Source organism: Tautonia marina (assembly GCF_009177065.1).
Taxonomy (GTDB): domain Bacteria; phylum Planctomycetota; class Planctomycetia; order Isosphaerales; family Isosphaeraceae; genus Tautonia; species Tautonia marina.
In genome coordinates this window covers 57672-100527 of the sequence record NZ_WEZF01000027.1, presented here as the reverse complement: position 1 = coordinate 100527, position 42856 = coordinate 57672, and the positions used below count along the sequence as shown (strand labels likewise).

Sequence of the window (42856 nt, the reverse complement as noted above, 5' to 3'; positions counted from 1 at the left end):
TCAGCGGACCCTACGAGACATCCTTGATGTCGTCGGGGCCGTTCGGTTTTTTTATAGAGGTCGAGGCTGACCGTCCTGACGGTGAAGCGTTTCCCAACCGGTCCCCCCGCCTCAATCGCGTCGCAGATCGCGGACAGGCCAGCAACCATCTCGGCCGCGAGCGGAGAGAGCCGATTGCCCTCGTTCATGGGATGTCCCCTTGGATTGTCGTGTACTGATTCACAGGGGGCGGGTCCGCAGGGTCCGGTGCTCATGCAACGCCTGATCAATCACGGTGTCGAGGCGTTCGGCCCGTTCATCCCGTTTGATCTTTTCATCCCAGAGCCGATCGGCATAGGACGCAACCCATTCGCGGACTCGGGCCACGTCCTCGTCAGAGAGCCGGGCGATCGCGACCTTGATTTCTTCGACAGAACTCAACGGCATCAGTTCCTCATGTGCTTGAGAAACAGACGCGACCGAGGAAGCATCGAACGCTCTGGAAGGTCTGGACAATGCAAGGGCTGGACCCTCCGGGAGCGTTCAAGATGTGTGCGACGCGGGTCACCGCGCGGCCACCGTGTTTTCGAGGGTGCCGAGGCCCTCAATGGTGATCCGGACCACGTCCCCAGGGTGAAGGGTGAACTCGTCCGGCGGGACGATGCCGGTGCCGGTCAGCAGGACGACGCCGTCGGGGAACGACTGGTCGAGACCGAGCCAGTGGATCAGGTCGTCGAACGAGCGGGCAAGCTGAGAGGTCGAGGTAGTCCCGGAAAAGACGGAGGAGCCGTTGCGGTGGATGTCGAGGGTAATCGAGAGATCGGAGGGGTTGGAGAGGCTGGAAAACAGGGTGACGGTGGGGCCGAGTGAGCAAGACCCGGCGTAAACCTTGGCCTGGGGAAGATAGAGCGGGTTGCGGCCTTCGATGTCGCGGGCGGAAACGTCGTTGCCGATCGAGAGGCCGACGAGGCGGAGGGTGTCGTCAAGCACGAGGGCCAGCTCGGGCTCGGGGACGCTCCATTTCGTGTCGGAGCGGACGCGGATCGGGGCCTGGTGGCCGACGGCGCGGTCGGCGGTGGCCTTGAAGAACAGTTCGGGGCGGTCGGCCGAGTAGACGAGGTCGTAGAACGAGCCCCCCTGCTCCGATTCCTCCTCGCGGGCAACCTTCGAGCGAATATAAGTGACGCCGGCGGCCCAGATCTCGTGGTCGTCGATCGGGGGAAGGAGGCGGACGGAGGCGATCGGCAGGGCCTCGGATTCCGGGGAGAGGCGGCGGTCGACCTCAGCGGCGGGGTCAGCGGCGTGCAGGACGGTGGCGATCCGTTGGGAACCGCGGAGAGGGCGGACGGAATCGCCGGAAATCAGGCCGACGGCGGGGTGTTCGGAGTCAGGTCCGAGAAATTTCACAAGCTGCATGGTCGAAATGACCCTTTCGTGTTAGAACCCTCGTTCGGTCGACCGGCCAAGCCGGTGGTTCGAGGCTTCGGGTGCGCTGGGGAATCGGCGATTCGAAGGCCAAACCACCGGGACGGCTCAAGGATGCAACGGGTCGGCCGACGGGTGCTTCGCGTGAATTCGCACACACAAAGGCCCGGCGACGGATGGAACCGGGAGGCAAGGGATGTCGGATCGAATCGTGGTGGTCGGCCACGCCGCGGTGACCTGTCTGGGGAACGACCTGGACCGGACCTGGCAGGGGCTCGTCGCCGGGAAATCCGGGTTGGCCCGGCACCCGGATCGCCTCGATCCGGGCAGTTACTTGCAAGACATTGCAGGGCTGGTCGAGGGCGTCGGGCCGGGTTCGGCGGAGGAAGACCCGGCGATCACCCGGCTCGGCTCTCGGTTCGTCCACTTCGGCGTGAGGGCTGCCCGCCAGGCCTGGCTCGAATCGGGGTTGGAGGCGAAGCTCGACGCCGACTTGCCGAGGAGCCGCGTGGCGGTGGTCGTCGGCTCGGGGCTCGGCGGGATGGACCTCTACCACGCCGAGAGCAAGCGAGCGGCCTCCCGGAAGTCGCTGGCCACCGGGCCTTATCTTCTCCCGGGCCTGATCGCCAATCAAGCGGCCGGTCAGGTGGCCCAGCAACTCGGACTGCACGGGCCGAGCCTCTGCCCGGCCAATGCCTGCGCCAGCGGAGGGCACGCGATCGTCTTCGGGGCGATGCTCTTGCGCTCAGGAGAGGCAGACGTGGCCGTCGTCGGCGCGACCGAAAGCGCCTTCACGCCGGAGATCGTCAACGGGTTCGTGACGATGAAGGCCCTGATGGGTCGCAAGCCGAACGACCGGAGCAACGATGATCCGTCTCAGGCCAGCCGCCCGTTTAGCGGCGATCGGGCCGGGTTCCTGATGGCCGAGGGGGCGGGAATCCTCGTCCTGGCGACCGAATCGGCCGTGCAGCGATTGGGGCTGACGCCGCTGGCGACCTTGCTGGGGTGGGCGACCAATTCCGACGGCTTCCACGTCGCGCAGCCGCAACCGGACCGGGTTCGGCAGTGCCTGGAAGCGGCAATCGCTCATGCCGGGGTGCACCCGGACCAGATTGATTATTACAACGCCCACGGCACGAGCACGACGATCAACGATCGGGTCGAGACCGAGGCCGTGCGGCGGATCTTCGGCGATCGGGCCGCGAAACTTCCGGTCAGTTCGATCAAGGGGGCGATCGGCCACGCCCTCGGAGCCGCCCCGGCGATCGAGGCGGCGGTCTGCGTGCGAGCCCTGCGCGAGCAAGCGGTGCCACCGACGGTGAACTATCGCCCCGACCCGGAACTGGACCTCGATTACGTGCCGAACGAAGGTCGGGAGGTGCGGCTCGACCGCATCCTGTCGGCCTCGTTCGGATTCGGTGGAACGAATAACGCCCTGGTCTTCGGGAGAGGAACCGATGCCTGATTCTCAACTGTTCGACACGGTCTGCGGCCTGATTCGATCGGTCGTGAAGCTTGACGAGGCGGTCACGATCACGCCCGAGTCGTCGCTGGTCGAGGATCTCGGGGTCGATTCGCTCGACCTGGTCAGCGTCTTCCTGGAGGTGCAAGACGCCTACGGGGTGGCGATCGACGAGGACGACCTGGCGGGGCTCGTCACGGTGGGCGACCTGGTCGACTACGTCTTCGATCGTCAGGCGTCTCAGGCAGCCTGATTGGGAACGCGGGGGTGATCCTCGGAACGACAGGCCCGGCCTTGCCGGTCTGCCTGCCCTTCCGAAACGCACTCCGGCAGAGGCAATCCATCGGCCGGTCCAATCCGTCGAAGCTCAGGGGGTCAATCACGCATGGGGCGTCGAGGGGTCAATACACGCAAAGGGCTCTTGCGGGCAACCTTGCCGGTCTTGCGGTGGCTGCCGCCTCGGACGGCGCTCCGGACGCTGGATGCGATCGGCCGTCAAGAATACCGGCTGGTGCCGGCGACCCGCAAGCGGTTCGACGAGGCGATCCGGACCCACGCAGCGATTCTCGGAGAGGACTGGGACCCGGCTCGGATCGGCCCGGCGCTCGCGGCCAATCAGGTTCGGTCGAGCGTGCGCGACATGCTGCTCGACGACCGGACCGATGCTCAGATCAACGACCTGCTCCGGGTCGAAGGACGCGAGCAACTCGACGAGGCGGTGGGTCAGAAACGCGGCGTGCTTCTGCTCGGCAATCATTTCGGCGCGCACATGCTGATGGCGTACTGGATCATCTGGCAGGGGTATCCCTGGCGGATGTTCAGCGAACGGCCGAGGTCGATCTCGAAGCTGATGGCCGCGCAGTTCGCCACCGAGGGACCGATCGGGCAGTCGCGGCTGTTCGTCTCTCGAAAGACGAATCCGGCCGAAGCGGCCGGGGCGATCTTGCGGGCGGCCCGGGTGCTCCGCGAGCAGATCGTGCTGTCGATCGCCTCGGACGTGCGCTGGCCGACCCCGCCGAACGCCCCGGCGCGGTTTCTGGGACGCTCGTACAGGTTCTCCTCAACCTGGGTCACGCTGGCGGCGCTGTCGGGGGCTCCGGTCGTGCCGGCGTACTGCCTGATCAAGCCCGACGGGACGTATTCCGTCGAGTTCGAGCCAGCGTTCACCGTGCCTCGGGAGGCCGCCCGAGACGAAACGCTCGCCGCGCACTGGGTCCAGCACGGCTTGACGCTGATCGAGGAGCGCGTGCGGCGCGATCCGGCAAACAGCATCGACTACTTCTTCTGGGAGGACGACGAGGCCCGCCCCCGGCCTTCGGGACCGCCGATGGCCGCGGCCGGGTGAACCCTCCCCGAGATGATCCCGAATGCGTCGGGCCCGAACCTCTGGGCGATGCCCGGGTGTCGGAGGGGTCGAGCCCCTGTGCCCCCGACCGGAGGGCGGGTTGACCGATCCATGAAACTCGTTAGATTTGATGGAGACGAACCCGTGCCCGGCGTTGTCCTTTCACCCCCGCGGTTGACATGAATCCGTCGTCGTCCTTGAGTCGATTGGCCCGAGATCGAGGGGGGTCGCCGATCAGCGACCTGATGAAGTGCGCGCTGGATAATCCGGGCCTCATTTCGCTCGCCGCCGGATTCGTCGATCCCGCATCCTTGCCGGTTGATCCGACCCGGAGGGCCGTTGATGCCCTGCTCGGCGACCCGGCCCGGGGGCGCAAGGCGTTACAGTACGGGACGACCATCGGCGATCGGTCGCTCCGGGAACGGCTCGTCCGTCGTCTGGAGCAGGAAGAAGACGCCCTGCCGGGGCAGTTCGACCACGTCATCGACCGGACGGTCATGACCAACGGCTCGCAGCAACTGCTCTACCTCGTGGCCGAGGCCCTGCTCGACCCGGGAGACATCGTGCTGGTCGAGTCGCCGACCTACTTCGTCTTCATGGGATTGATCGAGGCCCGAGGGGCCCGGGTCATCGGGATCGAAACGGATGACGGCGGGTTGAGCTTTCCCGCCCTGGAGGAAACGCTCCAGCGACTCGCCGAGGCCGACGACCTGCCCCGGGTGAAGCTGATCTACACCGTCACCGAGCACGGCAACCCGACCGGCCTGAGCCTGGCCGGCGATCGGCGGGCGCCCTTGGTCGAGCTGGCGAACCGCTGGTCGAAGTCGCATCAAATCTATGTGCTCGAAGACGCCGCCTACCGCGGCCTGAGCTTCACCGGCCGAGAGCCGTCGAGCGTCTGGAGGCACGACGAGGACGGCCGCTGCGTAATCCTCGCCCGAACGTTCAGCAAGAGCTTTAGCCCGGGGTTGAAGACGGGCTTCGGCATCCTGCCCGAGTCGCTCCTCGAATCGGTCCTGAACCTGAAGGGGGACCACGACTTCGGCTCGAACAACTTCGCCCAGAACGTGCTCGATCAGGTCCTCGGCGACGGCAGTTACGACGCCCAGGTGGCCTGGCTCCGCGAGGTCTACCGGTCGAAGTGCGAGGTCCTGCTCAAGGCGCTGGAGGAGCACCTCGGCGGGGTTGAAGGGGTGTCGTGGACGACGCCGAAGGGGGGCCTTTACATCTGGCTGACGGTGCCGGAGTGGCTCGACACGGGCAAGGATGGACCGTTGTTCTCGAAGGCGCTGGAACATGAGGTGCTGTACGTTCCGGGATCGTATGCGTTCCCGGAAGAACCGGGACCGGTGCCGACGAACCATGCCCGGCTCTGCTTCGGCGTGCCGGACGAAGAACAGTTACGCGAAGGTGCGCGTCGCCTGGCCGGAGCCCTGGCGGCGTGCGGCGAACGGGTCGCGTGAGGCGATCGGTCCGGGGCCAGGACGCCCCGGAAGTACCGCGGGGGACCCGAAGTGAACGGATTGCTTCGCCGCTACGCGATCGGCATTCTGCCCCGATACGTCATGGGGCAGGTGGCCAAGTCCTTCTCGCTGGCCCTGTTGATGCTCACGAGCATCTTCGTGCTGGTGGTGGTCGTGGGCAAGGCGGCCGAGACGGGCCTCGGCCCTCGTGAAATCGCCATGATGCTGCCGCTGGCCGTGCCGAGTACCTTGCCGTACACGGCCCCCGTGGCCTTGCTGTTCGCAGTGTCGGTGGTTTACGGGCGGATCGCGTCGGAAAACGAGGTGCTGGCAATCAAGGCATCGGGCCAGGGGGCGATGACGGTCATGCTGCCGTCGTTCCTCTTCGGCACGATCATGAGCGTCGGCCTGATCTTCATGAGCAACGACCTGATCCCCTCGGCCACCCATCAGGCGAAGAAAGCCCTGATGAGCAACATCGAGGAGATGTTTTATCGGATCCTCAAGAAGGAGCGGTCGTTCGACAACAAGGGCTGGCCGTTCAAGATCGAGGTCCGCGACGTCGAAGACAAGGTCCTGATCGGTGCCCGGTTCTCGCACCGCAACCGCGACCCGAACGCCGAATCCCCCTTCGACATGCACATCTTTGCCGAACGGGCCTCGATCCAGTTCGACAAGGAGGGGGAGAAGGTCGTCGTCGTTCTGGAAGACGCGGCGATGAACGGCAGCGCCCGCAACCGCGACTTCATGCTCATCGACAGGGAACGGCTCGAGCTGCCGATGGCCAACCGCGGCGACCAGTTCGTCGGCACCGTGCAGGAGCTGACGACCGGCCAGATCATCGAGGAGCAGGCCGAGTGCCTCAGCCGGTCGGTCGAGGAGCGGAACCGGCAGTCGATCGCCGCGTCCCTCTGGATCGCCTCGGGGCGGCCGAGGCTGGTCAACTGGCCGGCGATCCGGGCCACCTACAACGACGCGCTCTACTGGGATCAACGGTACGACAAGCTCGAAACCGAGAAGCACATGCGGGTGGCCCTGGCCTTCAGCCCCTTGTTCTTCGTCTTGATCGGCGTGCCGGTGGGCATCTGGCGGGCCAGGGGAGACTTCCTCAGCGCCTTCATGGTCTGCTTCATGCCGATCATTCTCATCTACTATCCGCTGACCCTCGTTGGCGTGAACCTGGGCAAAGAGGGGATGCTCAATCCGTTGCTCGCCCTCTGGGCGGGGAACCTCGTATTGGCGATCCTCTGCGGCATGGTCTTGCGGCCGGTGCTGCGGCATTGATTGGGTCGGTCGAGGCATCGCAGCGCGGCGCGGCGATGATGGACGCTCGAAAGGGCAAGGATGCTCGATCGGTCGGACCTTTGAGGTCCACGGAGGGACCGGATGCTGCGGATCCTGGACAGGCAGCGCTACTGGGCGTTCGTGAAGGCCTACATCATCTGCTTCGTCTCGCTCGTGGGCCTGATCGTTGTGATCGACGCCTTCGCGAACCTTGACGAGTTCGCCAAGGTCGCCAGCGGCCTCGGTCTGTTCCAGAAGATGGGCCGCTTCTACCTCGTCCGCACGAGCCTGTTCTTCGATCGGCTCAGCGGGGTGATCGCCATGATGGCCGCCGTCTTCACGGCCACCTGGATGCAGCGCAACAACGAGCTGCTGGCCATGCTCGCCGCCGGAATCGGCACGAAACGCGTGATCCGGCCGATTCTCGTCTCGGCCTGCCTGGTCAACGCCCTGGCGGTCGTCAACCAGGAATGGATCATGCCCGAGGTCGCCGACGAGCTGCAACAGCCCCCCGACCACTTCGATGGCCGAAAAATGGTGCAATTCCACAGCCGGGAAGACCGCAACGGCGTTTCCGTCGGCGCGAGCGGCCAGGGCGATCCGGTCTCTCAGACCGTGACCAAGTTCCACGCCTTCATGCCAATGCCCGTCATCGGATCATTCGGCAGTGTGGATGCGGCCGAGGCGACCTACATTCCCGAAGACCACCCGACCGCCCCCCAGACCGGCGGCTGGCTGCTGCGACGGGCTCGGGTCAGCCCTCCCGAGGCGCCGATTGACCCGGACTATCTCGTCGAGTTGGACGCCAGCAAAGACCTCGACGGGTTCCCGCCGTCGCTCGATGGCATGGAGGACCTGGGAGGGCGAACGCTGTTCCTGAAGTCTCGGGTGACGTTCCAGGCCATCACGAGAGACCATCGCCAGTGGTTCCGCTACGCCTCAACCCCCGAGCTGATCACCGCGCTGTCCGACCCGGTGAACGACCCGGAAAAGACCGAGATTGCCGTCTACTTGCACATGCGAATGCTTCGGCCGTTGATGGGCATGGCCTTGCTGTTCCTGTCCTTGCCCTTGATCCTCGGGGGCGAGGGGCGGAACACGTTCATCAACCTCGGCTTCTCGCTCGGCGCGTCGGCGGCCTATTACGCAACGATCAACGTCGCGCAGTATCTCGGCAGCAACGGCGTCCTGACGCCAATGATCGCGGCCTGGGGCCCGCTCATCGCCTTCGGCACGATCGCCGCGTCGCGTTGGGATCTGATCAAGTCGTGATCGCGCCCGGAGTTCGCGCCCCGGAAGGAACCTCAATCCGGGTGATCCCCTTCGATCAGGCGGCTCCTCGGAGCTTCGATACGTCTCGGAGACGAGCCGTTCCAGAACCTCCGGACCTCATGACGGAATCGCCCGAGCGGGATTGGCCGTCAGGCCGGCAATGGTCGGCGGGGGGACAGGGGAACGATGCTCGCACATCAAGGAGACTTCGGAGCTTCATCACAATCAGTTCCTCATCGTCGTGGCGGGCCGGAGTCGATCGGTTCTCAGCGCGTGGCAGGCCGGCGTGATTCCTCAACAGAGACTGGCCATCAGGAGCTTCATGGCGATCCCAGGCCGAAATCGAAGATCGCTCCCCCGGTTTTTTCCGGATTCCCCCGCCGAACACCCCCCGGCGAGCGGCTCGGCGACCGGACCGAGGCCGCCGACCGGGCGGCGGCCAGCTGCTCGAAGACCTTCAACGCTCCATTGAGGTCGTCGTCCGAGAAGGAAGCCATGACGGTAGCCCGGATCCTGGGCCTGTCCATCGGGACCGCCGGATAAAAGACCGGCACCACGAATAGCCCTCGCGCCCGACAGAATCCGACCGCCTCCAGGGTCTCCTCCTCGGATCGGAAAAGAATCGGCACGATCGCCGAATCGGTCGGAGGAACCTCGAAGCCCAGATCGCGCAATCCCGACACGAAGCGATCGCGCAGTTCCCGCAGGCGGCCTGCGAGATAGGGCTCGTCCCGGATGATCTCAAGACACTTGCGGGCGGCCCCGACCTGGGCGGCCGGCAGGGCCGCAGAGAAGATGAAGCCCCTGGCGTGGAATTTCAGGTAGTCGATGATCTCCTGCCGGGCCGCGATGAAGCCGCCACAACTGGCAATGGCCTTCGACAGGGTGCCCATCTTGATGTCGATCGCGTCGGCGGGGAGGTTGAAGTGCTCCTGGATCCCCCTGCCCGTCTCCCCCATCACCCCAAGGCTGTGGGCCTCGTCCACCATCAGCAACGCGCCGTGCCGGTGGCAGAGCTCGGCGATTTCGGGCAGCGGAGCGACGTCGCCGTCCATCGAGTAGACTGCATCGACAACGACGAGGATCTTCTTGCCTGCGTGTTGCTTGAGAAGGATCTCAAGTTCACGTGTGTCGTTGTGCGGGAAGGTGAGGAACGTTGCCTCGGAAAACTTGCACCCGTCCGCGATGCTGGCGTGGTTGTACTCGTCGCCGATGACGACGTCCCCCTCACCCACCAGGGCGGCCACGGTGGCCAGATTGGAGATGAAACCGCTGCTGAAGACGATCGCGTCGTCGGTCGCGAAGAACGCCGCGATCTCCCGCTCCAGCTCGCAATGCGTATGGAATGTCCCGGCAAGAAGCCGGACGCCGTGGGCCCCGGTCCCGTGGGATTCGATGGACTTCCGGGCGGCTTCGTTGACCTCGTCTCGGTTGATCAACCCCAGGTAGCTGTACGACGCCATCATCAGCATCTTCAGGCCGCCGACCCAGACGTGGCTCCCTTCCTGGTGTTCGATCTCGGTCGCGAAGTAATCGTGGCCTGCGTCTTCGAACTGCTGGAAGCGATGAAGGGCGTCCTGGAGTGAGTGGACGAAGCCCGACTTCGTTGACGAAGGCTCACCATGACGCCCGGCGTTCGAGGGGAGTCGACGAGCCAGTTGGGCCGCCAGATTCTCGATCGTCCGTTCCAGGTAAAGCATCTCCCCATCGACGGCCAGGCTGAGTTTCTTCTCAAGACGTAGCCCGAGGTCTGCTGCGGCCATCGAGTCGACCCCCAACGACGTGAAGGTGGTCTTGCCGTTGAGGGCAGGTAGCGACTGCCCTTCCTGGCCTGCCCACTCGCGCAGCGTCTCGCAAATCAGAGAAGTCATCACCTCGTGTTCCGCGGGATGCATCTCGACGACATCCGGTCTGCGGACAGCCGACTCCAGGACGACGTCAAGCGCTCCGTCGGAGAGCATCCTCCTGGTCAGTCTTCGCTGGAGCTTCCCGCTCGAGGTCCGTGGGAACGTCGCGGGACGTACGAAGATGAGTCGGGCCAATGCGACCTCGAATTGATCGAGGACTTCTCTCCGCAGGTCATCAATTGCGCGTTCGAGCCAAACACGTTCCGCGTGCCCCTCGGCGTTCGACCTGGCCCATCGGGCCATGTCCCGCGTGCCTTCGGCCACGACGATCAGCCGTTCCTCGCCGTCATGTTCGACCGAGAAGGCGGCGCAGGAGTTCGGCCCGAGGAAGTCGATGTGGTACTCGACCAGCTGCTCGATGTCCTGGGGATAGAGGTTGCGGCCACGGACGACGATGAGGTCTTTCAGGCGACCGGTCACGTACAGCTCGCCGTTCCTCAGGAACCCGCAGTCGCCTGTGCGAAACCAGTGTCGATCATCACCGTATGCGTTGGCGTGGAATGCTTCCCGGGTTTCCTCGGGACGATTCCAATAACCCCTCGCGACACTCGCCCCCCGTAGCCAGATTTCCCCGACCTCGTCCGGTCGGCACGCGGTCAACGTCTTCGGGTCGACGAGGAGCACTTCGAGGTCCGGCCCGATCTGCCCGCAACTGACGACCCGTTGGCCGCTCGACGACTCGGTGATCCGGTTGTTCTCCAGATCCATCGGACAGGCCGTCACGACCTTCGTGGCGGCCAGGGGAGGCCCGCCGGAAACGAACAGGGTCGCCTCCGCCATCCCGTAGCAGGGAAAGAACGCATCCCTGCGAAATCCGCACGATTCGAACGCTCTTGCAAACCGCGTCAAGGTTTCCGCCCGGACCGGCTCGGCTCCGTTGAATGCCACCCAGGAACTCAGGTCTAGCTCGGCTTTCTGCTGATCGCTCACCTTTCGCACGCACAGGTCATAGGCGAAATTGGGCGCGCCGCTGAGCACTCCTCGGAAGTCCGAGATGGCCTTCAACCACGTGAACGGCTCTCGGATGAAGGTGCTGGGGTCCATCAGGTAGCATTGAAACCCCACGAATAAGGGCTGCAAGACAGAACCGATCAGACCCATGTCATGGAACATCGGAAGCCAGCTTACCGCCACGTCATTCGTGGTGTGGCGGAAGTTCGTCATGATGCTGACCTGGTTGGCGACGATGTTCCCGTGCGAGACCATCACCCCCCTTGGTGATGCCGTCGAACCGCTCGTGTATTGCACGAATGCAAGCTGATCTGGATGGGGCCGGGGAAGCGGTCCTCCGCCTGAATCATCCAATTCGTCGGTCACGATGACGGATGAGCCCTTCACCGATCTTCCGAGTTCCTCCTCAACCCCCCGCCTCGTCTTAGACGCGCAGAGGAGCAACCTGGGCTCGCAGTCCTCGGCGATGGAGCGAATGCGCCCGGCGTTGCGGTTCTTCCTGGGAGGATAAGCGGGCACGGCGACAATCCCGGCAAAGAGGCATCCCAGGAACGCCTCGATGAACCCCAGCCCCGCCGGAAACATCATCAAGGCACGATCGCCCGGTTCGGCGTGTTGAAGCAAGCCGGCGGCGATCCGCCTTGCTCGCTCGTCGAGCTCCCGAAACGTCAATGTCGATTGCCGGAACTCGGGAGTGAGAAAGGTGTAGGCATTGCGTCTTCCCTGACTTTTCACATGAGTTTGAAGCGCGTCCAGGATCGTTTCGAACGATTGGTTCGAACTCGGCGGCATGACGGGGTTGCTGACGGCCTTCCCATTTCCTTCCTCGCAACTCGTGATGAATTCCATGTGATTCCCAATCAGAAAGAGATCGTCGAAAGAGGTAAGGAATCGACCACGCATCGGAGAACGAAGACCGGCCGGCGTTCGACTCGACCGGAGCTCTGAAACTTTGCGGGGCCTGGCCTGGTGACTGAGCAATGGTGCTCGAGGTCGGTCTGGTCGTGTGTCTCTTGGGCCAGACGCAACTCGTCGTTTCCCAAGGGGACCGCCCCGACAATCCAGCGCCACCGATGCAAGCTTGAAAGTTCGCCAAACTTACGAGTGTGACCGCGTTCCTCGTTGGTGGAGATTCCGGCTGACGAGACGTTCCTCTCCCGTTCATGGCGATCCTGGGCCGAAATCGAAGGTCGGCCCGAACGATTTCCTCGATGAACTCCCCGCGCGTCCTCGGCGCGACCTCCGGGTGTTGCCTCGGGACGACATCCACGATCGATTCGACGAACCAGTGCTTCGCATCTCGCATTCGTGGCTTGATCGTCGCCTCGCGATCGATCACCATTGATCCGTTGGCGATCGCCCCTTACCAGGCGCGATCCGCTCGGCAACCACTCCTCCTCGACGCCCCTACGGCGGCCCGGGGGAATGATGCCGAACCCGCTGACTTGCCTCGAAGTTCAGAGCAGGGAGACTGATGCCGGCACGAGGTTCCGAAGACGGCTCGCGAATCGCCCGTGACCTGGAGGCATGCCGCTCGTACCTCTTGCAGGTGGCCGAGCGGCACCTGCCCGGCGCGATCCGGTCAAAGGTCGGGGCCAGCGATCTGGTCCAGGAGTCCTTGCTCGACGCCCACCAACGACGCCAAGACTTCGCCGGGACCTCACTCGACGAGCTGCGGGCCTGGCTCTATCGCCTGCTCATGTTCAACCTCGCCGAGAAACGTCGGGCGTTCCTCGGCACGGCCAGGGCCGACGTCCGGCGGGAACTCCCCGACGGTGGCATTCCTTGCAAGACCCTCACCGCCGACGACCCGACGCCGGGAACCACCGCCATTGGCCGCGAGCAGGCCGAGCGGCTGGCCGGCGCGATGGCAAGGCTGAGGGAGCGGGACCGCCTGGTCCTGCTCTGGCGGCATCACGAGGGGCTCGGCTTCGCCGCGATCGGCCAACGGCTCGGCGACCGGACCGAGGCCGCTGCCCGCCAGGCCTACCAGCGAGCCTGCGAACGGCTGGCTGAGCAGCTCGGAGGGGCCGATTCGTCGTGAAAAAACCAAACAACGACGAGCAGACGCCGGAGTCGACCGAAGATGCTCCGGGATTGTCCGGCTTCGACACCTGGGCCGCCTCGTACGCCGAGGCCCTTCGTCGCGGCCAGCCGCCGGGCGATCCTTGCGACGAGCCGGGAATGCCGGTAGACGATCCCCGAGCCGGTCAGATCCAGGAGGTTATCCACCTGCTCCACGCCGCCTTCCCGCCCCGGGAGCCCGATCGGGCGGAGGGCGTCGGGCCGTCGTGGGGAACTCGGATCGGCCGGTTCGAGGTCGAGCAGGAGCTTGGCCGAGGCGGGTTCGGGGTCGTCCTGAAGGCGTTTGACCCGGACATGGGCCGCCATGTCGCCCTGAAGCTGCCGAGGTCTGACGCGCTGGACTCCTCCCGCGTTCGACGGCGGTTCCTCCGGGAGGCCCGGGCCGCCGCCCGGCTCGACCACCCGAACCTCGTGCCGGTCTACGAGGCCGGCGAGATCGACTCGCTCTGTTATATTGCCGCCGCCTTCTGCGAGGGGCCGACGCTCCGCTCGTGGCTCAATCAGCTCGAACAGCCGATGCCCCCCCGACTCGCCTCCTCTCTGATCCGGACGATGGCCGTTGCCATCGCCCACATGCACGCCCGGGGGCTCCTGCACTGCGACCTGAAGCCGGGCAACGTGATGCTCGACCTGCCCGATCGGCCTAATGCCGAGCTGGTGCCCCGGATCACCGACTTCGGCCTGGCCCGTATGCTGGAGGCCAGCCCGGGCGATCAGACCGCCGCCCGCCCCCTGGGCACCCCGCCCTACACCCCCCCCGAGCAGGTCGAGCAGCGCATCGCGGACCTCGGCCCGGCCACTGACGTCTATGCGCTGGGGGCGATCCTCTACGAAATGCTCGTCGGCCGTCCTCCCCACGAGGGGAAAACCGGCTGGGAGGCGATGCAGGCAGTTGTAACCAACCCTCCCGAGCCTCCCCGTCGCTTGAGGCCGACAATCCCCCGCGACCTGGAGGCGATCTGCCTCCGATGCCTGGAGAAGCGGCCCGATGGCCGCTATGCCGACGCCGCCCGGCTGGCCGAGGATCTCGATCGCTTCCTCGACGGCCGACCGACCCTCGCCCGCCCGCTCGGCCCGGCCCGGCGCACGGCTCGCTGGGCCTTGCGTCACCCGACGGCGGCCTCGATGCTCGCCATGGGGCTCGTGACGCTGGTCGTCAGTCTTGGGTACGCGGTCGCCCTCTCCCGAACGGTTGTTCGGCTGGACGAGTCGAACCTCCGGCTCGACGAGTCAAACGAGCGGCTCGGCTCGGCGCTCCGCATGGCAACGCGGCAAGAGTACGTCGCCACCCTCGCCCTGGCCCAGGAAGATGCCCGAGCGGGGCGAGTCGTTCAGGCTCAGCGGCGGCTCCGAGCCTTGATTCCGGAACCCGGATCACCCGACCCACGCGACTTCGCCTGGCACTACCTCGATCGCGACCTTCGCCGCGATCTGACGGTCGTGGCCGCCCTGCCCCGAGCCCCGATGGACGTTGCCACGGCCTCCGACGGGACCTTGATGGTCGTCGGGCGATCCCTGATCGGTTCCTGGACCTACCGGAGGGACGCGGGGACCGGCCGCGTCTCGATCCGATCGGGGACCAGGCCGATGCTCGATCCTCGACAGCTCCACGACATCCTCGCCCTCGATCCCGCCGGTCGTCACATGGTTCTCGGGGACTTCACCCGTCCCGGGGCGCTCTGGATCTTCGAACAGCCCGAGGGCATGCCCCGGCAGGTGAGTGATCGACCGATCTTCTCGGCGGAATTCTCTCACAACGGTCGCCGCCTTGCGATGGGGACTCAACGTGAGGAAAAAACGTCAATCGAGGAGATCGCGATGGAGGATGGCCCCGACATCCTCCTGATCGGCAACAGCCGTCGGCTGACCTTCGCCGCCGACGATCGCCTGCTCGTCGCGATCCACCCGGCCGACCCCGAACCGGGCAAGCGGTCCTGGATCGCCTCGTACGAGGTTCGGACCGGCCATCAGATCAGCCTGATCGAGCATGAGCCGCTCAACCGGTCGGCGCTGGCGGCCTCTCCGCTGGCCTCGGGGCCGGTGGCCACCGCGTCCGGCAGCCTGGTTCACCTTCGAGCCCCCTCGACCGGGTCGATCCTCGCGACGCTCGACGGCCATTCCGGCAACGTCTCGGCCCTTGCCTTCTCCTCAGACGGGCTCCGGCTCGTCTCGGCCGACGAAAAGGGTTCCGCCGTACTCTGGGACGTGGCCGGGCGACGTGAGCTGGCGAGGGTCGACGAGCTGGGCGGTCGAGTCCAGTCGGTCGCCACGATTCCGGGAAGCTCCGACACCCTGATGGCAATTGCGAACGGTCTGGTCCTGATCTGGCATCCTGAGCCCCTCGCCGATCCGGCCGATCCGGCCGGCCACGAGGGGGAGATCTGGGATCTCGCCTACAGCCCCGACGGCCAGGTGCTCGCCTCGTCGGGCGATGATCACGTGGTCCGACTCTGGGACGCGGCAACAGGCCGGGCCATCGTGGTTCTCGAGGGGCATGGAACGCTCGTCACCTCGATGGCTTTCAACCCCGACGGCCACATGATCGCCTCGGGTGACTTCGAGGGCCGGATCGTCTTCTGGGACACCTCGACCGGGCAACGTCTCCACACGATCGAAGGCCATCAGAAACCAATCCGCGCCCTGGCGTTTCTTCCGGACGGAACGCTCGTCTCCACCGCTCGAGACGGAATCGTCAGCCTCTGGGACAGCGCCTCAGGGCACCGGCTCGCAACGCCGATCACGATCGCCAAGGACCTGAGAGCCCTGGCCGTCAGCCCCGACGGCCGGACCCTCGCCGTCGGAGGAAACAACGATGAGATCCTGCTCTGGGATGTGGAGGCCGGCTCGGCTCGCGAGGGGTGGTCGATGGCAAATGACGTGACGGCGCTGGCCATCAGCCCGGACGGCCAAACCCTGGCCGCGGCCACGAAGCTCGGTTTTGTCTCCCTTCTGGACCTGCGAGACGGAACGCGGCGAGCCGACCTGCCCATGCTTCACACCAACGAGCCCCGCGCCCTGGCCTTCAGCCCCGACGGCCGGGTGCTGGCCAGTGCCGGCCTGGACGGGATCGTCACCCTCGTCGACGTCGAATCGGGCCGACAGCACCTGACCCTGGCCGGACACGATGCCGGGGTGCATGCCGTCAGCTTCAGCCCCGACGGCCGGGTGCTGGCCTCCGGAGGCTTCGACGGCGCGATCCGCCTCTGGAGGACTGATGCGGCCACCCCATCAGGGCCGACCGCATACGACCCTCTCGCGGATGAGGAAGCGCCCCGTTCTCTCAATCCTTCGTCCAGCCGGAGTGGTTGAACGTGCCGGTTGCCGTGATCGAGCAGATCAGACGCGGGCCATGACGAGCGAGGCGTTTTGCCCGCCAAACCCAAAGCTGTTGGACAGGGCAACACGCACCTGAGTCTCTCGGGCCGTGTTGGGCACGTAGTCGAGGTCGCAGTTCGGGTCGGGGGTGGCCTGGTTGATCGTCGGGGGGATGACGCCGCGATCGAGCGTGATGGCGGTCGCCGCGGCTTCGAGCGCGCCGGAGGCACCGATCAGGTGGCCGACCATCGACTTCTGCGAGCTGATCGGGATCGTCTTGGAGCGATGGCCGAAGACCTGCTTGACGGCGTTCGTCTCCATGATGTCGTTCAGGCGGGTGCTGGTGCCGTGCGCGTTGATGTAGTCGATGTCTGAGGGGTTCGACTTGGCTTCCTTCAGGGCGGCCTTGATGGACAGCGCAGCCCCCTTGCCGGTCGGCTCGGGCCGGGTGATGCCGTAGGCGTCGAACGAGGAACCGTAACCGACCACCTCGGCGAAGAGCTTCGCGCGGCGGCGGCGGGCATGCTGCAGGCTTTCGAGGACGAGCACGGCGGCCCCCTCCCCCAGCACGAAGCCGTCGCGCTCGCCGTCAAAGGGGCGAGAAACCTCGGTCGGGGTCCGGGTCGATCGGCTCAGGGCATTCATGGCCTGGTAGGCGACGATCAAGAGCGGATCAAGCCGGCTGTCGCAGCCCCCGGCGAGCATCACGTCGGCATCCCCCCGCGAAATCAGGCGGAAGGCCTCGCCGACGGCCTGGGTCCCCGCGGCGCAGGCGGTGACGATCGTGTTGTTCGGCCCCATCGCCTGATGCAAGATCGACAGGTGCGCCGCGGCCATGTTCGGCAAGTGCTTCAAGAGCCAGAGCGGGAACATCGACTCGGCCTGAGCGATCGAAAACTGCTTCCAGTCGAGCGCCCCGTCGTTGCTGACGCCCGAAAGCACCGGAGCAGCCAGCTCGCCGAGCGACATGGGGGTAATGCCCGTCCCCATGCAAACCCCAAAGCGGGCCGGATCGAGCCGGTCAGACTCCAGGCCCGCATCTTCGACGGCCAAGCCCGCGGCGCCAACGGCGAAATTGACGGCGCGGCTCATTGTCTTGGCGTTCTTCTTGTGCTCGCCCAGATAGGGCATCACGTCGAAGTTCTTCACCTCGCCGGCAATCCGGACGGGCAACCCGGTCGCGTCGAAGCTCTCAATCGGACCGACCCCGGAACGCCCCTCGGCAATCGCCTCGGTGAAGGAGACGCGCCCCAGGCCATTCGGAGCCACAATTCCGATTCCCGTGATCACCACCCGGCGCATCGACACCTCTCCCTTGCCTCGCTCTGTTGGCTCTCGTCAAGTGGTGTGCGTCTCGTCGAGGCCCTCAACCAACGATCACCTGAGTAATCGTCGAACGGGCGATGCTCTCTATCTCTTGGATCATACAATGCGAAGTCGGCGGGAGCAAGTTAGTTTGGCCAGTCTGGGAGGTTCAGTTTGAGTCTTCCGACTGGCGGGATTCTGCGAATCAAAACCGATTGTCGTGTCGGCCGAACCGATGAAGTGACCCGGAGGTCTGAGGTTGCTAGAATGAAGGGTCGCTTCGGGAGGGCTCAGACAGGAAGGATGTCGAGCAATCGATCGGAGCGTCGAACGAATTGCGTGTCCATGTCGAAGTTCGAAGGATTTGGGGGAGAGCGATCGATGTCCCTCCGCTTGGCGGAACGTTCCCGGTGGGTGGCCCCTTCGGCGACCATGGCGATGGCGGCCGAGGCGGCAAGGCTCAAGGCCACGGGGGTCGAGGTCTTCGACTTCTCGCTGGGAGAGCCCGATTTTCCAACGCCCGAGCACATCTGTCAGGCCGCCGAGCGGGCGATCCGAGACGGAAAGACCCACTACACCCCCGCCGCCGGAATTCCGGAGCTGAGGGCCGCGGTGGCTCGGCATTACGCAACATCGGTCGGGTTGCCGGTCGAACCGCAGCATGTCATCGTCTCCAACGGCGCGAAGCATTCCATTCATAACGCCTTGATGGCCCTGTGCGGTCCGGGGGATGAGGTCATCATCCCCAGCCCGTACTGGGTCAGCTATGCCGAGCTGGTCCGCCTGACCGGGGCCGAGCCGGTGATTCTGGAAACGACCGAGGAGGAGAGCTTCATCCTCTCTCCCGAACGCTTCCTCGCGGCCGTGACCCCGCGAACCAAGCTCTTGATGATCAACAGCCCGTCGAACCCGACCGGAGTGGTCTATCCGCGATCGGCCTTGGAGGCCCTGGCCGACGCGGTGCTCAAGACCGAGGTCGGCGTCATCTCCGACGAGATTTACGAGGAACTCCTCTACGGCGATGCCGAGGCCCATTGCTTCGCGGGCCTCCGGCCGGGACTGGCCGACCGAACGATCACCATCTCAGGGGTCAGCAAGACCTATGCCATGACCGGCTGGCGGATTGGGTGGGCGGTCGCTCCTCCGGCGGTGTCGAAGTTCATGGGGGCCCTGCAAAGCCAGGAGACAAGCAACCCCTGTTCGATCAGCCAGTGGGCGGCCCTGGAGGCGATCACCGGTCCGAAGGACGCCATCCGAGGGATGCTGGCCGAGTTCAGCAAGCGCCGGGATTACGTCATCGAGCGGATCAAGGGGTTGAAGGATGTCTCGTGCATCCCGCCGCAAGGGGCCTTCTATGCGTTCATGAACGTCGAACGCCACTTCGGCCGGACGCTCGGCGGCGAGCCGATCACCGACTCGACCAGCTTCTGCCAGGCGGCGTTGCGATCGGTCAACGTGGCGATGGTGATGGGCTCGGCCTTCGGAGCCGAGGGGTTCGCCCGCGTCTCGTTCGCCACGAGCATGGAAACGCTCGAACGCGGCTTCGATGCGCTCGGGCGGTTCGTGGAAGGGGGGTAACCGGCCACTGGGCCCCCCCCGATCGTGTTGTCTTTGGCATTGTCCCGGCCCGGAATTCGCTCCTACCTTTTTTTCCAAGAGGACAAGGGGAATTTCCGGGCTCCCGGCGGACGGTTTTTTGGGGGATCGAACTGGCATCTTGCCGCACGATTGCCGGTTCTTCTAGAATATCCCTCCTGAACCTCCGCCTGGCGACCCGCGGGAGAGGGCAGCCATGACCCGGTATCTTGTCGCAGGGATGTTGCTGCCGGTTTCGATGATGATCGCCTACCTGATTCTCCGCCGGCCGATCCGCGAGATCTGCGAGGAGATCGGGTTCGAAAAGGCTTGTCAGCGCTTCCGCCAGCAGCGCGAACGGCTCGAAGCGCGGTTCCTCACCGCCCTGGGCCGCATTGACCCCGAGGAACAGGAACACTGGGAGCTTGCCGACTGGCGCGACGAGATCGTCTGGGCCCGCGACCGATCGACCCGGACCCTCAACGCCCTGGTCGCCGTCCGGTTCGACCCTCCCCCCTTCACCGACCTGCCCTCCCCCTACGCCACCGCCCTGTTCGAGTACCGCGACGGCAACTGGTCCACCGACGGCCTCTGGTTCGACGACCTGAAGCCCGAGGAAGCCGTCGCCCTGCACCGCCAGCTTGAGCCGGTCATCGTCTCCCGCTACCGCCCGTCGCAGACCGGCGACGCGATGCTCTGAGAGATCCGGATCGTCCCTTGACCGGCATCGCGTGATCAAGTTGATTTCCCATTGTTGTGCCTGGATTTGGCCATCACAGTGGGAGAGCCTCCATGCGGTACGGAAACCCGTCGATCATCGCCGCGGCACTGCTGGCGATCGTCCCGCTCGCTCACGCGAACGCGGACGACGGAGATGAGAAGGTGATCACGATCATCGGCAGCCCCTCGCTGATCCCCGAGGGCAGCCGCTGCCTGATCCATCTGAAACCCGTTGCGAACCGCAAGGACACCGTGGCAACGACCTTCGAAGGGACGGTCGTCGAGGCTTCAGCCGGGGAAATCGTCCTGGCGGTGGCTCAGACCCGACGGGTCTCGACCGCGAACTCCCCCGGCGCGAAGATCCCCTTGGTAAATCGCCTGTTCCGAAATATTGGCATCGCCGCGACCACGCCGGGCGAGCCGCGCATCGTCACCATTGCTGCCGAGACGATCCAGTCGGTCCAATGCTTCGGCCTCCCCGAAGAATGAACCCGGAATCGCCAAGGAATCCGGGGGCGACGGGTGGCCGGGGCGAGAATTCCCCCCGCCCAAGCGACCCCGGCCGATGGTCGAGTCGGAGGGGCCGATCACTCGCGGATCTTGTTCTTCATGTCGGCGCGGAGCTGAATATAGCGCTCCAGGTCGAAATCGGCGCTGCGGCAGTGTTCGAGCAGGGGGCGTTCCAGCGCCTCGACCTGGGCGCAGGCGTCGGCGAGGCGATCGGCGACCTCGGCGGGGATGATGCAGACGCCGTGCTTGTCGGCGTGGATCAGGTCGCCAGGCTTGATCTCGACACCGGCGATCGTGACCGGCTTGCCGAAATCGACAAGCCGAACGTACGCATGACTCACGCACGGATTGAGGCCGAAGAGGTGGAAGCCGAGCCCCTCGACCTCATCCAGGTCGCGGGGGCAGCCGTCGGTGATGTGGCCGACGCAGCCGAGCTTCTGGTGGATCGTCGCGTTGACCTCGCCGAACTGAGCGCCAAGGCCGGGCTCGTCGTCGAGATCCTGACCGACCGCCACCTTCGGCCCCGGTTGGGCGGCGACGTAGCGGAGGTAATCGGCGTTCAGGTCGGGGCTCGGGTTCGGGTCGTGCGAGGCCTTCGTCTGCGAGGTGACGGCATAACCAACCATCACACCGAGGTTCGGCGTCAGGCTCCGGATGCGGTGCGGCAGGTAGCCGACGTGCCTCGGGCGGACGTTGAAGACCTCAATCGCGTTGGAGATCGTCGGCGTGTTGTAGGCTTTGAGCCGCTCGATGGCTTCGGGACTCAGGCAGGTGTAAGACATCGGGAAGACACTCCGTCGGGCCAGAGAATCGGCCGGGGTTCGGGTCGATTCCGGCAGTCTAGCACCGTGCCGAGGTCCAGACCAGCATCGGGCGGCCTGGGCGTTGCGAGCGCGCATCGGCAACAACCCAAACGGCACTCAGGAGCCCTCGTCCCCGAGCTCGGCGGGCGGTTCTCCCTCGCCTCGATTCCAGGGATCGCCGGGTCCGCTTCGCCAGGCGAAGCCGCCGAGGGGCAGATCCGCCAGGTCGAGCAAGGTCGGGTCAAGCTGCACGATCTCCCCCAGCGCGACGACTCGGGCGTCTTCCTCAAAAACGTGTTCCCCATCGAGAAATTGCCACGATTCGTCATCGGCGTCGTGCGTGACCAGCAGGACGGGGGTTTCGCCGTCGAGGACACGGTCGAGCGTAAACACCGCGGTGTCCGGGGGATCGGCGAAGGGCCATTGCGCGTCGGGAGTCATGTCCAGGGGCACCGGGTCAAGGGTTTCGGAAGAGGGATCACGCGCGGTCGGGATCATCGGGGCTGTTCGGAAGAACCGGGATCTCGACGATCCCCCCAGCAGTTCCGACTGGCCAACGCTGGACCTCAAGGCTACGATTCAACAGGAAGTTCATTCGCTCTTCACAGGGAATGAGTCTCGTGAACGCCGAAGCCATCAGTCCCGAGGAACAGATCCGTCGCGTCGCGCGGGTCTTTCTCTCGATGTCAAAACCTCCCGCAACGGGCGAGCCGCCCGTGTCTCGCCCCGACCTGCGGGGTCTGATCGAAATGCTTGAGCGGCACCTCGAAGGTGATTTGCCCCCCCTGCCCGCTCAACCCGGCCAGACGGCGCACGACTGACCGCTCGGGCCGCTCGCGCTCTTTTCCCCCCTCCGCGATCTCAAAACGGTCGTGGATCGCTCGGGCTCATCATCCCGAGCAGGATTCGGCCAGTTCCTTGAGCCGTCGAATCAAGGCCAGCGCGGCCGACGGATCGATCGCCGCAGGGTCAACCTCGCGCAACTCGTCGATCATCGGATCGGGGAGCGCCGCAAACAGACTCTCTGAGAAACCCCGACCGGTTTTCACCTTTCGAGGATCCGGGCCATCCCTCTCGGTGGGAGGGGTCCCAGGGGTCGTTTCGCCCCCTGAGCCGTCGAGCTGCTCGGTCCCGTGGTGCCGTTCCAGGTACGCGAGGATCGTCCGCGCCCGGTCCAGAACCGATCCCGGAACCCCCGCCAACCGGGCCACGTGGATGCCGTAGCTCTGGTCGGCGCCGCCGGGGACGATCCGGTGGAGAAACACCACCTCGCCGTCCCGCTCTCGGACCGCGACGTTGCAATTCCGCAACCTCGGGCGAGACTGCTCCAGATCGACCAGCTCGTGATAGTGCGTGGCAAAAAGGGTCCGGCAGCCGACCTCGTCGTGCAGGTGCTCGGCGATCGCCCAGGCCAGTGAGACGCCATCAAACGTGCTCGTCCCCCGGCCGATCTCGTCGAGAATCACCAGGGATTGCCCGGTCGCATTGTTGAGAATATTCGCCGTCTCGGTCATCTCGACCATGAAGGTACTTTGCCCCCGGCTCAGCTCATCGGTCGCCCCGACCCGCGCGAACACGCGATCGACAACCCCGAGCCTCGCCTGCTTCGCCGGCACAAAGCTCCCCATCTGGGCGAGAATGGCCATCAGAGCGATCTGGCGAATATAGGTACTCTTTCCCGCCATGTTCGGGCCGGTGAGGATGACCACCATGCCGTCGATCGGGCCGAGGGTTGCATCGTTCGGAACGAAGGCCCCCTGAGGCATCATCGCATCGAGCACCGGATGGCGGCCGTCGACGATGGTCAGGACCGGCTCGGAGACCATCTCGGGGCGGCAGTACCCCTGCCTCGAGGCCAGCTCGGCCAGGCCGCACAGCACATCGACGGTCGCCAGCACGACCCCGGCCTGGACGAGTCGGGGGGCCTCGGCCGCAACGCGGTCACGGAGCGTCACGAACAGCTCGTATTCGAGGTCCCGGGCCCGTTCCTCGGCGCGGAGGACGGTGTCCTCGTACTCCTTCAGCTCGGGGGTAATGTAGCGCTCGCCGTTCTTGATCGTCTGCTTGCGGACGTACTCGCTGGGAAGCGCTTTGCCGGCCGCCTGAGCGTGGGTGATCTCGATGTAGTAGCCGAAGACCTTGTTAAACCCGACCTTCAGGCCGTGAATGCCGGTCTTCTGCACCTGTTCGGCCTGGTAGCGGGCGATCCACGATTTCCCCCCTCGGGCGATCTCGCGCAGCTCGTCGAGGGTCGGGTGATAGCCTTGCCGGATCAGGCCCCCTTCCTTCAAGGCGAGCGGGGGCTCATCGACGAGGGCCTGTTCGATCCCGGATCGAATCTCGGGGCAGAGTTCGAGCGCCTGCTCCAGATCGTTCAGCAACGGAGCGCCCCGTTCGCTCAGGCGGGCCTTGATCCGGGGCAACAGGCCGAGCGTCTTCGCCAGGCAGGCGAGGTCTCGCGGCGAGGCCCGAAACGTCGCGGCCCGAGCGGCCAGGCGTTCCAGGTCGTGCGCGCGGTCGAGGGCCGCGCGCAAGTCGGCACGCAAGGCCGTGTCGGCCAGCAGTTCGGCCACGGCGGCGTGGCGTCGGGTGATGCCGTCGAGGTCGGTGAGCGGCGAGGTCATCCACTCGGCCAGCAACCGCGCTCCCATCGGCGTGCAGGTGCGGTCGATGACGGCCAGGAGCGAGCCGTCTCGCTTGGCGTCGCGGAGGGTTCGGGTCAGCTCCAGGCTGCGCCGGGTCGTCTCGTCGAGCAGCAGGGTGCTGCCCCGTCGGTAGGGGACGATCCGCGTCAGGTGCCCGAGGCTCGATTTCTGCGTGTCCTTCAGGTACGAGAGCAAGGCCCCGGCCGCCGAGACCTCGATCGCCTCGTCGTCGAGGCCGAAGCCCGAGAGCGTGGTGACGCCGAAATGCTCGAACAGGCGGCCTTTCGCCTCGCTCGGCTGAAAGTCCCACGAGGGGCGGCAGGTGATCGGTACCTGCGGGCTTTGCTGGCGGATCAGGCGGACCCAGGGCGCATCAAGGCTCGTTTCCGAAACGAGGACCTCGGCCGGATCGAGCCGGGCCATCTCGTCGAGCAGCTCCCGGCGCTGGACTTCACACAGCAAAAAACGGCCGGTCGACAGCTCGACCCACGCCAGCCCGAGCTTCCCTTTCACCTCGACGACGGCGGCCAGATAATTCGCGGCTTTCGGATCGAGCAAGGCGTCGTCGGTCAGGGTGCCGGGGGTGACGACACGGACGATCTCGCGCTTGACCAGTCCCTTGGCCTGTTTGGCGTCCTCGACCTGCTCGCAGACGGCCGCGCGGTGACCGGCCGCGACGATCTTCGCCAGGTACGACTCCAACGCCGGGTGCGGGAAGCCGGCCATCGGGATGGCGTCTGCCCCCTTGTCTCGGCTGGTCAGGGCAAGACCCAGCAAGGCCGAGGCCCGTTCGGCGTCCTCGCCGAACAGTTCGTAGAAGTCCCCCATGCGAAACAGGAGCAAGGCGTCGGGGTCGCGGGCTTTCAGCTCGCGATACTGTTGCATCATGGGGGTCGAGGCGGGGCCGCTCACGGCGATCCTCTCCGATCCGAAATCCGTTTCCGAAAAGGGTCCGAGCGAGGGCCGCCCCGATGGATTCCCCGGGGCAAGTGCGGGACGGGCGAGGCTCACGAAGGGGGCGGAATTAAAGGAGGTATCGGCGGCGGTGGCGGTTTCGGGATCGATCGACGTGGCGCACCCGCCGCGTTGTTGGCCTCGATCGCCGCTCGAACCGCCTCGATGGCGGCCGCTTCGTTCGGGTAAGGGTCCCAGGAGAAGCGGGCGATCAGACGAAACGACTCGGCAACCCAGGGCACCGCCTCGCAAGTCTCGACCTCTCCTTGATGCTCGTCCCGAACCTGCCGGCGAAAGAGAATCAACGCCAGCAAGGCGCTGGAGGAGAGGTGCTCGATTCCTGAAAGATTGACAACCACCCCCGATCCGGACGCGAGCCGCGCCGCCAGGCCCTGCAAGCCGTTCTTGAAGGCCGCAATCACCCCCGGTTCCACTAAAAACCGGGCGCGACAGCGAACCACGATGACTCCGCCTCCTGCATCGTGCTCGGTGAGCAAGGGCCCATCGAGCGGCGGGACGGAGTCTCCGGGAGAGGGAGACGAGGACGGGGGGCGCATGGCGGCCCTCCGGCGGTCAAAGTCCGAATCGGATCGAATCAGAACGAGTCGAGGGCCGACTGCTCGTCTTTGAAGATCGGGAACACCTGATCGAGCCGGGTAATCTTGAAGACCTCCAGCAGATCGGGGTGGATGCAGCAAAGCTTCATCGTCCCCTTGGCGGCACCGACCTTCTTCTTCAACTGGATGAGCTTGCCCAGCGCGGCGCTGGAAAGATACATCACGTTGTTGAAATTCAACAGGAGCCTCGAATGCCCCTGCTCGTCGACGAGGCTGTAAAGCTGATCGCCGACTTCCTGGATCACCTCGTCCGAGACGATCTTGTTGTCGGTGAAGCTGACCACGACCACGTCATCGATTGTCTCAAGCTGGAGTCGCTGGCGAGTACCTTGCGACATGGGGCGAACTCCTGGAGGCCAGTGGGCGGGTAGGGGTCTTTCGAATTTCGAGGGCCGGCGGTCCGGATCGCCAGCAATTCGTGTCGGTCAGGATGGGCCGATCGGATCATCATCACCATCGACCTTGCGGCCTCAATCTCGATGCCCGACTCCCGAATTTCCAATCTACCCGAACGAAGAACCTTATTACCATAGCATGGGATCGAATCAATTTCTCGGCCTCGGCGTGGCCAATTTGCTCGAACCGCCCGATCACGCCGCTGCCCTTCTCCCGTCCCGGAGCCTTTGCGCTGATGAACCTTGCGCGATTTGCCTGGATTCTTGCCCTCCTGCTCCCAATCTCCTTCGAAGCCGTCCGAGGCGACGAGGACTCACAGGACGCCAAAACAGACGCCGCCCAGCCTGCCGAGGCCCCGAAACCGGCCAAGGTGGTCGATTTCACCCTGAAGGGGTCGCTCGACGAGGCCCCTGCACCGCTCGGCCTCGACGGCTCGCCGCTCGAAACGAACCTCTCGACTCTGCTCGATCGCATGGCCAAAGCCGCGGCCGACGACGAGGTCAAGGGCCTCATCCTCCGCTTCCGCGATCTCGGCGTCGGCCCCGGCAAAGCCCACGAGCTGCGCCGGGCCATCGCCGAGTTTCAGGAGTCGGGCAAGCCGATCGTCGCCTTCCTCGAATCAGCCGGGAATGCCGATTACTGGGTCGCCTCGGCCGCCGACCGCATCGTCATGCCCGAAAGCGGCTCGTTGATGATCTCCGGCCTCTCGGCCGAGGTCACCTTTTATAAAGGCTTGTTCGACAAGCTCGGTGTCGAGCCCGACTACCTGCAGGTCGGCGAGTACAAAGGGGCCGCCGAACCCTACACCCGGACCGAGATGAGCCCCGAGTTCCGCGAGGAGTTGACCGAAGTCCTCACCGACGAGTTCGAGCTGCTCATCCAGGCGATCGCCGAGGGCCGCGATCTCGAACCCGATGCCGTCCGCGACCTCATCAACAACGGGCCTTACACCGCCACCAAGGCGCGTGAGGTCGGCCTCATTGACGACCTGGCCTATCCCGACCAGGTCGAATCGAATCTGGCCGAAAATCTCGGCGTCGAGGAACTCGACCTGCTCACCAAGTACGGTCAGCCCGAACCGGAAGATTATTCCGGCCTGAGCGGCTTCATGAAGCTCATGCAGGAGCTTTCGGGCGAGGGGAAGAAAGCGGCCAAGACCTCCGATCCGAAGATCGCCGTCATCTACGCCACCGGGGTCATCCAGTCGGGCAAGTCCTCTCCCGGCTCGCTCCTGGGCGAGGCCGTGATGGGTTCCGACACCATCATCGAGCAGATCCAGAAGGCCGAGGAGGATGATTCGGTCAAGGCCATCGTCCTTCGGGTCGATTCCCCCGGCGGCAGCGCCCTTGCCAGCGACCTGATGTGGCGGGCAATCGTCGAGGCCAAGAAGCCGATCGTCGCCAGCATGTCCGACACCGCCGCATCCGGCGGCTACTACATCAGCATGGGCTGCGACGCGATTTTCGCCGAGCCGGGCACCCTCACCGGGTCGATCGGCGTCGTCGGCGGCAAGTTCGCCCTCGGCGGCCTTCTGGAGAAAGTCGGCGTCTCGACCGAGACCGTCACCGTGGGGAAGAACGGCGGCCTCTTCTCCCCCTTCTCCCGCTTTAGCCCCGAGCAGGAAAAGGCCGTCCGGGCGATGATGGAAGACACCTACCGCCAGTTCGTCTCGAAGGCCGCCGACGGCCGCGACACCGAGTACGAGGCCCTCAACAAACTGGCCGGCGGCCGCATCTACTCGGGCCGGCGAGCGAAGGACCTCGGCCTCGTCGACGAGCTGGGCACCCTCGACGACGCCATCGCACACGCCAAGCAACTGGCCAATCTTGACCCCGACCAGAAGGTCGAACGGCTCGCCCTTCCCGAGCCGAAATCCATCTTCGAGTCCCTCTCCGAGAGTCTCGATGGCCTGGGCATCCAGGCTCCTCAGATCCGGCTCGAATCCGCCCTGCCCGAACCGATCCGCGGCATGGCCGTTCGTGCCGAGCAGTTCCGCCGCCTCGTCGAACGAGAGCCGGCCGTCTTGATCCTGCCCTTTGAGGTCAGAATCAAATAACCCCACGTTTCTCCCGTGGCCCAGAGCCCTGGACACCGGTTCTCAACACGGTGTCCAGGGACCGTTCCCAACGATCTGATAGACTCGATTGGTCAGAATTCCCGGGAGCACTCCGATGCCCATCGAGCGAGCCAACGACCCGAGAGCCTTTCAGGCGTTCTTGCAGGAAAAGCTCGACGAGGACTCCGACAGCCTCTTGCTGGAAGATTATCTCGACCTCTGGCATTACGAAAATCAGGACGAGGTCGAGCGGAAGGCGACCCTTGAGGCAATCCGCGAAGGACTCGCCGACGTCGAGGCCGGCCGTACCCGACCCGCCCGCGAAGCCCTGGCCGAACTGCGGCGGAAGCATCAGCCCCAAGGGCCGCAATGAGCTTCTGTGTCGAGTTGTCCGACCGAGCATATGCCGACCTCGACCGACTCGCCGCTTCGCTTTCCGAGCGTTCCCAGGCGCGGGTGATCGCTTCCTCGCTTGCTTCGAGGCTGCCCTCCCTCGCCTCGAAACACTCCCCTTGACCTGTGGGCTGGCATTCGAGAACCGGGAGTCCCCCGAGGAACTCCGTCATCTCCTCTTCGGATTCCGCAAAGGTCGCCGATATCGCGCCCTGTTCATCATGCGAGGTGCAACCGTCAAGGTTCTCTGCGTTCGTGCTCCAGGTGAGAAACCCGTTGACCTGACTGACCTCATCCCGGAATGATCGCGTCGGGGTGACGACTCAGCCACCCGAACCGAGCCTCATTCCAGGTCCGACGGTACGGTGCGGGCCACCTTCTTTCGATTCACTCCTCCTGGTAATCCCCCCTGCGTGTTCCTTGGTTCGTATCGAGCTTCGCGCCGACCTGCTGCTCGGCGGCCTCGCTCCGATCGGGGTCCTCTGGGGGAGGCGATTTCGGCTCGGCCGAGGCTTCAGAAAATCCGAGCCAGTACCAGACGGGCATCAGGCCAAACCCCAGCAGCAGACAGAACGTGAGCCAGGTCGGCCGATGCGGCCACCAGGTCGGCGGAGGGCTGCCACAGATCAAGGAACCGATCCCCACGAGCATCGAGAAAATCGAGAGCGCCGCGGCGATCACCGCACCAATGCCTCGGTACAATCGCAGCCGATCCTCGCGGGCACTGCCGCCGTTCTGTTCGGCGATCGGTCCCCAGAAGCCCGGAGGTCGGGTGCGTCGGTAAAACTCGCCGAGGCATGTCGCGTCTTCCGGCCCCAGGTACAGCGCCGTGCCGATCCCAACGCCCGAAGCCAGCAGCGCCATCAGAAGCATCCGAACCGCCTCGATCCAGACCGCCTGATCCGGGTCATCGGTTTGAATGAGCAACAGCAACGGCATGGCCAGGACAAGCGAGGCGATCGTGGCGGCGATCTCTCCCCAGGCATTGATCCGCCACCAGATCCATCGAAGCAACAGCAACGGCCCAATCCCGGCACCGAGCAAAAGGCTGGCCTGCCAGGCATCCCGGATCGAGGGCATCTGGGTCATGATGACCAGCGCGATGAGCAAGATCGCCACATTTGAGCCCCGGGCCACCCAGACCAGCTCCCTCGGCTCCGGATCGCGCTGAAAGAGGCGACGGCTGAGGAACCGCTTGTACAGATCGTTCGTCCAGTACGACGACCCCCAGTTCAGGTGCGTATCCACCGTCGAGGCCAGGGCGGCGAGCATCCCGGTGAGCATCAGGCCGAGCAGGCCCAAAGGGAGCATTTGTTTAAAGCCTTCGACATAGGCAAATTCGCGTTCTTCCTTGATCCGATCCCGAACAAGGCGTTCGTTCTCCAAAGTTTCCGCCGTGGCCTCCTTCGGCTCGGCACCAGGAACCGGCTCGGCGGGAGCACCGGCCGCAACGGCGGCGGCGGCGTTCGCCTCGACCTCGACACGGTCGGCCCCGCCGGGGCCCAGATCGGTCGGCAAAATCAACATCAGCCCGAGGCCGATCGGCAGCCAGAGCAGGCTGCGGAGGAAGACCTGGACCGTCGTCAGGGTCAGGGCCGCGATCCGGGCGTCTCTCGGTGATCGGCAAGCCATGGCGCGCTGGGCGAGATAGCCGGTGCCATCGGCATTGATCTGAAAGAACCATTGAGTCGCATAAACCGCCAGCAAGGCGAAACTGATCTCGCGAGCCCTGGAAGGCGTGAACGCCAGGATTTCACCGGCCGAGATTCCTCCCGGCCCGAAGCCTTCCCCGAACTTCTCCTGAATCCCCGCCTGGATTGCCCCCAGGCCGCCGACCTCTCGAATCACCATGAACGCAAACGCCGCGGTGGCGACCAGCGCCAGGGCAAGCTGCACGGCGTCGGTCGCAACCACGCTCCGCAATCCCCCCGTGGCCGAATAGGAAAGGGTGACGAGCAAGATTGCCAAAATCGACAGCAAATTATTCGCCGATCGAACGAACAGCTCCGGATCGCCCGGATGAAGCGTGCTTAAATCCAGTTGCATCCACTCGACCAGCCCGACCACCGGATGGAACAGAAACGCCGGAAGCCACTCGTTCCAGGTCAGAAACGGCTCGGCAATCCGGGTCGAGGCCAGCAACACCATCGCCAGCACCGTGCAGTTGAAGACGGTGCCGAAGTAGATGGCCTTGAACCCTCTCAAGGCGGCAGCGGGTTTTTTCCCGTAGCGCAGCTCGGTCAGCTCGGCATCGGTAATCACCCCGGCCCGCTGCCAGCTTCCGGCCAGAATGAACCCGAGCACCAGAAACGCAACCCCATAAATCCACAACCGCCAGAGCGAGAAAATCCCCGAAACCGCGATCATCCCCGCCACCAGCAGCGGCGTATCGGCCGCAAACTGCGTGGCCGCCATGCTCAGGCCCGCCTTCCAGCCGGGCAAGGTCCGCCCGGCCAGGAAATACTCTTCCACATTCTTCGACGCGACCGACTTCGACTTGATGCCGTTGCGAACCGCGTAAACAATAAACAGAATGATAATTGAATAGTCAATCCAGTGGACTGATCCGGTCCCTTGCATGATGATCGGCTCCGGCGATGCTCGAACGACCACCGAGCGGCAGTGATCGCTTGCCCTCTCAAGCGGCTCGAACTCAGCTCGAGGCCGCGGCGGTTCTCGGTGTCCCAACGCTCACACGAGACCCACGGGAAGTCACCAACCGCTCCACCACGATCGCGGCGCGGTCGGAAACTCCATCTCCCTCATGACAGACCGAATCGGGCACCGAGCTTACAGCAACGCCTCGAAACGCAGGGCATGGAGGGCCATGTCATCATCCGGTTGAGCAAACGTCGTACCATCAAATCGACCCGTGTGGTTCCACGGCTCGAATCGCGACATCGCAAACGAGCCACTCGCATGCTGGTGCGAGTGGCTCGTCATTTCTGTCATTCCAGAATGTTCAGGACACAGGATCGGTGAACGGCCATCGCCGCTTACTCGTCCGACTGCCGCAACTGCGCCATCACGGTGAAGTCTTCGAGCGTGGTCGTGTCGCCCGTCGATTCCACCCCGGCGGCCACGTCGCGGAGCAATCGGCGCATGATCTTGCCCGATCGTGTCTTGGGCAGCGCCTCGGCGAATCGGATCACGTCGGGCCGGGCCAGCGCGCCGATTTCCTTGACGACGTGCGCGGCCAGTTCCTTCTTCAGTTCCTCGCTTGGTTCCTGGCCCGATTCGAGGGTCACAAACGCGGCGACCGACTGCCCCTTCAGGTCATCCGGCTTGCCGACAACGGCGGCCTCGGCCACGCGCGGGTGGCTGACCAGCGCCGACTCGATCTCCATCGTCGAGAGCCGGTGGCCCGAGACGTTCAGGACGTCGTCCACCCGCCCCATGATCCAGAAGTTCCCGTCGGTGTCCTTCCGGGCGCCGTCTCCGGTGAAGTAGCGGCCGGGGAACATCGACCAGTAGGTCTGCTGGAAGCGGTCGTCGTCTCCCCAAAGGGTCCGGAGCATCGAAGGCCAGGGCTGGGTGATCGCCAGCAGGCCGCCGTGACCGTCGGGCACCGGGTTGCCGTCGTGGTCGAGAATCTCCGGGACGATCCCCGGCAAGGGTCGCGTGGCCGATCCGGGAGTCGTCGGCGTGGCGCCTGGCAACGGGGAAATCATGATCGCCCCCGTCTCGGTCTGCCACCAGGTATCGACGATCGGGCACTTCCCGCCGCCGATGACCTCGTGATACCACATCCAGGCTTCGGGGTTGATCGGCTCTCCCACCGAGCCGAGCAGGCGGAGGCTCGACAGGTCGTGCCGCTGCGGGAACTGCTTGCCCCACTTCATGAACGCCCGGATGGCCGTCGGCGCGGTGTAGAGGATCGTGACCTTGTGATCCTCGATGATCTTCCAGAACCGCGCCTCGTCCGGGAAGTTGGGCGCCCCTTCGTACATCACGACCGTCGCCCCCAGCGCGAGCGGTCCATAAACGATGTAACTATGTCCCGTCACCCAGCCGACGTCGGCCGTGCACCAGTAAATGTCGTCGTCCTTCAGGTCGAAGACAATCTGGGTCGAATAGGTCGTACCGAGCAGGTATCCCGCCGTCGTGTGCAAAATCCCCTTCGGCTTGCCGGTCGATCCTGAGGTGTACAGGATGTAAAGCGGATGCTCGCTGTCCATCGGCTCGGCCGGGCAGTCGGTCGAGGCGGTCTCGGCAAGCTCGTGCCACCAGACGTCGCGCCCTTCGGCCATCGGCACGTCGTCGGCGGTCCGCTTCAGGACCACCACCTTCTCGATCGTCGGGCAATGATCGACCGCGCCGTCGGCGTTGGCCTTCAGCGGCACGACCTTGCCGCGCCGATAGCCGCCGTCGGAGGTGACCAGCACCTTGGCCGAACAGTCCTGAATTCGGCCGGCGAGCGCCTCGGAACTAAACCCGCCGAAGACCACCGTATGCGGCGCCCCGATCCGGGCACAGGCGAGCATGGCGATGGCCGCCTCGGGGACCATCGGCAGGTAGATGGCGACCACGTCCCCCTTCTTGACGCCAAGCCCCTTCAGGACGTTGGCAAAGCGGGACACCTCGTCACGCAACTCCTTGTAGGTCAACGTCTTCTCGTCGCCCGGCTCGCCGATCCAGACCAAGGCCGGCTTGTCCGCGTTCGGCCCTTCGGCGTGACGATCGACGCAGTTCTCGGCCACGTTCAGTTGCCCGTCGACGAACCACTTGGCGTGCGGCGCCTGCCAGTCGAGCACCGTCTCGAACGGCTTCGACCACGTCAGCAGCTCGTTCGCCCGAGCAGCCCAGAAGGCTTCGGGGTCTTGCTTCGCTTCGTTCCAGAGGGTTTCGTACTGCTGGAGACTTGAGATCCGAGCGTTCTTGGCGAATGACTCAGGAGGAGGAAAGACGCGGTTCTCGTTCAGGACACTGCGAATCGATCCGCTGCCGCTAGGTTGCGATGCCATGGTCGTCTTGCCTCCGCGGGCCGTGGGGCCTCGGGTATCATCGGGAACCCGACACCAATCCCGAAGCTCGGGAGTGCGGGTCAGGTGGAGAGCGCCTGTGTTGACCGTGGTTACGACTTTGGTTGGGGGGTGAGACGCACCCGTCGGCCGACGGTCGGGGCAGAGAAGCGATCTTATGAGGGCGGATCGGCACCCGTCAACCGCCCGCCGTCCCCCTGCTCCACGAGCCGAATGGCCTTGCAAAGCATTGTCTTGCGTTGGATGATGTCCCAAGGTCCAGGATGGGCCAATGTTCCCGCTTCGGGCCGATCCCCACGCCCGATCACCGGCCGAGGAGCCTCGACGCAGGTCCCCCGCATGAATCGCACCATCAAGAGCATGGCCGTCCTGGTCAGTGGGTTCATCCTGCTGTCCTTCGGTGTCGTCGTCGTGAACCAGACCGCCGGCGTCGTCTCCCTGGCGAGCGAGGTCCACCCGATGCTGGGCAAAGGAACGCTCGTCGTCCTGCTCGGCTCGTACGGCGCCTTGATCGGCGTGCCGGTCGTCCTCTTCTTCCGCCTGCCGAAGTCGCTCGACCCCCCTCTGAGCGAGGACGACCCCGACTTCGACGGCCACCTCGACCGCCTCCGCTCCCGCCTCGCCACCAACCCCGTCGTCACCGAGCCCGAACTGAACACCCGTGACGGCCTGCACCGCGCCATCGGGCAGCTCGACCAGCGCGCCGACGACCTCGTCAAGAGCACCGCCTCGGTCGTCTTCCTCTCGACCGCCGTCTCACAAAACGGCCAGTTCGACGCCCTGATCGTCCTGGCGGCTCAGTCCCGGATGGTCTGGCAAATCGCCCACCTCTACCACCAGCGGCCGACCGTCCGCGACATGACCCGGCTCTACGCCAACGTCGCCGTCACCGCCTTCGCCGCCGGAGCGATCGACGAAATCGACCTGAACCAGCAGGTCCAGCCGATCCTCGGCTCGACCCTCGGCTCTGCCGCCGGCGTCATCCCCGGCATGCAGGTCGCCGCCACCGTCCTGGTCAACTCCGTCATGTCCGGCACCGCCAACGCCTACCTGACCCTTCGCGTCGGCCTCATCGCCAAGCGCTACTGCGGTGCGATCGTCGTCCAGCCCAAGCCCGCGCTGCGCCGCGCCGCCTCGGCCGAGGCCGCCAGGATGCTCGGCGCCATCGTCTCCAGCGGCACCAAGACCATCTCCGCCGCCATCTTCGGCGCCGTCCGCGACAAGGGGGTCCAGACCCTCGACGGCCTCAAGCAACGGGCCACCTCCACCGCCACCGCCGTCGGCTCCTCCGCCCGAGGCGCCAGCACCCGCTTCGCCGGCCTCTTCCGCCGCGCCGACGGCCCCATCGGGCCCGAGGCCGCCGGCGGCTGATCGGCGGTCGCTTCCCCCCTTCGCACCGATCCGCCATCCGAGGTGCCCCCATGCCCGCCGAGCACGACCCCGACGACCTGGAATCCGGGCTCGAACGATCGGCCTCCGGGAGCCCGATCTACCGTCACCAACAACCCGATCGCGACTGGTCGCCTCCCGAGTCGCCGGCCCTTTTCCTGGAGGAGATCGAGGCCCACCTGAAACGGCACATCGGCGAGGTCGAGCATGTTTTCCACGAACTCGTCTCCGACCTGGTCCACCTCGACGTCCTCCTGATCCCGGAGGCCGACGACCGGCCGTTCAAGGTCCTCGTGACCAGCGGGGTGAGCGAACAGCCGATGGCGGTCCCCGAGGGCCTGGAGGAATTCCGCAGGGCCGAACTGATGATCGCCCTGCCCCACGACTGGCCACTCTCCGAGGAAGACCTCCGCGACGAGGCCAATTACTGGCCCATCCGTTGGCTCAAGAGCGTCGGCCGCCTCCCCCACGAGTATCAGACCTGGATCGGCTGGGGCCACTCGATCCCCAACGGCGATCCCGCCGAGCCGATCGGGGGGACCGGCTTCGTCGGCGTCGTCCTCCTCCCCCCCTACGGCCTCGACCCCGAGATCTTCCGGCTCACCACGGCCTCGGGAGAGCCGATCACCTTCTACTTGCTGGTCCCTCTCTACCCCGAAGAGATGGCGCTGAAGCTCGACCAGGGCATCGACGCGATCGAGGACCGATTCGACGACATCGGCTTCGTGCTCGACCCCGATCGACCCAACGTCGCCCGCGACGGCCGAGGGTCGTGAGCCGGACCGATCCGCCCCGCCCCGAACCTCCGAACCTCCCCCCATGAACCTCCCCGTCATCCCCGACGGCCGCTACTTCGTCGTCCGGGGCCGCCTCTGGCGCATGGCCAACCCGGCGCTCGACCCCGCCGAGCGCTCCCGCCTCCAGCGCGAGCTCATGAGCGCCCGATCCTCCCTCGGCCACGCCCGACGCTCCGGAGACGCCGACGCCCGCCGCCTCGCCCGCTCCCGGATCGACGCCGCCAAGGTCGCCCTCGGCGAACGCGGCCCCCCCTGGTGGACCGACGGCGCCCCCGACTACAATCGCCGCATGGCCGTCAACACCCCCTACCGCTCCTGGTTCGAGCAGCTCCCCCCCGATCCCGACCCCGACCCGAGCGACCGCCCCTGACAACCCGAGGCCCCTCATCGGACGACGAAGACCATCCCTCGCCGGTTCATCCTGCAAATCTCCTGACGCTCGAAGGTTTCCCCTCTCCCCCGCCCTCGGGGGAGAGGGGGGCCGTCAGGCCGGGTGAGGGGGGCCGGGATCGATCCTCTCAGCATCTCTGGCAAGATGCTCCACTCACTGCCTGGCATCGCGTTTGCCGTTTCTCACAATCGTGTAGACGCGAATCGCCGCCCTTGACCCCTTCTCCATCCCGAACCCGACGGACGACCACCATGTCTCGCCCCCGCGTCCTGAACGTCGGCCAGTGCGGCTACGACCACTCCTCCATTGCGCGCTTCCTGCAGCAATCCTGCAACGCCCAGGTCGACGCCGCCGATTCCAGCACCGAGGCCCTCGACACGCTCCGATCCGACCCGAAGCGCTACGACCTCGTCCTGGTCAACCGCGTCTTCGACCGCGGCGGCGAGTCCGGCCTCGACCTGATCAAAACCCTCCGCGCCGACCCCACCCTCGCCGAAGTCCCCCTCATGCTCGTCAGCAACTACCCCGACGCCCAGCAACAGGCCCTCGACCTCGGCGCTCTCCCCGGCTTCGGCAAGTCCGACCTCGGCGACTCCACCACCGCCCAGCGCCTCCGAGACGCCCTCTCCTCCGACGGCGGCTTCTAACCGAACCCGCCCTCGCGCCGTGCATCCTCCTCTCCTGCCCGAGCATCCTCCGCCTCCGCCTCCGCCCCCGGTCACGGACCCGCCTCATCGGCGCGTGGAACCAGAACCACTGGCGGCACGACACGCAATGCTCTGAGGCACGGCCGCCAAACGCCTCCCGAGACGTGGGGAAACCCAAGCATGAGCCATTCCCATGAGCACGGCCCGAGAAACTACGGCCTGGCGTTCGGGCTCGGCGTGGTCCTCAACCTCGTCTATATCGCCGTCGAGACGGGCTACGGCTTCTGGGCGAACTCACTCGCGCTGCTGGCCGACGCGGGGCATAACCTGACCGATGTGCTCGGCCTGCTCATGGCCTGGGCCGGCTACGCGATGGCCCGGATCCCGCCGACCGAGCGACACACCTACGGCTGGCGCGGCTCAACCATCCTCGCCGCCCTATTCAACGGGCTGATCCTGCTGGCCGCCGTCGGCGCGATCACCTGGGAGGCGATCCGCCGCTTCTCCGAACCAGCCGAGCCGGGCGGCCTGACCATCGTCGTCGTCGCCGCGATCGGCGTCGTGATCAACACCGCAACCGCGCTGCTGTTCCTCAAGGGCCGCGAGGGCGACCTCAACATCCGAGGCGCCTTCCTGCACATGGCGGCCGACGCGGGCGTGTCGCTGGGCGTCGTCATCGCCGGTCTCGGCATCCGCTGGACCGGCTGGAACTGGATCGACCCGACCACCAGCCTGATCATCGCCGCGGTCATCTTCTCCAGCACCTGGGGCCTGCTGAGAGAATCGGTCAATCTCGCCGTCCAGGCCGTCCCCTCGGGAATCGACCCCTCCGCAATTCGGGATTACCTCAGCTCCCTGGCCGGCGTCGAGGACGTGCATGACCTACACATCTGGGCCATGAGCACCACCGAAGTGGCCCTCACCGCCCACCTCGTCAAACCCGATCCCGTCGGCGACGATGAGCTGCTGACCCGCGTCGCCGACGAGCTGCACGACCGCTTCGGCATCGAACACACGACCCTCCAACTCGAGCGCCGCCGGGCCGAATCCTGCCGTCAGGCCGCGCCCGGCTCCCTCTGAACCACCCTTGGCATTCGCGGCGGAGCGGCTGGGGTCATCCTGACCCCAGTCCTTATTCGGCTCTGATCAGGAGGACTGGAGGCGACACGACCCCAGCCACCCCACCGCCACGGCGAGCGGCTCAGGCGGCTCGTCGCCGTCGCCGCAACCACCCAGCTCCAATCAAGGCGACGCCGAGGAGGCCGCTGGCAAAGGTGGAAGGCTCGGGGACGGCGGCAACCTCGAACCCGGTGATCTGACGGATACCGACGTTCGGGTCTCCGATCCGCCGCTCGCCGTAGAGCAGCGCCGATCCGTCCCGCGTGAAGGAGAAGAACGACGGGTAGTAGCCCCCGTCCCAGCTGACGTTCGAGGCGAACCTGCCGAGATACCTCCCTTGCCTGCTGTAGCGATCGATCGCCCCTGCGGACTCATTCGCAATGAAAACCTCGCCGCTATTCGGATTGATCGCGATGCCTCCCGGGGAGCCCGACATGGGCGCGAAGGGTCTGTAAAACCCGGTTGAGGTGAGGTTGAAGAGCTGCCGGTCGGAATAATCCGCCACGAACAGGCCTTTACCACCGAACGCGAGCGCAGGATACAAGCCCGAGCCGGAGTACACCGTGCTGGACGTAGAAGTGACCGTATCGAAGGCCACAACCTTGTCTCTGCTGGAGATGATGAGCTGGCCAGCATACGCCCCAAACGTCGAAGGCGCCACCGCCATCCCCATCAGTTCGCCGCCGATGTTCTCCACCAGGGTCGCCCCGGCCCCTGGGTTTGTCGTGTCGAGACGGTAGATTTCCCCAATATTTGTGCCGACATACAGATCATTTCCAACTAACTCGATACCGAGAGGGATGCTGTTGAGGCTCTCGAGGGAAGCGGTCCCGCCGGCGTTGTGGCGGTAAACGTTTCGGGTGGACGCCCCCGTGAAATAGATGTTGCCCGCGCCGTCGTCGGTGATCGAGCCAAAGCTGTTCGTCCCGGAAATCGTGGTGACAGCCTGGTCCGTATAGCCAGACACATGCAGGACGATCCCCGCGTGGACTTCCACCGAGGAGCCGATTGCCACGATCACCGCCATCGCCGCGACCATCCGCCAGATCAGGTTGCTCATCATGCTGCTCTCCTCCGATCAACGCCCCCGGTGGCGCCCCGCGACACGCAGGGGCGCACGGTCACAGGTCCCCTCGCGATGCCACGACCGCTCGGCAATCCTCGGAGCCCGGAAGCCTCCAGGACCTTCATGGCGATCCCGGCCCGGAATCGAAGGCCAGGGCGAAAATTTTCTGGCCGCAAAGGGGAATCGGGCAAGAAGGAGCGGCACGAACCGAAGCCATAACACCAGTCCCTGGAAACCGGTTACGGAGTCCTGATCGACGACTCTCCGAGAACCGCAGGCGCCGCCCCTGGCATCCACCCGGGATCCTCCACCCCGATGCCTCCCCCGCCTCTCGTCCTTGTTCGACGGGACCAAGCCCCGCGCCTGTGTTCGTTCCACCGACTGAGGGTCCTCGGGGTCGTGCTCGGCTCGGAAACGTCTGTCCCACGGAGGCACTGGTGGCGAGCCACCCGTGCCACACGGCCGGGCGAGCGGATTCCCGGACCCTTCGGGCGGATTTTGTGACTATTCCTACCCATTTCCTCGATCCTATCAGCGTGGGGCATTCGCCTGCCCCGCCCGGTCACGGCGCGAGCGGCCCCCGATTCCTTTGCTCGGGCCGTTCTGTCACCGCGTTCTTTGACAATCCACACTGCGTCCACCACAACTACGCAACCGCCGTCCTTCCGGAAGACCCCAATGCCCCGACGCCCGGGACGCCTCTCAGGGCCTCCGGCCCACGATGCCAGTCCGCCCCGCGTGATAACGAAGCCGGTTGTGTTCACTCCGCCCGCGCGAAACGAACCCATCGCCCCTGCCCTCGTCCTCGAAACGAACCCGATCACACCTCGCCAGCGGCGGCGAAACGAACCCGATCGTTCCGGCTCCGACCCGTGCGAAACGAACCCGTTGTTCCGGGAGCCTCGTGACGAAACGAACCGCCTCCAGCACCTCAAGCTTCAACCAACAAACGACTTCCAGCCCAACCCCGGAGCGCACCGAACCCAACACCGCGGCGCACCTGAAGGCGCACCTCGGCAGGGTGGCTGGGCTCATCCCGCCCAGGTCCGCTCCTGCTCCCGATCAGGAGATCTGGGGGCGACACGCCCCGGCCATCACGCCGCCCGACATCGCGCCGACCTCCTGCGATCGGGAGGCATTGAGGGGCCCCCGCATGCCCCGTCGATCAACCCGCGCGGCAACGCTGGGCGGCCGCTTCCTCCAAACGGGGGTCGGCCGCCCTTTTCGCAATGCGTGACGATATCGCGAGACCCTGGCGACTCGCCTCAAGGCACGCTTCGATCAGACCGACCTGCCGCCTCGTCGGGCGAGCAAGCGGGCCATCGGCCCCAGACCGGCCAGGGTCGATTGCGGAGCGGAGCGAAGGCTCCAGTACCGTGCCGGGGTCGGCTGGTTGATCGGTTGTTGCGTGGAGACGAGCGGCAACCTTCGTCTCACCTGGGTGGGCCTCACAACCACTGGCCTGGTCCGTGGGGCCCATGAGCGAGGACGCGAAGCACCGTTGTGCAACGGAACGTGAACCGGGCCGGGTGCTGGAGTGACGACCGGTTCGGGCTGGGCGAAGACGACGAAGTCGCAGACTTCGTCAGGGATGGCCGGTTCGACGAGGCCGCCGCGATGGCGGTCCTGGTTGTGCCCGCCATCGAGCGCCATGCGGTCGCTCACCTTATGGCCGCGAATCCGGTGCGAGAATCCGATGTCGTTGCCGACGCCCGCCAGGACGGTCTCAACCAGACCATCGTCGCCAGCGTCAAGGATGTTGTCACCATTTCCGCCATCGACGTGATCGAACCCAAGGCCGCCAAGCATGACGTCGTTGCCGTCGCTGGGCAGGCTTGGGTTGCGCGGGCCGTGGACGGTGTTGGCGGTTTCGGGAGTGCCGCCGAGCATGACGTCGTCGCCATCACCGCCGTACATCGAATCGTCGTCGTTGCCGCCCCAGAGGGTGTCGTTCCCCGTGAGACCGAACATGAGGTCGTTGCCGTCGCCGCCGTTCAGGAAGTCGTCGCCGGCGCCGCCGACCATGGCGTCGTTTCCTGTGCCGCCGTGGAGGGCATCATTTCCGGCGGAACCCCAGATCTGGTCGTTTCCGTCGTCGCCGAAGAGGGTGTCGTCTCCGGCGTCGCCGACGATGGCATCGTCGTCATTGCCACCGCTGATCAGGTCATTCCCATCGAGTTCGGGGTTGCCAGGTTCGCCGGGGGCGAGACCGCCGCAGAGGCGATCGCGGCCGTCGACACCGTAGATGGTGTCGGCACCCAGGCCACCGTGAATGAGGTCGTCCCCTTCGTCGCCGACGAGAAGGTCATCGCCCAGGTTGCCCTGAATCTCGTCGTTGTCATCGCCGCCGGAGATGGTGTCGTTCCCATCGCCGCCGGAGATGGTGTCGTTCCCATCGCCGCCGGAGATGATGTCGTCGCCATCGGCCCCAGAGATCGTGTCGTTCCCATCGTCGCCGGAGATGGTGTCGTCGCCATCGCCGCCGGAGATGGTGTCGTTCCCATCGCCGCCGGAGAGGGTGTCGTCCCCCTCATCGCCGAAGATCGCGTCATCCCCCCCTTCGCCGGAGATGGTGTCGTTGCCCACGTTCCCGTTGAGGGTGTCGTTGCCTTGACCGCTGGCGATGGGCTGCAGGCTCGATTCGCCGCAATCGGCGTCGGAGTCGCCGTAAATCAGATCATCGCCGAGGCCCCCCGCGATGGTGTCGTCCCCCGCACCGCCGCCGATGGTGTCGTTCCCCGCGTCGCCATTGATGGTGTCGTTGCCGTCGTTCCCGGCGAGGAGGTCGTTGCCATCGCCGCCGTTGATGGTGTCGTCGCCACCGGCCCCGTAGATCGAGTCGTTGCCGGCACCACCGTTGAGCAAATCGTTGCCGTCGTTGCCACAGATCTGGTCATCTCCCTCGCCACCGTCGATGGTGACCGGGCACAACCCGCCCGCGCCGGACAGGTTATCATTTCCACGGCCGCCATTGATCGTGCCGTTGGCCATGACGAAGTCGTTGCCGTCACCGGCATTGATGACCAGGCCGATCTCCTCCGACGCCTCGGGAGAGGCCATCACCGTGTCGTTGCCGGCATTCGTGTTCAGGATCAGCACGTCGTCGTTTGGCCCGAACGGACAGCTCGCCAGCGAGTTGAGGATCACGACGTTGGCGTTCTGCGTCTGCTCCACATTGACCATGCCCGGGCCCGGGGTCGTGATGCTGACCTCGTCGGCGATGTTCGGATTCTCAATCGAGACCGTGTCGCGAACGGCATCGAGGCCCAGATCAAGCGTGACGAGTCGCACGTCCGTATCACGGAGATTGCCGACCTGAATGTCGTCGGAACTCGTTGACGCGCCAAGGAAGATCGACTCGACGGTATGAACCCCCAGATTCCTCGACCCCACCGACGAGGTGATGACAACCCCGACTCCGTTCGCGAGAACGGCGAGATTGTTCCCGATGACCGCTGAGCCGAAGAACTCCAGATGGTCGTTCCCCTCGCCTCCCTCGTAAAGACCGCTGCCGTTGACGCTGATCAGCGTGTCCGATCCGGCATTGCCGTAAACCGAGTTCTGGCCAGAACCGCCAGTCAGGACATCGTTGCCATCGCCACCGTTCAGCACGAGCGAGCCGCTGAAGCCCGCGGCGTTGATCACGTTCGCCAGCATCCCACCCGTGAGAATCGCCTCTTCGACACCGCTCAGCAGGAGCGTTCCCTGCGAGGCACCCGTCGCTGAGCCGACACTGGCCAACGATGTGTCGGAAAGGATCAGATCGGAATCGCCGGTCGCCTTGATCAGGTCTCCCGACCCCGTTCCAGCGTCGAACGTGAACGAACCGCCCGAGGACGGCAGGCGAAAATTGGTGCCGATGGTCAGCGTGTCGTTCCCGCCGAAGGATCGAATCGTAAAGGTGTCCAGGTCTTCGGCCACCAGCGGAGTCAGGACGGTGAACTCGTCATTCTCGGAGAAGACGTCATCGGTTTCGATGATGAACTCGTCCACATCGAAGAAC

At 65.4% G+C, this 42856-nt stretch carries 33 protein-coding genes (1 of these 33 running past the window's edge); 19 read left to right on the top strand and 14 right to left on the bottom strand.

Annotated features, from left to right (window positions below; translation table 11 throughout):
- The 3 genes from GA615_RS28310 to GA615_RS24550 all read right to left on the bottom strand — a co-directional run.
- Positions 1–188: hypothetical protein (locus GA615_RS28310; RefSeq protein WP_235905668.1), on the bottom strand; the 188-nt coding region annotated here is incomplete at its 3' end.
- 31 nt (positions 189–219) lie between these two features.
- Positions 220–426: a hypothetical protein gene (locus GA615_RS24555; protein ID WP_152053984.1), complete on the bottom strand. Its 207-nt coding sequence runs from the start codon at positions 424–426 to the stop codon at positions 220–222.
- 117 nt (positions 427–543) lie between these two features.
- Positions 544–1395 (bottom strand): fumarylacetoacetate hydrolase family protein, encoded by an 852-nt coding sequence (locus GA615_RS24550; RefSeq protein ID WP_152053983.1) that lies wholly within the window; start codon positions 1393–1395, stop codon positions 544–546.
- A 205-nt stretch (positions 1396–1600) separates the two neighbouring features.
- On the opposite strand from GA615_RS24550, the gene GA615_RS24545 reads away from it, so the two are divergent.
- From GA615_RS24545 to GA615_RS24520, 6 genes are all read left to right on the top strand, one after another.
- A complete protein-coding gene (locus GA615_RS24545; RefSeq protein ID WP_152053982.1) occupies positions 1601–2869 on the top strand; it encodes a beta-ketoacyl-[acyl-carrier-protein] synthase family protein in 1269 nt (422 codons plus the stop codon).
- Positions 2862–3119, top strand: a complete 258-nt coding sequence (locus tag GA615_RS24540; RefSeq protein ID WP_152053981.1) for an acyl carrier protein — start codon at positions 2862–2864, stop codon at positions 3117–3119. The genes GA615_RS24545 and GA615_RS24540 overlap by 8 nt, the downstream gene beginning before the upstream one ends.
- Positions 3120–3251: 132 nt before the next feature.
- Complete coding sequence (locus GA615_RS24535; RefSeq protein WP_152053980.1) at positions 3252–4211, top strand: lysophospholipid acyltransferase family protein; 960 nt, start codon at positions 3252–3254, stop codon at positions 4209–4211.
- A gap of 245 nt (positions 4212–4456) precedes the next feature.
- On the top strand, positions 4457–5674 hold the full coding sequence (locus GA615_RS24530; RefSeq protein WP_235905667.1) for an aminotransferase-like domain-containing protein: 1218 nt from the start codon (positions 4457–4459) through the stop codon (positions 5672–5674).
- A gap of 51 nt (positions 5675–5725) precedes the next feature.
- A complete protein-coding gene (locus GA615_RS24525) occupies positions 5726–6958 on the top strand; it encodes an LptF/LptG family permease (protein ID WP_152053978.1) in 1233 nt (410 codons plus the stop codon).
- A gap of 102 nt (positions 6959–7060) precedes the next feature.
- A complete protein-coding gene (locus tag GA615_RS24520; RefSeq protein ID WP_235905666.1) occupies positions 7061–8230 on the top strand; it encodes an LptF/LptG family permease in 1170 nt (389 codons plus the stop codon).
- 320 nt (positions 8231–8550) lie between these two features.
- Here the strand turns inward: GA615_RS24520 and GA615_RS24515 are convergent, their stop codons facing one another.
- Positions 8551–11937 carry an aminotransferase class I/II-fold pyridoxal phosphate-dependent enzyme gene (locus GA615_RS24515; RefSeq protein ID WP_161602535.1) on the bottom strand — a complete coding sequence of 1129 codons (3387 nt, stop codon included), beginning with the start codon at positions 11935–11937 and terminating at the stop codon, positions 8551–8553.
- Positions 11938–12562: 625 nt separating this feature from the next.
- Between GA615_RS24515 and GA615_RS24510 the strand changes: the two genes are divergently transcribed.
- Together GA615_RS24510 and GA615_RS24505 are read left to right on the top strand one after the other, a co-directional pair.
- On the top strand, positions 12563–13132 hold the full coding sequence (locus GA615_RS24510; protein WP_152053976.1) for a sigma-70 family RNA polymerase sigma factor: 570 nt from the start codon (positions 12563–12565) through the stop codon (positions 13130–13132).
- Positions 13129–16482: a WD40 repeat domain-containing serine/threonine protein kinase gene (locus tag GA615_RS24505; RefSeq protein ID WP_152053975.1), complete on the top strand. Its 3354-nt coding sequence runs from the start codon at positions 13129–13131 to the stop codon at positions 16480–16482. The genes GA615_RS24510 and GA615_RS24505 overlap by 4 nt, the downstream gene beginning before the upstream one ends.
- A gap of 27 nt (positions 16483–16509) precedes the next feature.
- Here the strand turns inward: GA615_RS24505 and GA615_RS24500 are convergent, their stop codons facing one another.
- Positions 16510–17790, bottom strand: a complete 1281-nt coding sequence (locus tag GA615_RS24500) for a beta-ketoacyl-[acyl-carrier-protein] synthase family protein (protein WP_152053974.1) — start codon at positions 17788–17790, stop codon at positions 16510–16512.
- Between the two features lie 384 nt (positions 17791–18174).
- Between GA615_RS24500 and GA615_RS24495 the strand changes: the two genes are divergently transcribed.
- From GA615_RS24495 to GA615_RS24485, 3 genes are all read left to right on the top strand, one after another.
- On the top strand, positions 18175–19371 hold the full coding sequence (locus tag GA615_RS24495) for a pyridoxal phosphate-dependent aminotransferase (protein ID WP_152053973.1): 1197 nt from the start codon (positions 18175–18177) through the stop codon (positions 19369–19371).
- Between the two features lie 214 nt (positions 19372–19585).
- A complete protein-coding gene (locus tag GA615_RS24490) occupies positions 19586–20068 on the top strand; it encodes a hypothetical protein (RefSeq protein WP_152053972.1) in 483 nt (160 codons plus the stop codon).
- A gap of 92 nt (positions 20069–20160) precedes the next feature.
- Entirely contained in the window at positions 20161–20577 is a 417-nt protein-coding gene (locus GA615_RS24485) for a hypothetical protein (protein ID WP_152053971.1), read from the top strand.
- Positions 20578–20675: 98 nt separating this feature from the next.
- On the opposite strand, the gene GA615_RS24480 is transcribed toward GA615_RS24485, so the two are convergent.
- Both GA615_RS24480 and GA615_RS24475 read right to left on the bottom strand, forming a co-directional pair.
- Complete coding sequence (locus tag GA615_RS24480) at positions 20676–21380, bottom strand: RraA family protein (RefSeq protein ID WP_152053970.1); 705 nt, start codon at positions 21378–21380, stop codon at positions 20676–20678.
- A 138-nt stretch (positions 21381–21518) separates the two neighbouring features.
- Complete coding sequence (locus GA615_RS24475) at positions 21519–21899, bottom strand: hypothetical protein (RefSeq protein ID WP_235905665.1); 381 nt, start codon at positions 21897–21899, stop codon at positions 21519–21521.
- Between the two features lie 122 nt (positions 21900–22021).
- Between GA615_RS24475 and GA615_RS24470 the strand changes: the two genes are divergently transcribed.
- Entirely contained in the window at positions 22022–22222 is a 201-nt protein-coding gene (locus GA615_RS24470; RefSeq protein WP_152053969.1) for a hypothetical protein, read from the top strand.
- 69 nt (positions 22223–22291) lie between these two features.
- Here GA615_RS24470 and mutS read toward each other — a convergent pair whose 3' ends face one another.
- The 3 genes from mutS to GA615_RS24455 all read right to left on the bottom strand — a co-directional run bounded on the left by mutS (position 22292) and on the right by GA615_RS24455 (position 25955).
- Positions 22292–24958: a DNA mismatch repair protein MutS gene (gene mutS / locus GA615_RS24465; protein WP_152053968.1), complete on the bottom strand. Its 2667-nt coding sequence runs from the start codon at positions 24956–24958 to the stop codon at positions 22292–22294.
- 95 nt (positions 24959–25053) lie between these two features.
- Positions 25054–25557, bottom strand: a complete 504-nt coding sequence (locus GA615_RS24460) for a hypothetical protein (RefSeq protein WP_152053967.1) — start codon at positions 25555–25557, stop codon at positions 25054–25056.
- Between the two features lie 38 nt (positions 25558–25595).
- Positions 25596–25955, bottom strand: a complete 360-nt coding sequence (locus GA615_RS24455; protein WP_152053966.1) for an STAS domain-containing protein — start codon at positions 25953–25955, stop codon at positions 25596–25598.
- 293 nt (positions 25956–26248) lie between these two features.
- Here GA615_RS24455 and sppA point away from each other — a divergent pair, with 293 nt between their 5' ends.
- Positions 26249–28069 carry a signal peptide peptidase SppA gene (sppA, locus tag GA615_RS24450; RefSeq protein ID WP_161602534.1) on the top strand — a complete coding sequence of 607 codons (1821 nt, stop codon included), beginning with the start codon at positions 26249–26251 and terminating at the stop codon, positions 28067–28069.
- Between the two features lie 115 nt (positions 28070–28184).
- The gene (locus GA615_RS24445; RefSeq protein ID WP_152053964.1) at positions 28185–28442 is read left to right on the top strand and encodes a hypothetical protein; all 258 of its coding nucleotides are present in this window, start codon (positions 28185–28187) and stop codon (positions 28440–28442) included.
- Between the two features lie 407 nt (positions 28443–28849).
- Here the strand turns inward: GA615_RS24445 and GA615_RS24435 are convergent, their stop codons facing one another.
- The gene (locus GA615_RS24435; RefSeq protein WP_152053962.1) at positions 28850–31042 is read right to left on the bottom strand and encodes a sodium:solute symporter family transporter; all 2193 of its coding nucleotides are present in this window, start codon (positions 31040–31042) and stop codon (positions 28850–28852) included.
- 416 nt (positions 31043–31458) lie between these two features.
- The gene (acs, locus tag GA615_RS24430) at positions 31459–33426 is read right to left on the bottom strand and encodes an acetate--CoA ligase (RefSeq protein WP_152053961.1); all 1968 of its coding nucleotides are present in this window, start codon (positions 33424–33426) and stop codon (positions 31459–31461) included.
- Positions 33427–33783: 357 nt separating this feature from the next.
- Here acs and GA615_RS24425 point away from each other — a divergent pair, with 357 nt between their 5' ends.
- The 5 genes from GA615_RS24425 (at position 33784) to GA615_RS24405 (ending at position 37748) form a co-directional block, all read left to right on the top strand.
- Complete coding sequence (locus GA615_RS24425) at positions 33784–34815, top strand: DUF697 domain-containing protein (RefSeq protein WP_161602533.1); 1032 nt, start codon at positions 33784–33786, stop codon at positions 34813–34815.
- Between the two features lie 50 nt (positions 34816–34865).
- Positions 34866–35609 carry a suppressor of fused domain protein gene (locus GA615_RS24420; RefSeq protein WP_152053959.1) on the top strand — a complete coding sequence of 248 codons (744 nt, stop codon included), beginning with the start codon at positions 34866–34868 and terminating at the stop codon, positions 35607–35609.
- A gap of 43 nt (positions 35610–35652) precedes the next feature.
- Positions 35653–36000: a hypothetical protein gene (locus GA615_RS24415; protein WP_152053958.1), complete on the top strand. Its 348-nt coding sequence runs from the start codon at positions 35653–35655 to the stop codon at positions 35998–36000.
- 272 nt (positions 36001–36272) lie between these two features.
- Positions 36273–36668 carry a response regulator gene (locus GA615_RS24410; protein ID WP_152053957.1) on the top strand — a complete coding sequence of 132 codons (396 nt, stop codon included), beginning with the start codon at positions 36273–36275 and terminating at the stop codon, positions 36666–36668.
- A gap of 180 nt (positions 36669–36848) precedes the next feature.
- A complete protein-coding gene (locus tag GA615_RS24405) occupies positions 36849–37748 on the top strand; it encodes a cation diffusion facilitator family transporter (protein WP_152053956.1) in 900 nt (299 codons plus the stop codon).
- A 121-nt stretch (positions 37749–37869) separates the two neighbouring features.
- On the opposite strand, the gene GA615_RS24400 is transcribed toward GA615_RS24405, so the two are convergent.
- A complete protein-coding gene (locus GA615_RS24400; protein WP_161602532.1) occupies positions 37870–38814 on the bottom strand; it encodes a PEP-CTERM sorting domain-containing protein in 945 nt (314 codons plus the stop codon).
- A 1320-nt stretch (positions 38815–40134) separates the two neighbouring features.
- Positions 40135–42856, bottom strand: partial view of a trypsin-like serine protease gene (locus GA615_RS24395; protein ID WP_161602531.1) — the 3' portion only. Its footprint extends 1601 nt past the window's final position; 2722 of the gene's 4323 nt are visible here — the last part of the coding sequence; its start codon lies beyond the right edge, outside the window — the gene reads right to left on this strand; it ends in the stop codon at positions 40135–40137.

Bases quoted from the DNA above. Each gene is read 5' to 3' on its own strand.
- GA615_RS24475 (WP_235905665.1), bottom strand. From the start codon at position 21,899: ATGATCCCGACCGCGCGTGATCCCTCTTCCGAAACCCTTGACCCGGTG.
- GA615_RS24485 (WP_152053971.1), top strand. From the start codon at position 20,161: ATGCGGTACGGAAACCCGTCGATCATCGCCGCGGCACTGCTGGCGATC.
- GA615_RS24405 (WP_152053956.1), top strand. From the start codon at position 36,849: ATGAGCCATTCCCATGAGCACGGCCCGAGAAACTACGGCCTGGCGTTC.
- GA615_RS24530 (WP_235905667.1), top strand. From the start codon at position 4,457: ATGAAGTGCGCGCTGGATAATCCGGGCCTCATTTCGCTCGCCGCCGGA.
- GA615_RS24445 (WP_152053964.1), top strand. From the start codon at position 28,185: ATGCCCATCGAGCGAGCCAACGACCCGAGAGCCTTTCAGGCGTTCTTG.
- acs (WP_152053961.1), bottom strand. From the start codon at position 33,426: ATGGCATCGCAACCTAGCGGCAGCGGATCGATTCGCAGTGTCCTGAAC.
- GA615_RS24415 (WP_152053958.1), top strand. From the start codon at position 35,653: ATGAACCTCCCCGTCATCCCCGACGGCCGCTACTTCGTCGTCCGGGGC.
- GA615_RS24420 (WP_152053959.1), top strand. From the start codon at position 34,866: ATGCCCGCCGAGCACGACCCCGACGACCTGGAATCCGGGCTCGAACGA.
- GA615_RS24400 (WP_161602532.1), bottom strand. From the start codon at position 38,814: ATGGCGGTGATCGTGGCAATCGGCTCCTCGGTGGAAGTCCACGCGGGG.
- GA615_RS24500 (WP_152053974.1), bottom strand. From the start codon at position 17,790: ATGCGCCGGGTGGTGATCACGGGAATCGGAATTGTGGCTCCGAATGGC.
- sppA (WP_161602534.1), top strand. From the start codon at position 26,249: ATGAACCTTGCGCGATTTGCCTGGATTCTTGCCCTCCTGCTCCCAATC.
- GA615_RS24510 (WP_152053976.1), top strand. From the start codon at position 12,563: ATGCCGGCACGAGGTTCCGAAGACGGCTCGCGAATCGCCCGTGACCTG.
- GA615_RS24555 (WP_152053984.1), bottom strand. From the start codon at position 426: ATGCCGTTGAGTTCTGTCGAAGAAATCAAGGTCGCGATCGCCCGGCTC.
- GA615_RS24540 (WP_152053981.1), top strand. From the start codon at position 2,862: ATGCCTGATTCTCAACTGTTCGACACGGTCTGCGGCCTGATTCGATCG.
- GA615_RS24550 (WP_152053983.1), bottom strand. From the start codon at position 1,395: ATGCAGCTTGTGAAATTTCTCGGACCTGACTCCGAACACCCCGCCGTC.
- GA615_RS24535 (WP_152053980.1), top strand. From the start codon at position 3,252: ATGGGGCGTCGAGGGGTCAATACACGCAAAGGGCTCTTGCGGGCAACC.
- GA615_RS24545 (WP_152053982.1), top strand. From the start codon at position 1,601: ATGTCGGATCGAATCGTGGTGGTCGGCCACGCCGCGGTGACCTGTCTG.
- GA615_RS24520 (WP_235905666.1), top strand. From the start codon at position 7,061: ATGCTGCGGATCCTGGACAGGCAGCGCTACTGGGCGTTCGTGAAGGCC.
- GA615_RS24480 (WP_152053970.1), bottom strand. From the start codon at position 21,380: ATGTCTTACACCTGCCTGAGTCCCGAAGCCATCGAGCGGCTCAAAGCC.
- GA615_RS24495 (WP_152053973.1), top strand. From the start codon at position 18,175: ATGTCCCTCCGCTTGGCGGAACGTTCCCGGTGGGTGGCCCCTTCGGCG.
- GA615_RS24410 (WP_152053957.1), top strand. From the start codon at position 36,273: ATGTCTCGCCCCCGCGTCCTGAACGTCGGCCAGTGCGGCTACGACCAC.
- GA615_RS24515 (WP_161602535.1), bottom strand. From the start codon at position 11,937: ATGGAATTCATCACGAGTTGCGAGGAAGGAAATGGGAAGGCCGTCAGC.
- GA615_RS24425 (WP_161602533.1), top strand. From the start codon at position 33,784: ATGAATCGCACCATCAAGAGCATGGCCGTCCTGGTCAGTGGGTTCATC.
- GA615_RS24490 (WP_152053972.1), top strand. From the start codon at position 19,586: ATGACCCGGTATCTTGTCGCAGGGATGTTGCTGCCGGTTTCGATGATG.
- GA615_RS24435 (WP_152053962.1), bottom strand. From the start codon at position 31,042: ATGCAAGGGACCGGATCAGTCCACTGGATTGACTATTCAATTATCATT.
- GA615_RS24455 (WP_152053966.1), bottom strand. From the start codon at position 25,955: ATGTCGCAAGGTACTCGCCAGCGACTCCAGCTTGAGACAATCGATGAC.
- GA615_RS24460 (WP_152053967.1), bottom strand. From the start codon at position 25,557: ATGCGCCCCCCGTCCTCGTCTCCCTCTCCCGGAGACTCCGTCCCGCCG.